Genomic DNA, 57,671 nt, shown 5'->3' with positions numbered 1-57,671 from the left:
CAGCACACAGTGTAGTAACGGATTCGACCTGGATACCATCACCCTCTCCCTTAATACAACCCTGCCACCCGGTGATTATATCATTGCTGCACAGGCAGGTACAGATGGTAACACACTGGCAAATACCTGCGGCAACCCGGTACCAGTGGGAGATACTTTGCATTTTCATATCGGCACACCACCCGTGATAACCACAGTTGCAGAGGTAACTACCGGCTGTGCGCCTGACCAGCTAAAAATAGGTCTATCCTCGCCGGTACGATGTGCATCCATTGCGGCTGATGGTAGTGACTTTACCATCAGCGGACCAACAGCTGTCAGCATCACTGCTGCCTATGGCCTTTGCGACAGTGATAACCTGACGGATACAATAGTAGTGCAGCTTTCCCGCCCCATTTATACAAAAGGTAATTACAACGTCACGCTCAGAACCGGTAGCGACGGCAATGTCCTGTTAGGTGAATGCGGCCAGGCAGTACAATATGCACAAACCACTGTTTTTCATACGGCCGATACCGTAAATGCTACTTTCTCTTACAGCAGAAATATTAATTGTAAAGTCAGTACCATTGATTTTACACATGACGGTGCCCACGATGTAAACAGCTGGCTATGGACCTTTGAAGATAGTTCCACCGCAACCACACAGGAGGTAGTGAAAGTTTATAATTCTTTTGGCCTTAAAACAGCACAACTGATTGTCTCCAACGGCGTATGTACCGACACCGCATCTGTCAGCATCAACTTTGTACAGACCCTTGGTGCTTACTTCACAGTAGATCCCGGCCCATATTGTCCATTGGATGTAGTGACTGCGAAAGACAGCAGCTTTGGCAACATCATCCGCTACTACTGGGATTATGGTAATGGGGTAACCAGTGTCAGTCCAACGGCAGAACCACAACAATACTTCCCTACCAGCAAGGAGCAACAATACCTGATCCGCCTGATCGTGGAAGACGACCTCCATTGCAGGGACACCGCCGATCATTACATCACAGCCGTGACCAGTTGCTATATAGATGTTCCAAATGCATTTTCTCCAAATAATGACGGGGTGAATGATTATCTTTATCCCCTGAACGCATACAAAGCGATAGACCTATATTTTGCTGTTTATAACCGTGTAGGACAACTGGTATTTGAGACCACCGACTGGACCAAACGCTGGGACGGAAATGTAAAGGGACAACCCGCCGATATTGGTACATATGTATGGATGCTCAGGTACACCGTGAAAGATACCGGCAAGAAGATTTTTAGAAAAGGGACAGCCACCCTGATAAGATAACCTAAATTAAAGTTTACAATGAAAAGCCCTTGTTTGCTGCTGGCAGCACTATGCCTGACTGTGTCAACAGCTGCCCAGACAATATGTATTGCCCATGTGAACATGATAGATGTGAAAAAGAATGTGACCCTGCCAGACCAAACCATTATTATTACCAGGGATCGCATTGTCGCCACCGGCCCCGCAAATAAAGTAAAAGCCCCCGCCGATGCCACCGTCATTGACGGTACCGGAAAGTACATTATGCCGGGGATGACAGATGCACATATTCACTTCTTCCAGAGTGGCGGATTGTATACACGGCCCGATGCCATTAACCTGACCAGTTATTACCCTTATCAAAAAGACCAGGATTATGTAAAAGCTCACCTGGGTGACCTTATGGCGAGATACCTGGCTTGCGGGGTTACGTCTGTGATAGATGTAGGCGGCCCGATGGCCAATTTTGCAATCAGGGAGCGGGCCAATAGTGATTCTGTAGCACCAACAACGTGGGTGACAGGGCCCTTGGTTTCTACATATCTGCCCCAGCGGCTGGATGAAAAAGATCCTCCGATAGTGAAGGTCACTTCTCCGGAGGAGGCGAAGGAACAAGTACAGAAAGAACTACCCTATAAACCTGATTTTATCAAGATATGGTATATCGTATACCCCGGACATAAGGCAGATAGTACTTTGCCCATTGTAAAAGCGGCAATCGCAGAAAGTCATGCCAATGGTCTGAAAGTAGCGGTACATGCCACACAGTACGGAACGGCTAAACTCGCTGTCGAGGCAGGTGCCGATATCCTCGTACATAGTGTGGATGATGAGGTAATGGATGCTGCGATGCTAAAAATGCTGAAGGATAAACATATTCTGTATATCCCGACGCTGAAGGTGATGGATGGATATTACCGGGCTATGACACAGCAACAGCCGTTTACAACGCATGAACTGGCTTACAGTGATCCTTTCATGCTGGGTACACTGACTGATCTGCTACATATGCCTGGTGCATATAATTATAAAGCAGCACGCGAAGCTATTCATGTACCGAATAAAAAAGATACCATCATGGCCACCAATCTGAAACTGGCGCAGGAGGCAGGAGTTTTAGTGGCCGCGGGTACGGATGCGGGGAATATAGGCACGATGCATGCGGCTTCTTTTTTGGAAGACCTGCTGGCGATGCAACAGGCTGGTTTAAGCAATAGTGAGATTATCCGGGATGCAACATTGAATGCTGCTATCGGTTTTGGGAAGGAGAAAGATTATGGTAGTATTGAAAAAGGAAAGATTGCTGATCTGATCCTGTTAGAGAAAGATCCGATGCAGGACCTGCATGCATTGGGGAATGTGTCAATGACTATTCATAGAGGGAAAATCTTTACAAAAGAAAAGTTATTGCCGGTAACACCGGAGACACTGGCACAGCAACAATTGAATGCATATAATGCGGGGAACCTGGAAGCGTTTCTGGCGCCTTATAGTGATAGTGTGAAAATTTATGATCAGACGAGCGGGAAGTTATTACTGGAGGGGAAAGAGGCAATGAGAAACAGCTATGGACCGCTTTTCAAAGCAACACCGGCATTACATTGCCAGGTGGTAAAGAGGATAGTATCGGGGAATACGGTAGTGGATGAGGAAAAGGTGACCGGAATGAAAGATAAGGTTCTGACTGCGGTGGTGATTTATACAATAGATCATGATAAAATTGTAAAAGTTGCAATGGCGATGTAGGATTATTGCAGTGGGATAGTCTAATTTGATTGCTTTATTACCATTAAAAAATACAGTATGAAAAAGCAACAATCAAAAAAGCTGAACCTGCAGAAAATTAGAATTGCAAATCTGAATGTAAGTGCTACTGAGAAGAAGGTAGCGCCGACGACTACTGTTTGGTTAAGTGTGAGAAATCTTTGCTGAGTGATTTACTGAAAGAAAAATTTGGTGAGGTTGGCTGAACGGCCAGCCTCATTTTTTTTATGAATGTAGAGAAAGCTAAAATGGATTAATATTCAGAATTAGAAAAATGTACCAACAGTGGTCATTTATATTCTAAAACAAACGATATTTGAAGATTAAACGGAAATGCCCGTCATCCTTGGACAGATCGAACGGGCAGTCTCCTATTTGTAATCGCCGGGCTGTAACCCGGCACAAAATTTAATATTATGAGAAACGCTTCAAAAAGCCGTAAATGGCTTTGGCAAGCACTATTCACTTTCTTGAAGGTGTTACCAGTCATTTTTGATTTATTACATCATCATCGCTGGTAACGAATTGTTTGGATTAAGTTTTTTTTAAAATGGCCTGGGAAATCATTCCCGGGCTTTTTTGTGATACAAATATAAGTATCAAAACGATAATTACGATACAGCAAGTGCAATAATGATAATTATATTATCACAAGGGCAATTAACGAATTAATTGGACACGCCCGTTTCACAAATATCAATTGCAATTTGATATTTTCCATCTCATTTTAATTATCTTCATTCCAATTGAGCCAATAGACTTGTATTCGCGGCTAATAAAGTACAAATATATACACAAAAAGTACATAAAGTACAAATTTGAAAAAAATTTCAAACAAGACCCATTCCATTAGATGAGCAAGGTATTTAACTTAAAAAAAGCATTGAGAATTTTAAAAAAACGTGGAATTACCCAGGGTCAGGTGGCCCAAACGCTCGGTTATGAGCAAACTTATCTATCCAAAATGGCCAATGAAATAGGGCCTACAGATGAGTTTTTGAAGAACCTTAAAGAGGAATATGGCTCTTACTTTGAAGACAGTGATTTATACTATGATGACCCTAACGAAGACATTTCATCTGCTTTAGCACGTTTAGAACTGAAAGTTGATGTTCAGTCATTCCTGATCGCAAAGATTTACAATGAATTAACCAGCACCCAAAAAGAAGGACTGAAGAAAGTATTAGACGATATTTCAAAGGATAGCGAAGTCTTTGAATTGATAAACGAGGCTATTAAAAAACTGAAAAGCAATAATCAACCCCAGTCTTAACTTTTGCCCCCCTCAAGCAGCATGTGAAAACACCTTACTAACACCCTGATTAATAATCAATTAAATTTTTGTCTGCACTTTGTTTGCAATTTGCCCCTACTTTTTAGCCAGTTTTATTTGCTCCAACCCATACCACGTTAATACTTTTGACCAGTTCGATTGAGCCTGGTAAGTAACCACATTAATTAATAATTCCTGTTATGAAAAAACTAAAGACCCACGGTCTTAAGCATCTCTTGTATTCCATTGGAATTACATTTCTGCAAATTTTGGTGTTCAGTTCATGCTCGCGCCTTGATGATCCGCCAGATTATCCTTATCCTAAATCCCACCATGGTGATACCGGTACCTTTCACGGGTATTATATTGACAATAACGGATCTGACTCCGCCAATGGATTAACACCAGCCACTGCCTGGAAAACCTTAAGTAAAGTAAATTCAACAACCTTTCAACCCGGCGATTTTATTTTATTCAGAAGAGGCGGTTCCTGGACGGGCACCCTGGTGATTAAAAGTAAGGGTACAGCAGCAGCAGGAATTACATTCGGAGCTTATGGTGTAGGCAATAAACCTAAAATAATCGGGGACAACAGCACCCTGTCGGCTGTATTGATCCAGGATGCCAGGTATCTTACGTTTGAGAACTTTGACGTCAGTAATCCCCGTTCCGTACGACCGCCAGATAAATCATTGTGCGGAATTTATGTAGCCCTGGCTACCAACGGCATTTATCCGGATATAACCATAAAAAACAATGATGTGCACGATGTAGAGGGAATGCCTATTACCAACCGGCATCTCCAGGCAGGCATTTTTGTACGCTCCAATGCCGCACAAGCGTATTTCGACAGCCTGACTATTGAAGGGAATAAACTCGAACGTTGTTCCTCCCGGGGAATCATGATGGGAGATGGCAGCAATAAGGATACCTCCTACTACAATAATAATGTGGTCATCCGCAACAATACGGTCAACAATACCGCCCTGGAAGGCATTATTGTTTATACGTCAAAGAATGTGCTGATCGAATACAACAGGGTATTGAATGCAGGCGCCTATACACTTGGAGTAAATATGAATATTGTACTCGCTGGTTTATGGGGCCGGGGTAAGAACATGACCATTCAACACAATGAAGTAGCCTATACACGGCTCACCAACCCGGTGCCCTATGCATCCATGGATTCCGAAGCTTTTGACATCGATCTCAGTAGTCCGGGGTATACCATCATCCAATATAATTATTCACACGATAATCAAGGTGGGTTCTTTCTGCATATGGGTGATCCGGGTCCTGATTTTACTTATGGCATTGTTCGTTACAATATCAGCCAGAATGATGGAAATGAATTCGGCTACAGAACCTTTGAATTGCATAACCACACAAATGGGAAACTGGTACCCATCTCCATTTATAACAACACATTCTATAACGATTCAACGATCGGGGTGCTGGACAGGGACGGTGGAACAGGTGTTCACCCTGGCATTAAGTTCTATAATAATATTTTTTATGCGCTCAACTTCCAGTTCGATGACCAGCAGCATATTATTTACGACCACAATTTGTACTATGAGGGACAAAAAGCAACAAGCGATAATTACGCCCTGGTCTCAGATCCATTGCTCATAGGGCCGGGTACAGGGGGCACCGGTCTCAATACACTCATTGGATACACCTTGCCAGCCGCTTCTCCGGCTATAGGAGCGGGACTTTTAATAAATGATAATGGGGGAAAAGATTTCTTCAATAATCCGGTTTCCGGTTCGCAACCGCCAACGATTGGCGCCTATGAAAAGGGACAATAACCTATACAGTTACATCTATTCTTATAACCAAAATTTAATTGCAAGTCATATGAAAATGCAGAAGTTTCTTAGTGCTGTACTGCTGCTATTGACATTTTTCGCAAGCGCGCAGGAACTGCGGGCACAAAGTACAACGGTGAAAGGAGTTGTGCGCTCAGATACAAACGAACCATTGATAGGGGCCATTATAACTGAGGCTGGAACCCAGAATGGCGTAATCACCAATGACCGTGGACAGTTTTCTATTAACTTAATTAAGTTTCCGTCACAGCTGCTTGTCAGGAGTATTGGATATGAAGAGCGAACAGTTGTTGTGGATAACCAGCTCACACCACTCAACATTGTATTAACAGCCAAATCAAAACAGCTGGGCGATGTAGTGGTGATTGGTTACAGTGCACAAAAAAAAGCCAATCTGTTAGGCGCCGTTTCATCAATAAATACAAAGGACCTATCTAAGACAGCGGTTACAGGGATCGCCAATATGATACAGGGACGTGCTGCCGGCGTGCAGGTGACCAATACAAGCGGAGATCCGCGGTCAACAGGCACTGTGGTGATCAGAGGCGTTGGGAATATCCGCGGTATGTCGCCTTTATATGTAATCGATGGGGTACCCGCAATTGGTAATACAGGCTTTAATTTAAATCCCCGGGATATTGAAAACATCCAGGTGCTTCGCGATGCCTCTTCTGCTGCTATTTACGGCGCCAGGGCTGCTGGCGGAGTGATTGTTATCACAACAAAAAAAGGTGCCCGTAAAGAAAAAATGAACGTAGATATTTCGGTGAGCCAGGGATTCAGCAACGGTACTTTTTTACCTAAATTATTGGGAACACCGGATTATAAAAAGGCCTGGGCTGCCATCATTCCTTCTGCTACCAATTGGGATGAATCTGTAAACACAGACTGGGTTGATTATTTATACCGCACCGGCAAGGAGCAGAACTACAACGCTTCTATTAGCGGAGGAAGCGATAAGCAAAATTATTACATTTCTGCTGGCTACCGGCGCGTAGATGGTATTGTTATCAACTCCTGGTCAGAACGATATAGCCTGCGGGTAAATAGTGATTATGACGTTAGCAAAAAAGTAAAGGTCGGCGAACGATTGAACCTGTATTCCTATGCTGATAATCCTCCTGTCATAACCGGCACCAGTGCAAATGCCTATGCTTTGCCATTCAGGTCCTCTCCTATGATGAAGCCCAAAAATGATGATGGGTCCTGGGGTGGACTACCCTCTTCCGGCAACTATAATGGAGGAAACTGGGCGGCCTACGTGAATACTACTAATAGAAGATACAATTCACTGGAAGCTGAAGGAAACCTGTACATAGATGTTGAACCAATTACCGGCCTGCATGTACGTGCTACTGGCGGCGGTGATTTCACCACCAGCATGGCCCGTCAATATGAAGCCAAATGGTATGTATCCGGCCAATCCAACCAGCCGCAGGACAACCTCAGAAAACAAAGTAACTTATCTATGGCCTATGTTGGAAATGTTGTTGCATCTTATGGCAGAAAGATTAGAAACCATGATTTTAAATTGTTAGTTGGTACAGAGGGCAGAAAGTCTTCTTCCGATGATCTTTCCGGGTCAATTTATGCGGTTAACTCTGCCTATTCTGTACCGGTTATTTCCGATGCCTTTCCTGTCAGCTTTTCTGAATCTTCCGCACTAAGCAATGTGCCTGCCAACACCAGTGGCCGTTCTACTGATATGAATTACGGTGTTTCGCGCATGCTCAGTTATTTTGGAAAGGTAAATTATTCCTATAAAGATAAATACCTCTTCGAAGCGAACCTACGCCAGGATATCAGCGACCGCTTTGCACCCAGGTACAGGAAAGGGAATTTCCCCTCTGCTGCCATAGGTTGGAGGGTGACAGAAGAAAAGTTTATGAAAGATAAGTTCACCCCACTATCCGATCTCAAACTCAGGGTTACCTACGGCAACCTGGGTAACGACGGTGTAGGCAGCTACGTATATATCCCATCTTATTCTAACTATGATAAGACCCAGTTCAATGAATCGTCCGGCACCGGTGCTGTAAGCGGTTGGGGAGTAGGGCGCGTGGCCAATCAGAACATTCATTGGGAAACGGTTACGACCTCCAATGTGGGAATAGATGCAGGTCTGTTTGATAACAAACTGAACCTGACCCTCGACTATTATATCCGGGATACGAAAGATATGTTATACCAGCGCAACCTGCCAATAAGCTCAGGCATGACGGCAGGGCACTCTGCCTCAGACTCCTATGCATTGGACATGAATCTTGGTAAAATGAGAAATACCGGCATGGAGCTGACCGTTAGCTACAGCACTAATTTTGGAAAACTGGGCGTGAATGTTGGCTTTAATGCCGCCTTCAATCATAATAAAATATTGTCTTTCGGAGGCGAAAAACTACCCCTGGATGCCGGTTCCGCCGGAGAATACTGGTCAGGTATAGTAACCCGCACCCAACTGAATTCGCCTATTTCCCAATTCTATGGATTTAAAACAAACGGCCTGATACCTGATCAACAAACTATTGACGCCCTGAATGCAAAAGCACAGGCATCTGGCAATGCGTACTGGTATGCAGCCGGATCAGGCCCCGGCGATATCAGGTATGTAGACCTGAATGGAGATAATGTTATCAATGATAAGGATAGAACCATCATCGGGAATCCGCTGCCCAAAATGACTTATGGCTTTAACATTGGATTGTCTTACAGAAATTTTGATCTTTCCTGCTACTTCAACGGTGTGTATGGCAATGATATTTATAATGGCATGAGCGGATACTATAATAGTATATACAACGATTTCAATACTACCTCCCAGGTATTCAACAGCTCCTTTATGTACGGCAATGGGCTGACCGGCCAACCCAGATGGGGATATATCAACGGGAACGCGTTCCAGTACGATCCAAATGGGAACTACAAAAGGATCTCCGATTTTCATATACAAAAGGGATCATTCCTCCGCATGCAGAATTTGCAGCTCGGTTACAACCTGCCTCAAATGGTATTAAACCGTCTCAAGGTAAGGCAGCTCAGAATTTATTACAGCGGGCAGAATTTATTTGTACTAACAAAAGTGAAGCATGTAGATCCCGAAGTAGGTTTTGCAGGTGCCAACTCAAGCGCGCTGGCCCAGGGCATTATTTCCGCAGAAGTGTATCCAAAAACGAGGCTTCATTCTTTCGGAATTGAATTTGGATTTTAATCATTCTGTCAAAAAAATTACGATTAATGAAACGTTACATCATAAAACTGTCCTTCATCCTGGGTGTAAGTACCTTACTTTTCGGGTGTAAAAAGAGCTTTGTAGATGAATCTCAGCCATACAATGTATTGAATCCCGATATTTTCCCGGAATCCATGGCCCAGGTTGATTACTTTCTCAACTCTCCATATGCCAATATTCACAGCGTTGAGTTGTTTGGATTTTCAGATCTGGGGAGGTTCTTTTATAACATTGACCATACAGGTGATGTGGCATGGCTGGGTACAAGCGACTGGAACGAACTACAGGTACTCCATGTAAATGCTGCCAACAGTTACTCCGGCGCTCCATGGCGGGGCTTGTACAGGGGCGTGCAGCAAGCCAGAACATTTATAGACGAAATCGTTCCCAACTTCAAAGCAAAGAAGGGTAGCAGTTTGTCTGCTTCCGATACTACAGCATTGAGATATAAGCTAGGTGAAGCTTACTACCTGCGGGCATGGCATTATTTCTTCCTGATGAATTTATATGCGCAGGATGTGGTGGTGAAGGGCAATGGAGATAACACGGAGCCAGGTGTTATCCTGTTCACATCTGATATTAAGATCGGCGACCGCGCAGATGAAATGCGTCCACGTAGTACCGTAAAGCAGTGCTGGGATTATATCATCGCTGATCTGAAAGATGCAATGACGCATTTAACCAATCCTGCTAATGGTACCCCAAAAACATGGGCGGGTGTTGACAAAGGCCGCATCGATTATTATGCTGCCGAAGCTTTGCTGGGCCGGGTACTGATGTACGAAGAACGCTGGTCCGAAGCCCGCGATGCATTCCTCGATATCGTTCAGCATTCAGGAAAAACGTTGATGAGTTTTTCAGATTATTACAACATGTGGAATGGTAATCCTCAATATGCCTACACCGAAAATAATAATACAGAAGCATTACACCAGGTCACGATTGTAAGATCCGGCGACAATGCTATGGCTGGTTCATCAACTGCGTCTGCCGTAAGCCTGCTCTATACACCATTCTATGACAATGGCGTTCCAGGTGGTGCAACACCCGGTTATGGTAATATGTTTATGCACGACAGGAATCTGGGCCGCTTCGGATTTCCACAGCACTATTACCCTGTTATGAAAAACCTTGGCACACCGGGCCGTACGGTGGAAACTGCTTATGTAGACTCCTGCTACCATATGAAAACGATGAAGCGCTATGGAGTAGATCCTGATCCCCGTTTATGGGTATGTGCGTACCAGCCCTGGGTAGATACGGTATTGAATAATACGAATAAAGTGGCCATATTACCTTATGGCGCAGGCACCGAAACAGAATACCAGCTGAATACAACGCAGAGCAGTGATGTGATCAAGCATGGCTGGTCTCTCCGAAAATTCAATTTGTACGATGTGCAGGCAAGCCAGAACCCACGTATGCATGGAGCTGATTTCTATTTCACCCGCTTATCCGAAGTATACCTGAACCTCGCAGAGTGCTATTGGAAACTGAGCGGTAACGATGCTGATCCTAATGCACTGGAATATATCAACCGGGTACACCGCAGGGCCTGGGACCTTCCCAATAATACAAGCCTGGGAGGAGTTGATTATACCGCACTGGCATCAGGCACACAGATCACCAAGGCACAACTCCATCCTAATACTACAGATCTTTCGTTCCAGGACCAGCTGGCACTAAATGCTTTGTATTATGAAACCTGGGCTGAAACATTCGGCGAGGCAAAATGGTGGTTCAATGTCAGAAGATGGGGCCTTGGACCCAACGAAGCAAAAGTATACGAAAAAAGCAGGGCTGGTGCTATAACATAGAATTCGGATAACCAGTATGCACTTCCGATTATTCAAACTGAACTGGACAGGAATATCAATTGTGTGCAGAATAAAGGGTATTAACAGAATGGATAAGTCAATCAGCAGGATATCCATAGTACTCGCAGTCATACTACTCTGTTGGGCATTCAGACCTTCCCCACAGGTGCTATGGCTCGACGAACTGGATCTGTCTAACGTAGATCAGTCTGCAGGCAAAGCAATGGCAAACCTGTCTATGTGGAAAACACCCCTGATCATTTCGGGAGAGAAATTCAACAGGGGTGTTGGCACACATGCTGAAAGTATATTCAGGATCCAACTCGACGGCAACACCATTGCTTTTAATGCCCGGGTAGGCATTGACGATTCAGCGCCGGAACATGAATTGAAACAGGCCAGCGCCGAGTTCATCATCATAGGAAACGATAAAGTCATCTGGCGGAGTGGTATTATGCATGCTAAGGAAAAAGCAAAGCAGGTAGCTGTTTCAACGAAAGGCATTCACTCGCTCATCTTATATGTCGATCATACTGGCGATGGAATAGCAGGCGATCGTGCTGATTGGGTCAATGCATACTTTGAAGTGGAGGGTACTGCCCCTGTTTCCATAAAGCGACCACGGGAGAAAGAATATATAACAACACCTGTACCATTAAAAAAGCCGGTTATTAACGCACCATATGTGTACGGTGCCCGCGCAGGCAACCCGTTTTTATTTACCGTGCCGATATCGGGAGAACGGCCCATTACTGTAAAAGCGATTGGTTTACCAGAAGGGTTAATAATTGATAACAAAACCGGTATTATAACAGGAAAAGCAATAAAGAACGGAACATATCATGTGGCCATTACGGCCCAAAACAGGTATGGGACCCATACCAAAGAACTGACAATAGAAATCGGTGAAAAAATAGCACTCACGCCGCCAATGGGCTGGAATAGCTGGAATGTATTTGGCGCCGGCATCGATGATAAAAAAATAAGGGCTATGGCTGATGCTATGGTAGATCTTGGTTTGATCAACTATGGATACGCTTACATAAATATCGATGACGGATGGCAGGGGCAGCGGGGTGGGAAGTTCAACGCCATTATGCCTAATGAGAAATTTCCCGACATGAAAGCGCTGGTAGATTATGTACACAGCAAGGGACTCAAAATCGGAATTTATTCTTCACCCTGGGTGCAAACATATGCCGGCTATATTGGTGGCAGTGCCGATACAAGGGATGGGAAGGTGATGAACCCCGGCCGTAGGTATGGTGCTTTTTCTTTTGCAAAAAACGATGTACAACAATGGGCGGAATGGGGTTTTGATTATGTAAAATATGATTGGGTGACCAATGATATTGCAAATACAGCCGCGCTCACTTATCTCCTGCGCCAATCCGGAAGAGATATGGTATACAGCATCTCGAATGCAGCACCATTTGAACTGGCAGAAGACTGGAGCCGGCTGACCAATGCATGGCGTACAACCGGAGACATTCATGACTCCTGGTGCAGCATGACTACGATTGGATTTATGCAAAATAAATGGCAACCATACGCCAAACCAGGCAGCTGGAATGATCCGGATATGCTGGTAGTTGGTAAAGTGGGCTGGGGACAGGATATCCATTCCTCCCACCTTTCGCCCGATGAACAGTACACACATGTCACACTTTGGAGCCTGCTGGCTGCACCCTTGCTGATCGGCTGTAGCCCTACACAGGTAGACTCCTTCACGTTACGCCTGCTCACCAACAATGAATTGATTGCGGTAGATCAGGACCCGGCAGGCATACAAGGAAAAAGGATCATCGCTGATAAAGACAGGAAGACGGAAATATGGGCCAAACCATTGCATGATGGCACTATAGCTGTTGGATTATTTAATCTGTCAGACAATAAGCAGGAGATGACTGTTACCTGGGATCAATTGGCTATTAAAGGCCCGCAAACTATCCGTAACATATGGACCCAACATGATGAAGGCGTGTATAAGGATAACTATACATTCCAGGTACCAGCGCATGGCGTATTGTTTTTGAAAATAACTAAAGAATGATAAGAACGATCGTACTGTTATTGCTGTCAACTATTTCAGTAAAACTGACTATAGCACAACAATACATAGAATTGCCCTTATGGCCCGAAAAAGCAGGAGTTGAAGATTATGCCGACGCCCTGGTAAAAGTATTTATTCCTGAACATGGGAATGGGATGGCAGTGATCGCCTGCCCCGGAGGTGGCTATGCCGGCCTGGCATTGGAAAAAGAAGGGACGAAATTTGCCCCTTTTTTCAATGAACAGGGCATTGCATTGATTGTACTGAAGTATCGCTTGCCCAAAGGCCGTTCGGATGTGCCGCTAAGTGATGCTAAGAAGGCCATACAAATAGTTACTGCCCATGCGCAGGAATGGCATATCGATTTAAACAAACTGGGTATTATGGGTGCTTCGGCAGGTGGACATCTTGCCACCACTGTCTGTACACATGCGGGAACCAGCAGTCCTCTTGCTTTCCAGGTACTCCTCTACCCTGTTATTTCCATGAAAGAAGAACTATCGCATGCCGGTTCCCGCAAGTCACTGCTGGGTGAAAAACCTGGCCCTCGCTTAGTTAAAGAATACTCAAATGAATTACATGTATCAACTCAAACGCCCCCTGCTTTTATCGTAGTGAGTGACGACGATAAGGTGGTATCGCCGCTAAACAGTATTTACTATTATGAAGCCTTGCATGCCAATAATATACCGGCGGAATTGCATGTATACCCGAAAGGCGGTCATGGGTGGGCACTGAACGACAATTTTATCTACAAACAAGACTGGACAACCGCATTGAAAAAATGGCTGCAGGTCCTACCAGGAAATTAATTACTACGACAGGCCGAAAAAGACATAAAAATGGAAAAATGTATAAGTGTATTGTTATTGTTTTTTTTATTGGCAACCGGGGCGAAAGCACAGACAGAACTGCACCCGGTTGAAAAAGTAAAAAAGATTGGAGATAAACTGATACGGGAAACACCTTTTGCCTATAAGCTGGTATTCCCCGCGCGTAATCAGGTTTTCAACGGTCTCAACTTTGTCGATTTTGGAAGAACGTTCGGCAGGGAAAAGGCAGCAATAGCCTATGGCTATACACAACTGACAGTTTTGAAGGATACCCTGTTTACAATTGAAATAGAACACAATGATAGTTGTAAGATCTGGTGCAATGGAGACCTTGTGTATGAGAAAAAAAGCAACAAGGATATTGGAATAAAGAGAGATGAAAGAAACATGGCCCTGTCATCTTCTTTCCAGGTACACCTGAAAAAAGGAAGCAATAGCCTTTTAATAAAATCCGCCACCGCCGGGAAGGAATGGTGTGTATTCCTACAACCCCCAGGCGATAAAGATGCAGTACCCGATGAGCAGAGAACCTATCCTGAAATAGGATTAATGCACGTTCAGTATGTAGATAGTAGCGTTGCCACATTGAGCAACTGGCTGGTGATTGGTCCCTTTGCGCCGGGTATGGATACGGAACATGCGCCAGAAAAAGAACTCCGGTTTGGCACCATGTATCCTGGCGCCTTCGCCCCGGTTACGTGGTCGGTTCCCAAAGCAGAAGTACTGGGAGATGTGATTGGCGCAAAGGCATGGGGTACCACTTATCAATGGAATTATCATAATGGTGGAGTAGCATGGGCTATGGAACAATTGAGTGAATTGACAGGCGAAAAAAAATATGGGCAATGGGCAGCTAATTTCTGCGATTTTCAAATGGAAGGAATGCCTTTTGTAAACTACCAGGTCAATACACTCAGGGCTTATAATTCAGCAAATGCCATGGTCATCAGTTCCAGGCTGCTTGATTTTACCTTAGCCCCTTCCCTCCCACTTATATATCGTCTCCGCAAAGAGAAGAATTTTAAAAATGAATCCATCTACAAAGCCTACATCCATAAAATGATGGATTATGCACGTACTGGCCAGATAAGAAGTATAGGACTTACCAATTATACACGTACCACACCGGAAGAATATACCGTATGGGTAGATGATATGTTTATGGGTATTCCTTTTTTAATGCAGGCAGGGCTCTATACCAATGACCCGGAGCAAAGAAAATTGTATTTTGATGATGCGGCCAGCCAGCTACTTGACTTTACAAAACATGTATGGGACAAAGATGCCCGGCTGTTTATGCATGCAAATTATTCCCGGCGGCCACAGGTAAAATTACCTTATTGGTCGCGGGCCAATGGCTGGGCCATCTGGGCGATGACAGAAGTGCTGATTGCATTGCCCAGGAACCACCCTAAATACAATGCCATTCTGAACCTATACTGCGATTTTGCCAATTCATTAATCCGTTACCAAACCCCCGAAGGCTTTTGGCATAACGTAATCAACCGCAACGATTCCCCGGTAGAAGTGTCCGGCACGGCTATATTCACAATGGCAATGGCAAGAGGAGTAAGATTGGGTTGGCTGGATGCAAAAAAATTTACCCCGGTTGTTGAAAAAGGATGGAAAGCCACTGCTTCCGAAATTGAAGACAACGGCACTGTGCATAAGATATGTGTCGGCACCATGTGTTCGGAAGATGTGAACTACTATATGACACGACCGTTTTATGACGACGATACACATGGCTCTTTTGCCGTCATTTTTGCAGGTATGGAAGTGCAAAAAATGTTAGATCAACAAAAAAAATAACAAAGTGAAAAGACAAACGCCGCTCATTATTGCAATTGCATGCTGTTTTTTTGAGGCGGGATGCGCTGTCAGCAACATCCGGGAAAAACCATCCCGTTTAAACCCAAACGAGATCACTTTACTGAAACAAGAGCTAAGTGGCAAAGAAGATTATTATGATACCAGCAAAAAAATGATATGGTCGATCACAAAAGAAAAACACTACCACAGCGACCTTGACAGTGGTGTAAAAGTGCACGATACGCGAAGCTCCATTCAATATGCCGCAGCCTTACTGCATACCGCTGATGCTGCTGGTATACAACGTGGTATTGATATTGTAAAAGCAATATTGCCTTTGCAGGAAAAAGATCCCCGTCAAGCATTTTGTGGCATCTGGCCTTATTATCCTGAAGATCCACTGAGAGGTCGTAAGGCCCCTGTTGATTATAACTGGGCCGATTTTATGTCGGTATATTTAATTGATATTGTCCTCAATGCGCAGGATCACCTTGACAGGGAGCTGAAAGAAAAAATAAAAGAAGCGCTTATCCTGGCTGCCCGTTCCATTATGAAAAGAAATGTGAAGGCAGATTATACTAATATCTGCATCATGGGCACTTATGTTTGTTACGTGGTCGGTAATTTATATAACCAACCAGGTATCAGCAGGTATGGAAAGAACAAGTTGATCTACTTTTATAATTATACCAGGAACAGCAAGGGATTCACCGAATACAACAGCCCTACCTATACCGTAGTGGCCATGAATGAACTGCTGCGCATGAAACAGGCGATTATAAATCCCGCAGATAAGAAAATGGTAGATGAATTGTATTCCATGTGCTGGAGTATGATTGCCCGGCATTTCCACCAGCCTTCGGGCCAATGGTGCGGACCCAACCTGAGAGCGTATAATGACCTGGTCACACCGGAACTGAAACAGTTATTTTATTATTCTTCCAAAGGAAAAATTGATCTCCCCGGTGAGTATCAGCGAGTGCCACGGGTAATGGAACCGCATGAAATACCCCTGGCCATGATTCCTGAATTTCTGCAGCCGGTGCTACCCCGCATAGAGGTTGATACATTTGTTGTTGGAAAATACCAGCTCCCGGATCATGTCGGAGAATTGTGGGCAAAAGACATTATCGGCAAACTATACAAGCATCCTCAATATGCACTTGCTTCTGTAAACCAGGGATATCTCTGGAACCAGTGCCGTCCGCTCATAGCACATTGGGGCAGTCCTGAAAAGCCATCTTACCTGCGGCTGCGTTTTTTACATGACCTGTACGATTTTTCGGCAGTACACATCAAGAGCGTGCAGGATTCTTCCCATATATTATCCATTTTGAATCTGGCTTATAATGGCGGAGATAAACATCCGAATATCGACCGCATAAAAGATTCTACCATTACAGCCACTGATCTGCGTTTGCGCATAGAAGCAGGAGGAGATATTGCCGCTTCTGTTTTTTCAATCATTGACAAACAAAAAAATGAATTGTCGCTTGAATCTGGCGCTATTCGGATGATCATACAAATTCCTTATAGTAATTGGGATGGCCTGGAAGGACACTGGGAACTCAGTACTTCAGGCGACAGGAAATATGCAGATTTTGTCATTTATTCCGGCAACAGGAAGACTTTCAATCTTGCAGCTATGAAGGAGGCTGTATCGGGACTTGCATTCTCCATGGTCACCGAAAAAATGCCGGGAGAAATAATAGTTAATACAGATAGCACGTATCTCCGCTTATCTGGAAATGGGCTGGCTATTCGTGCATTGAAAAAGCCAAACGATGAATTCAGGATAAAAAACGATTTCGAAATCTATTCAAAATAATCATGCAGGTGAAAACTTTTATTTTGGGAGTTGTATCCCTTTTTATCATGCTGTGGACCAAAGGCCAGATGAAAGCCCCTCAGGACTGGGTAGGATATGAGAAATTGCTGGGGGTGAAAAATGGTCTGAGAAGTTATAATTATGATGTAAACCTGATAGAATCGTCTGCCCCGGCAAATATATTCTGGCCGGGCGATCATATCAGGTTGAAATTCCAGTTGACCAATAATACCAACGAGGCTATCTCTGTAGACGGTACAATGTACATAGTCCGTTATGGAACCAAAGGAATACCAAACGATATCTGGTTACCTGAAATGGTAAAACTGGGTTATGAAAAAGCGGTGCCGGTAAAATTGAACATTGCCCCCAATGGCTATGTCAATACTGACCTCACCATTGACGATATCCACGAATATGGGGGATATGCCGTAGTATTTGATCTTGGCAAATACGGGCGCAGACTGGGTACCAGCTTTGTGCGGAGCATGAAACCTTCTACGGTGAAAATGCAGTATCCTAAACAATCGCTGGACTACCTGGGAATTGATTTCCTGCAACGTGTAGGTGTAAAAGCTATTCGATATGGCGTTCCCTATATCGCCACCACCAACCCCAATTACCAGGTATATATGCAGGAGCTGAAAGGCCTGATGAAAAACTTCATGGACAACAATATCACGGTTATGCTGATGTTTGGCGAGGGGCAAACCGCTCAATCCATGCCACTTGGAATAAGCAGGCCCCACCTGGATAGCAGCGGGAAAATGCTTCGTACCAAACAGGATCTTGCCTGGATGCCTGATATGGATGAAGATTTCAAAAAGTATGTAAAAGAACTATGCCTCAATTTTGGTTGGCCCAACGGCCCCATTACGGCAGTCTGCCTTTGGAATGAACCCTGGGAAGGAACCTCTATATCGGGTTGGCAGGCCGACATGATCCGTTACCGTGAAATATATACCAAAATGGCAGAAGCTGTACTGGACGCCCGGAAAGAAAACAGGGACGTGTTAGTCGGAGGAGGTGACTCTAATTCTAACGCATTGGATAAGTTCTTTTCCGATGGTACTATGAAAATGCTGCCCATATTCGACTTTCTCTCGATCCACTACCAGGGTCTGGAATCGCCGGTATTATACCCTGAATGGAATAATAGAAAAGATTATAAAGGAAAGGTTAAAATATGGGATACGGAAAGTTGGGTAGGTAACACAGACGATCGTATAGGGCTGGTAATAGCAGCAGGGCGTTCGGCAGGTTATGACAGAACGATGGGTGTTTATGGTGGGTATATGTATTCCGGAGATCCTAACCGATCTGTTCAAACGATGAGTATCCGTACAAAGAACGGAACCGAAACGGTACCTAAATTGCATAATACCTGGTCCACAGCGGCCGCTATGGGCGCCGTGCAGAGCCTGATCGGCGAACGGGATTTTAACCAGTTGCTTTTTCAAAATGGTCTTCCCTGGGTAATGGTTTTTGATGGCTACAATAACAATAAGGAAGACGGTACCCTGCTCATTGCCGGTGATCTGGGAGATGCATTTGGTGCCACCCATGTACTTTTCCGGAATGTGCGAAGCCTGAGCGAGGCAAAGAAAAGACAGGCTGTGTACGACAGTTTAAAAACAACAACAGACGAGGGAACGCGTAAAAAACTGGAAGACAGGCTCGGTGAGTATTATCCAATTACGGATGGTAAAATGATCGTGAAGGCCGATCCCGCATTTTTGCTGTATGACTTTTATGGTAACAACATTCCTTCGCAAAACGGCGTCTTTACCATACCCCTGAATTACCAGGGCTATTTTATGCGGGTAAATGGCAGCAGTGGTGCATTCAGCAAATTAGTGAGTGCTGTCAGCCATGCGCGGATTGAAGGATACGAACCGCTGGAGATCGTTCCAAAGGATTTTACAGCACCTGTTGAAACCAAACCGGGCATGCAGCTGCAACTGACGAATATTCTGAACCGCCCCCTAAAAGGTAAATTGACAATCACTGTTGGAAACCTGGAAGTAAGCTACCCGCAAACAATTTCTTTCAAACCGAATGAAACAAAAACGATTACGGTTGCTATCAGGAATGGCGTAGCAAATAAAGAGAACCGCTACCCGCTGCAAGTGCATTTTGATGCCGGAAGTGATGGCTTCGCCCGGCACTATGAAGAAATGCATGTAAACTATATAGCAAAAAAGACCATTCATGTAGATGGCGATCTGGGCGACTGGCTGGGCGTCATTCCCCAAACCATTAAAGGTGCTGCTAAAGCCAGTATTTCTGTAACGGAGGCAGCCTGGCACCCCTATGAAAGTTTTGATACCCTCTCCGAAGGGCTGGCAAATACCTACCTGGCTTATGATGATCAGTACCTTTATTTTGCGGCAAAGGTTGCTGACAAAACACCGAATAAAGGCGCCCCGAGATTTGAAACACGTGATGACGATCAATACTTCTATCCTGATACCGCATACATGCAAAGCATCTATGCCATGGAGTCCTTATTGACCAGGCAACCCGTTGCAACTACCGATAAAGCAGCCCTACAGTTGCCTTCAGGCGGCCGCGTACTGAATTACTTTGAAAATTCATTAACGACACGATCTATCGGAGTGGATATCGATTTACCAATGGACAGGTGTACACGCACCGGTTTGTACTTTCCCGGCATTAATCAGCGGAATGTTTTAATAACTGTATATGACAGGGAAAGTGGTAAAGAATTGTTGCATACCAATATAGAGAACTGTTGGAACGGAGCCTGGCTGCAACTGGACCTCGCTGGAAAACTGCGCATCCGTTGTTCCGCTATTAGCTGGGATAGCTGGAGAAATACAACAAAGCTGGCAGGTATTTGCTTCGATCCGTCAGACAAACACATTGGTAAGGGCACGGAAGCAACGCTTGTATCCAAAGATTTCGATACCCAGGGTAACTGGATAGGCGTATATGGGAAAACGGGATATTATCTTCCTGGATCAGCCATCGCATTGCCTGCAGATATCCAATGTACGCCCGTTACTCAAAACGACCTGGTGCCCATGATATGGCCCAAAGGGGTACGACGGTTTTCATATCGTAAAACGGGTACCCTGCCAGACGGATTGGTGGGCGAAAAATTCGACAATATACTCATTGCATTTAACGTGCTCCCTATCGGCAAAGATGGAATGGAAGCCGCTGCAAAAGGAACCATGCCCCGTTATACCGGTTATAAATGTACGGATTACGAATATGCGCTAAATACAGTTGCCCCGGAATATGGCGGTGGTTTTGAGATCTGGAGAATGCTTGTTCCCGGTATGCCACGTAAACACTTTTTTCCGCGTCAGCCCCATTCACCCTATGATGGTGCTGTAAAGGACGGTAAATTGGTAACAGTGCGTAAAGGCAATACCTTATTTACAGAATGTGCCATTCCGTGGAGTGAAATTCCGGATGTAAAGCGAATCATTGATCAGGGCGGGAAAATAAAATTCTCTGCAAGGATCAATGACGATGGTGCCGGTGGAGCCTGTATGGAACTGGCCCGGGACCGCAGTGTATCCAAAGTAAATGCCCGGGCTTTCCATCCCGATTGGAAGGAGCACTGGGCAAATGAAGTTGAATTTGGTGTAGAAAAATAATAAATGTATGACCAGGTATATAATTTCACTATTGCTCATCTCTTTCCTGATGGGATGCAGTGCAATAGTAAATAGTCAGGAAAATTATGAAGATGTATTGGGTTTTGTAAATCCCTTTATAGGTACAGGCAGCCATGGACACACCTTTCCCGGTGCTGCTTATCCATCTGGAATGGTCCAGTTAAGTCCTGATACAGGGCTTGAGGGATGGGACTGGTGTTCAGGTTATCATTATTCTGACAGTTCAATAATTGGGTTCTCGCATACCCATCTTTCCGGTACCGGGCGTTCAGATCTGATGGATGTAATGCTGATGCCCACCGTAGACAAGGCAAAATCAACATCAAAACGGGGCGAAGGTTATCGTTCCAGGTTCTCTCACGATGAAGAAGTAGCATCGCCCGGTTACTATAAAGTAAAGCTAAAAGATTACGATATTACTGCCGAACTGACTGCCTCTCCCCATTGCGGTTTTCATCGTTATACATTTCCTGCCAGCAAAGAATCGCATATTGTATTGGACCTGTTTCATCACTATGCTACAGATTCTGTACAGGTTACTTCGTTAAATGTGGTGGATAGCAGTACAATAACCGGTGAAAGAAAAACCAAAGGCTGGGGAGAACCGGGTGAAAAATACTGGGTGGACCAAAAATTGTTTTTTGCAATAAAAGTTTCAAAGCCTTTTAATGCTACCATTGCTGTAGATGATCGTTTTATAGGGGATAAAAAAGCAACCGGCAGGAATGTGAAAGCCATACTAAACTTTGAAACATCGAAAAATGAAATGGTGCTGGTGAAAGTAGGTATATCACCTGTAAGTGTTGAAAATGCATTGGAGAACCTGTCTTCAGAAATACCACATTGGGATTTTAACGAGATACTTACGCAGACACAACTTAAATGGCAACAGGAATTATCTAAAATAAGCATTAATGCACCTGACAAAACCAAAACTATTTTCTATACTGCGCTGTACCACTGTTTGATTGCCCCATACCTCTTTAATGACGTAAATAAGGAGTATACTGGTTTTGATGGTAAAACCCATCAGGCAGATAGTTTTAAAAATTATACGGCACTATCATTATGGGACACTTTCCGGGCCCTGAACCCGCTGCTGACCATTCTTGATCCTGGTAAAGCAAATGATATTATACAATCAATGCTAACGCAGTACGATCAGTATGGTTTACTACCAGTATGGCCGCTATGGTCAAGCGAAACAAACTGTATGATCGGTTATCATTCCGTACCGATAATTGTAGATGCTTATTTCAAAGGAATCAGAAACTTTGATGTAGCAAAAGCATACCAGGCTATGAAGCACTCGGCCATGCAGGATGCATTTGGTATAAAAGAGCTGAAACAGTTTGGGTATATACCTTATGACCAGTATAACAAATCGGTCTCTACTGCACTCGAATACTGTTATGATGACTGGTGTATTGCGCAAATGGCAAAAGACCTGGGGCAAAAGGAAGATTATGAATATTTTATGAAAAGGGCAATGTCGTATAGCACTTATTTTGACAAGGAATTTAAATTAATGAATGGGGTTTCCAGTGCCGGAACATTCCGCCGTCCTTTTGATCCCTTCTTCTCATCGTATGGACAGAGCGACTGGGTGGAAGGAAATTCATGGCAATATTCTTTTTTTGCGCCGCACGATATACAAGGATTGATCAACCTGTATGGTAACGGGAAGCAATTTGAAAATGCACTGGACAGCCTGTTTTCAGTGTCATCCAGCCTGTCGGGAAAAAATGTGCCGATAGATATCAGCGGTTTGATTGGGCAATATGCACATGGCAACGAGCCCAGCCATCACGTCGCTTATTTGTATAACTACATTGGCAAACCATATAAAGCGCAGAAGAAGTTGCATCAGATTATGACGACTTTATACAGCGATCAACCGGATGGCTTGTCTGGGAATGATGACTGTGGACAGATGTCGGCCTGGTATGTATTCAGTGCAATGGGATTCTATCCTGTTAATCCTGCTGAGGGGATATATGTATTGGGAACACCAATGGTAGCATCTGCAGGCATCCATGTCAATAATAAGGTATTTACAATGAAAGCGACTGGTTTAAGCGATAAAAACATTTATATTCGGTCGATAAAGCTGAATGGAAAGGCATATAACAAACTATATATTACCCACAGGGATATAATGGAAGGCGGAAGTCTTGAATTAATAATGAGTCCCGAACCGGGAAATTTTACGGGAGCAGATCTGCCCCCGTCTGCATCCCAGGTAAAAACTGAATAATGAAGACAAAACGAATCACCTTGCTGTTGACAATATTAATGACCGGTATCATCACTGCCAGGGCTCAATATAGTATTGTTTTTATTGGAAATAGTATAACCCATGGAGCCACATTGTCATCACCAGCGCTGGAATGTCCGCCCGTGCAAACAGTAAAGCTTTTGCAGGCAAAGGGACATACTGTGAAATTTGCCAATTGCGGTTACAGCGGAAGTACTACAGTTGATTTTTTACCTGCTTCCCGGAACCTGTTTCCAAAAGTACTACAGGCTGCCGATACACTATATGATCCAAATGTATGGTTGATCTTCTCAATCAGTTTGGGTACAAATGACAGTGCTATAGAAGGCCCCACAGGAGCACCTGTATCACCAGGCGACTATAGCAGAAATTTGCAGGTCATCATCGACAGTTTACATAATAGATACCCACATAGCATTTTTGTATTACATCGTCCTATTTGGTACAGCCCCAATACATATAACAGATCGAAATACCTGGCAGCAGGATTAAGCCGCCTGCAAACCTATACGCCGCAATTGGATAAACTGGTAAAAGAAAACCCTGATTATATCTTTAAAGGCGATAGAAATGCCTATGACTTTTTCAGAAAAGATCCCGACAAATATTTTACTGCTGAAAAAGGCAATGCCGGGATCTTTTTTCTGCACCCAAATGCTTTGGGTGCAGAAAAACTGGGTGGATTCTGGGCGAATAATTTAGCAAATACTATTGAAGCATTGTATCGAAATTCTGTTCATAAACAGGTTGGCCATCGAGCTTACTAACCTTTACATAGTCTACTGCACCACAACCTTTGAATCGTAAAATCAATTCATTGGCGCTGCCTATTGATTTGGTATAATCAATCTGGTAAATCTTTTGTCCATCCAGCAAGAAGGCAGATTTTTTATTTTCTACCCTGATAGTCATCACATGCCATTCCGATGCATTAAAATTGAACTTGTTCAGATTATATTCATCGCCCTTGATACTCTTTTCGCTGCTTATAAATTTTATATAGGAATAGCCGGCCTCATTTAAGGCAAAACCATGCCTCCCGGTATTTGACAAAATGTACATCATCACATCAGAACGGGGAATGGCGAAGTCTTTTGCAGCGTTACGAACCCTCGCTTCAAATACAAAATTATCGCCATCCACCAGCTTTTCTTTATAATATACATAGCTCACAAATAAATGGCCGGGACGGGCTTCAGGTACTACACTATCCAGTGGCAGGCTCACATATCCTTCCTTGTTATAAGCCTGGCTGATGGGCAGTGTTCTGAAAATGCCCTTTCGCTCGTTACGGGTAAAAATTGACCAGCCTGGTTTACGGCTTTCTATAGTGACAGTTTTTATGGTGTGCCCTTTATATTGCAGGTAACAATATCCGTCTCCTTCATAGATATATGTGGCATTCACCTTCCCTATATCTCTCGTCAATTGCTTTTCCGATGTATCGCCATTCGCCTCTTCATATATCAGTTTAATGTCCGATAGCAGGGAAGATGGAATACTATATGAAAATGTAACCGTTAGTGGATTCGCGCCTTTGGGATTTGCTGCCGAAAATTCTATTTTGGACAACAGGTAACCGGTATACATATCTTTGATCTTCAAAGTATACAAAAGATAGGCGCAGGCAATCAGTAAAAGCCCTGAAAGTAAGTAGATGTATATACGATTTGATCTTTGACCATGTATTGGCACAAACTCCTTTTGTATATTTTCCGCCGGGGCATCATGAATCTCTATGGCATTATTGGCAGCCTCCTCGATCCGGGTCTTTTTGATAACAAAATCGGTATACCCTGTGTAACCCAAAAAACGGCATAATGCATCCCTGGTTGCCAGTTGTGGATTGCCGGTACGCTGTTGAAAAAAACGCTTAAGGGTGTTAGCATTCACTGTGACGTCAGTAGACTCAAGGATCATATTTTCCAACGTCTTAAACTGGTCCAGATCCCAAGAGTCGGGTGGCCCCCAGGATACAAAGCGGGTAGAATATTCCCTGATTATTTCCTTTATATATCTTTTATCCTTTATTTCATCCATATATCGTGGAAAGTTAAATATGCTGTCAGGTAGACTTAAATTTTAAAACGCCATGTCGGCTTCTTCAATTACACTGCTTTAAGATAGCTGAATATTATGATATTATTTTTTGATTCTGGATTTGAATTCTTAATTACCATAGGTTCAACTCCCATAGATTGTGCATTAAGAAAATTAAACAAATTACAAATTGAATTGTTACTCTTTGAACAAAAGTCTTAAATTCAAAATAACATGAAAAAATTATTTGCAGAGTTTTTCGGAACATTTTGGTTAGTATTCGGAGGTTGTGGCAGTGCCGTATTTGCCGCTGGCGTTCCCAATATTGGGATTGGACTTTTGGGCGTGTCATTAGCCTTTGGTCTTACAGTACTTACTATGGCCTATGCTGTGGGCCATATTTCCGGTGGACATTTTAATCCGGCAGTATCTGTTGGGTTAGTGGTTGGAGGACGCTTTCCGGCAAAAGACCTGGTACCGTATATCATTGCCCAGGTGTTAGGTGCAACAGCGGCCGCCTTTATACTTTATCTTATTTTGAACGGGGCAGGGGCTTTTACCAGGGAAGGTACAGGAGCATTCGCTACAAACTTTTATGACAGCCCCGGATATAATAACAGGAGTTATAGCGTAGTGGCTGCCTTCCTTGCAGAAATGACGCTGACAGCATTCTTCCTTATTGTAATTATGGGGGCTACAGACAAGTTTGCCAATGGAAAATTTGCAGGAATCGCAATTGGTCTGGCACTTACACTTATACATCTGATTAGTATTCCAATTACAAATACTTCCGTTAATCCTGCCAGGTCTACTTCTCAGGCGTTATTTGTTGGTGGCATGGCATTGCAGCAGTTGTGGTTATTTTGGGTAGCTCCTATTACAGGCAGTATAATAGGAGGAGGTATATACAGGTTCCTGCTGCAGAAACAGGATAATGAATAATCAGTCATAAACGAATAAGTTTAGCAAGCCTTCAGACTATTCGTCTGAAGGCTTTTTTTGTTAAATTTATTGTCGTTTAAATACCTGCAATGGACCTGCTTATCGAAAATATCAGCACCTATATACCCCTGTCAGCAGCGGATGAAAAAATCATCAGGAGTTTATTTCACAAAAAAGTGATCAATAAGGATGAACATTTATTAAAAGAAGGGCAGGTATGCCGACATGTGATTTTCATTGAGGAAGGATTAGTCAGATACTATCTATCCAACAACGGCGAGGAGCAAACCAACTATTTTAATAAGGAAGGTGAATGGGTTTGCGACTATACGAGTTTTTTGCCGAAAGCACCCACAACGGTCAATATATAAGCTTTAGAAAATACAACAGTCTGGATGATCAGCTATGACGACCTGCAAAAATTTTACCAGGAGGTCCGGTACGGGGAAAGGTTCGGGCGCTTAGCCATAGAGCAGGTCTTCACTACCGTTTTACAACAAATAGCATCCATGTACACCGATAAACCCGTGGTACGCTATCAAAAGTTTATGCAGGCTTACTTTGACATCTCCCAGCGTATACCCCAATATTATATTGCCTCTTACGTTGGCGTCAAGCCCCAGTCTTTAAGCCGGATCAGGAAACGACTTGTTCTCTAGCGTTATTAACCCAGGTGCATGAAAAGCTGTGGTGAATACAGCAATTTTGTGTTATCAAATAAATAACACAATGAAAACGAAAGAAATCAAAACAAACTGGGGAATTCAATCTGCATCTTTTTGGATGACGCTTTTAATTGCAGCAGGAATAATTTTTATCGGAGCAAGGTTCATAGTAAATCCCCTGGTGGGAGCCGATGGTTTCGGAATTCCCATATCCAGTATGGACGATTTACCATTTGGAAAAATTAAGGGAATAAGAGACATTTTTTCAGGACTGGTGTTACTCCCATTTCTGTTTTTGAAAATGCGTAAGGCTGCTGCATTTGCGTTAACAACTGCCATCATTGTACCGGCTACGGACTTTTGTATTGTGTTGGTGACGAATGGTCCCAAAGATCTCCAACACCTGCTTATTCATGGTTTGACAGTCGTTTATATGATCGTAACCAGTATTTTACTATTCCGGGAAAACGCTACATCAACACCAACTCCTCTGCAGTGAGATAATAAAACACATTCTGCAACTGGTGTACATGTACCAACGGCCTGCCATACGGCACCAGCCCTGCCGGTGACTCCGTCAGCAACTGAAAAGCATATCCTTCATCACGAATATAAATACTATCCTTATGGGTATACCGATAAGAATATACGTTGATGTCTTCTCCATACTCCTTCTCTCCTCTCACAAAACCCAGGGCATTTAAATGATCCACATCCAGTTTCAACGGGTTCACTTTTGATAATGGCAGTTTGCTTTTGGGCAGACAGGAATTATAGACATACCCTTCCAATATACCTTCTATTTTAAAGGTAGTTTCGTTCATGTACAAATCGTAGTACCAAACCAGGTTTCCCACACGGATGTCAGCGTCTGCTATCATTTGCAAGTCTTTGTTATGCAAGTATAGGGATTTTGAGTATTTTACCGGTCTACTAATATTAATTATTGATGGCTACGATTAGAACGATGGAAGAGCGGGACAATAGCGCACTCGCTAAAATAATCAGAGACATCTTCATTGAATTCGATGCACCTTTGATTGGAACTGTTTATGACGATCCGGATACAGATAGATTGTATGAAGTATTTCAGCACCCCGGATGTGTTTATTACCTGGCAGAAGAAAATGGCGAAGTGCTTGGAGGATGCGGGTTGTATCCTACAAAAGGATTGCCGGAAGGATGCGCGGAGCTGGTGAAGTTTTATCTTTCACCTGCGGCACGCGGGAAAGGATTAGGAAGAATATTGATGGAGAAGGCAATTGCAGCAGCGCCGGGATTAGGATATAAGCAGATTTACCTGGAAACATTTGATCAGTTGGCCACTGCGGTGGGAATGTATGAGAAAGCAGGGTTCAGGAAGCTGGATAAGCCGATGGGAAATTCAGGACATTATAATACCACTTTGTGGATGATAATGGAGGTGAAATAAATTAAAAACGCTTTTGCCCCAAAGCAAAAGCGTTTTTAAAACGAAGGTGGCCTGCGGCAGCAAGGAAGAATCACTTTTTTCAGGCTGACGCCCGAGGATGACATTTCTCTACCCTTTTGGCTTTCTCTTTGTATCCGGCACTCTATACTTCTTCTCAGGAGTCAGCGACCAATCCGCCTCAAACCTACACCTCACATTCTCCACCTCTCCCTCACTCACATCCAGCAGCGCCGTATGCGGCAACAAGCTGCCATCAATGATATTCACACCACAAATATGTAAGGTCTCCTTCACCTGCTTCGGATCCGGCACCCCTGTACCCCTGTATTGTAATATATAGTTTGCCATAGCAATGAATTATTTTTCAGCTGTCAACATTCCTTTTCCTTCATAATTCGCACCAAACCCCATAGACTGAATCTTAGTTGAAAGATACTTCAGCATCTCATCTGCCCTTGCAGATGCCCTTGGCAAAGTCAGGATCTCTGGCGCAGCCGCCAACAACCGCGCTGCCATCCCCACCGCCGCCGGACAAGCCATGCTCGTACCATCCATAATCGCATACAAATCGTCCGGAAAGGTAGAAATAATCCCCACACCCGGAGCAGTCAGATCCGTTTCTGCTCCTATATTGGAAAAGTCTGCTATAAAGTTAGCTTTATCTGTGCCATAAGGAGACTTTACAATCCCCGTTTGTACCGTATTTTTTGGAAAAGTATTTTTACGCCCCATCGCAGACACCGCTACCGACAGACTGTAATTGGCAGGAAAATTCACCGGCCCCCTGTCATCATTGCCATTGGCACAAAAACACAAGATCCCTGCATTGTAAGCCTGCTTAATATAACTACTTATTCCTTCATCAGTTTCTGATTCACCCAGGCTCATATTGATAATGTCACATTCATCCTGGATCGCCTGCGCCAACCCTTTCATAATATAAAAGTTAGACGCATTAGCACCTTTAGGAAAGACCCTGTAGCTATAGATCTCTACACCGGCAGCCAGTCCATACACCCCACCATAGGCACTTACAATGCCCGCCACATGGGTGCCATGTCCTTCCCCATTATCTTTGAAATCTGTCGGATCTTCATTTGCCACACAATTCAAACCGCCACTTACCACCAGGTCCTTGTGCGGCCCCACCCCCGTATCGATGATACCTATGCGCAGCTTCTGCGTAATTTTAGGCCACTGTGGCGTATCGTAAAAATGACGCAGGGAATCAGTATAACCCGTATCTATTTTCTGCAATTTGATGGTGAGACTGGTAGCAGAAAAATTAGTCTTGTAATATCCCCAGTAAGTATGCTCCGGGTATACATAAATCCGTTCTATATGCTTGCTGGACAAAGTCAGCGAGAGCTTCCCCTTTGCATTGGTATTCCCTGAATCCCCCGTTCTGTTTTCAAAATCAGTAAAGGCAACAATGTAAATACCAGCTATGGGCGTACCGTCGGTATCAGTGACAGTCAGGTCCAGTTTTTTAGTTGTCTTGGTTTTCTTTGCCTTTTGCTGGATAGATTCACGAAATACCTGCGCTTTCTTGTAGAATTTTTCTTTAATAATCCGCAGGCCGGGATAAGAGAAACGGAAATCTGCCAGTTCTTCCTGACTAAGTTGTACCAGCTTGGCACCGTTGTCCTGAATAGAGTCAATAACTTTCACGGGAATTTTCTTTGCAGTTTTTTCAGGTCCACGGGTTTTCAGGCTAACAGCCTCCTTGCTTACTGCAGGCTCTAATACGGCTGTGAGAAAGTTTTCAACTTTAGGATTAGTGTCGGCAGTGGTTTGAGTTTCTGTGACAGGCAGCAGGATGTAGTTACCAGTCTTTGATTTGCTCTTTGCCATAACAGGTAGTTTTTTGAGTAAATTGATTCCCTTAATGGTAATAATAAGTTAACAGTATGAATTTACTAAACTAAATGCGAATCGCAGCTGCTAAAGAAATCAGCAGCTGCGATACAACCTGAAAAGAAAAGGCGGAAGGAAGACTGGTATTACATTTCGAACACTCAATAAAATATCGTTAATCTTTTAATGGTTGATATACGCAATGTTGCATAACTTTTAACTGGTGCTTTTGGGCATACTTCATGAGTTCGTGCAGCAGCTTTTTCCACTGCCCATGGCAGTTAAAAACAATCAGTGTTTTGCCATTTATACCAATGAGCATTTCCGCGATCCGTTTACCCCCTTCATCGATATAAAGTGCGCCCTTGCCGTCTTTATCCAGATCTACCTCCACTGTTGCATGGCCTCCTTTTTATAGTTCGAAAAGCTAAGACCCGAAAAGTTTTTGAAGAACTTGCTAAAATGAGCAATATCATCAAAGCCAAGCTGATGCGCGATCTCCTTCATACTGGCCCCTGAATAGGTGGCCTGCCGTTTGGCTTCGAGTACCACCCGCTGCCGGATGTGGTGACTGGCCGGAAAGCCGGATACCTTCTTCACCATTTCATTCAGGTGATTGGGCGTTACAGCCAGCTCACCTGCATAGTCCGCCACCAGTTTCAGAATCATGTATTTCTGGTCTACAATAGCCAGGAACCGGGTTACCAGATCTGATCTTTTGCAGGGCATGTTTCGAATACCTGCGGGCACAAACTGGCGGGTAAGGTAAATGAGGAAAATGTTGAGCAACCCTCTCAGAATTTCAGACCGGAGTAATAAATAATTGTCATACTCTTTCAGCATTTTCAGAACCATATCTTCCATTTCCAGCTGCATGCTTTCCTCTACCTTCAGCAGCCATGAATGAGGAGAACTACCCGCATGAAAGATCACAGGTTTATTGTATGCAGGCATGAGCAGAAAGTCCGGACTAAAAGAAATGACATAACCCTGGGTACCTGCTTCGGGCAAAAACTGATGGATCTGCCCGGGACGCAGGCAATACACATGGCCACCGGCAATGTCACGGGTTTCGAGGTCTACGCAAAAGGAGCCACCTCCCTGCCGGACCCAAACAATTTCAAATCCCTGATGACGATGTGGCTTTTTGTCGTGTAAGCGGCCATTTTGCTGTAACCATTCCATAGTGCGGATTTCAAAGAGAGGGGAATCGTGAATCGGTCTTGACATAAGGATGTAGTTAAGTGGGTTTCTTAAAATAGTACGAATTGCGATGCGACCAAAGAAAACAAATCATATACCACCCCGGCAAACCACTGTAATACAGCTACTTGATTTTTTTCTTTCAAGTGAAATTTTACGTTATTTAGTGAATTCACATTTTCGATTCACTCCATTTAGTGACTCCCCTGTCCCTGAAATTTCATTACTTTCACCTTACCGGATGACACCATGAAAAGCAAGACCAACAAAGCTGCTTTAGAAGACATTGACGCCATAAATCGACACATTACGAATATTAGCAATACAGTTACACCAGTTAGCAGCAGGAGGCAATTAATGAATAGTATAAAAAAGGAGTTGCGCGGCATCATCGATTTTGACTCCTCCTATATTGCTGTTTATGCTCAGGATTATCATTCCTGTTCCTGCTTTACGGAGAACCTGCTGCCACAGGTGGCTGCCGGTATTTCTACCCCACAACCCTTTTCGTGTATGGGACCACTCAAGCATTCCAAACCATTTACTTTCAGATACGATGAAGCTGGCGAAGCACTGTATGGTCAGTTGCCACTGGCAGGGCTGCACCGGGACAACGGTTTTAAAACAGCCTGCATTATTCCCCTCCGGATGCAGGGTGTACTCATGGGGTACCTGGCAATTGCTTCCTTTCATGACGATCACTTCCACCCCGCTCATTTAGGTATTTTTGAAAAGATTGCCGAACCAATTGCCACCGGTGTTTCTAATGTGCTGCTCTATGAGAAGCTGTTAATGGCACAGCATGAAAAAAGTCAGTTGCTGGCTATCAGCCAGGCGATGGCTACCATCAGAGACAAAGATGACCTGTTCAAACTGCTCGTAAACCGGATTCAGCCTATGCTGGGATTTGACAGAGGTGCCCAGATTTATACGATAGATCTGGCTGCGGGCACCGCATCTGTGTTCTTCCCGGATTATACAGAAATGGTGGGGTATGAGTTTCCGATTAAAGGCACCCCCCTGGAAACAGTGTTGGAGAAAGGTGAGATTTTCCCTGTATTTCGTGAATCTCCGTATCCTGATTTTTTACTCATTCAAATGATGAACAGGTTGCAGATCAATGGGGCCATCATGGCTCCGTTGCGGATAGGTGGCACCACGATCGGAACTTTCCAGGTCTTCAGTTCGCAGAAAGAGGTATTGCCAAAGGAACAGTATCCCCTGTTCCAGGGCATTGCCGACCAGGTAGCCCTGGCAGTAGCAAATATCCAACAGTATAGCGAACCGCCTGTACAACACCAGCATTTCGAAGAAATCATCAGCAGGAGCAAGAAGCTGCTGGAGATTTTCAGGAATATCCAGTTGGTAAGCCGTACGGATACTACTGTGCTATTATTGGGAGAGACGGGCACGGGCAAGGAACTCTTTGCGAAGGCGATTCATAACCTGTCTGACAGAAAAAACAAGCCATTGATCAAACTCAATTGTGCCGCCTTACCTGCTCAACTCATAGAAAGTGAATTGTTCGGGCATGAGCGGGGAGCTTTTACTGGCGCGATCGACAGGCGAATCGGGAAGTTCGAAATTGCGGATGGAAGTACCCTGTTCCTCGATGAAATAGGTGAATTGCCACTGGAACTACAGGCAAAACTGCTCAGGGCATTGCAGGAAAAAGAAATTGAAAGACTGGGAAGTAATAAGGTGATTAAAACAAATGTACGCATTATCGCCGCTACCAACAGGGATTTACAAAAAGAAGTAGCTGCGGGGCGATTCAGGTCAGACCTGTTTTTCAGGCTGAATGTATTTCCCATTCAATTGCCCCCATTGCGGGAGCGAAAAGAAGATATTCCCCTGCTGGCAGCTCATTTTCTTCAAAAGATGGCCGAAAAACTAGGACGGGAATTCAGGGGGATGAGTACAAAAGTATTGCAGGAACTGAATAATTATCACTGGCCGGGAAATATCCGGGAATTGGAACACGTGATTGAACGAAGTGCTATTGTGAGTAAAGGAAAGGTGCTGACCGTACTGCATTTGCCCCCTTTTTCGGCGGAGTCACCCCCTCCCGAAGTGCAGCAATGGTCGCTGAAGACCTGGAAAGAACATGAAAAAGAATATATCCTGCAAGCGCTTTCTTTATGCAATGGCAGGGTGAGCGGGGAAAAAGGCGCCGCCAAAATCCTGGACATGCCACCTACAACACTGGAGTCAAAAATGAGAAAATTAGGGATCCGAAAACAGCATTTCCCGATGGAGTAAATAACGATATTTCGCACCATTTTTAACAATATGACGATATATCGTCAATTCTGAAACGGACATTTATTCATAAATAACTGGTTTACAACATTATTAAGTTAGGCACAGGATATGACACTTTCAGGCAAAACACAGCTGTCATGAAGTATCCTGAATATTTTCCTTTACAGGAATTTAAGCACAAGGAAGCAGATCTTCCTTTTGAGATCCATCCTTTCCGGTGGAATGATGAATCTGTCAGAGCGCATAATGCCCTTCCTCACCGCCAGAACTTTATCGAAATTATCTGGGTAACGAAAGGACATAGCACATTGATCGTAGATATGCAGAAACATGAAATGCCTGCTAATAGTGTATACTGTGTTACTTCCGGACAAATCCACCAGCTGATTGGGAATGAACATACAGAAGGATATATTTATCAGTTCACTGAAGACTTCCTGTATATGGGGGAGCATGAGTTTGACCTGATGTACCATTCGGGGTTGTTTCAGGCTTTGTCACGATCGGCAGGCATTGAAGTTGATAGTGAGACAGCGGTGGAAATGAAAGAAATTACTGTAAAGATGATGCGGGAGGCGGATAATTTGTATTTGCTGCGGACAGAATTGATGCGAAGATATTTGAAGATCTTATTGATTTACCTGACCAGGCAATTGAGAGGGACTTTGCAAACGACGATTCAGACGAGGAATATTGAATTGGTGGAGAAGTTTAAGAATATGGTGGAGGCAATGTTTAAGAATAAGAAAAAAGTGGCAGATTTTGCGAGGGAACTATCTGTAACACCGAATTATTTGAATGAGATTGTGAAGAAGATTACGGGATATCCGGCGAGTCATCACATCAGGCAAAGAGTTGTGTTGGAGGCTAAGCGGCAGGCGGCGTATTCAGATGTGTGTATGAAAGAGGTAGCGTGGAATCTGGGGTTTTCTGATATTGCGCATTTTAGTAAGTTTTTTAAGAATTCGACGGGAACGAATTTCTCTGATTTTAAGAAAGAGTGTTTAGTATTCTCATCTGCAGCCAATAATATTTTTTAAATTATTAAACATGAATACTTCATATAGATTAGCGCGGCTGCTGGATGCTGAAGAACTTACCATAATGTCGATGGAGCTATATACCGAAATAAGTAGCCGCAAAGATTTTACGGAGAATAAGATTGTGGCTACGCTACGGTTTTATCAGCAATATCGTAATATGGGAGAAGTATTGATGATTGAATACAATGGCTGGCTGGCAGGGTACTCGGTTATTTTCAGGTTTTGGAGTCATGAATATGGAGGATTGATGGTGGGTGTGGATGAGTTATATATCAAAAAAAAATACCGCAGACTAGGGGCGGCAAAGCAGTTCATCAATCTGCTGATTGCTGCAGAGCGTATGCATCCGCATTTTGCGGGGATTGAGCTGGAAGCACATTATAGCAATACACTCGCACTTAAATTATTTTCTTCTCTTGGTATTCCGAAGAATGATAACTCCTTTTATATAAAGCTACTGAAGGAATAAGTTCCATAATCTGTACAAGTTATTCCGTTTAAACGCCATTGCAGGTATGTGATTGGATGATCATCTTTGTGCTACAATTTTACCAAGTTGGCATTGGTTATCATCCGGCTGTTTCTATCGAGGAACAGCCTTTTTATATAGTGGGATATTATTCCATTCTTTACATAGTGGGATGCTGTTCCACCAATGTCCACGATTGTGACCGGGCGTCCTTTTTCTTTGTGGCCAGTAGAATGTTCTCCTCCCCTTGTGTAATGTACAACTCCGTACCTTTCACCCTAATCAGGTAACTATTCTTTTCCCCAGGCAGAAACTCATACTGCTGATCGGCAATAGGTTGTTCTTCCAGCAATCCCCCTTCAGCAGCTGCTGCTTTAGGTTGTAACGTCTTACCAGAAAAAAGATTCTTCAACTGGTAAGTCTGCCCCTCCACATTTTTAAAATCCCAGGTCACACATTTCCAGTTTACCGGTGAGTAAGCTACAATGGGTGTACCATTGGCAGTGTTCGCATCCTTAATACGGAGTACCATACCGGAGGCTACATTCTTAATAGCATAAGTACCATGGATGGTCTGCGCATACGTGGTGACAGTAGCAATAACAACCGCCAGTGTACAGAATAAGTTTTTCATGCTGGATGGATTTTCTCTCTCAAATATATAAAAAAAGGCAGCGCCATACGGGGAATATGGCGCTGCGGGTTAACAACAACTTATCTACCTATTACAACTGTCATTTTTTAATTCCACCCGCCTCCCAGGCTTCTGTACAATTCCACCCCGGCACTCAGTTGCTGACGGGTAATGTCTGCCTGCGTCAGCTCAGCCTGCAGGGAATTTCCCTGTGCTGTGATCACTTCCAGGTAATTGGCCATACCGCTGCGGAATAATAATTGCGCTTGCTGGGTAGCCAATTGTGTCGTCTTTACCTGTTGGGAAGCGATTTCCTGCTGTGACTTCAGTTTGTCCAGTTTCACCAGGGAATTGCTCACCTCTCCTACTGCACTCAGTGCCAGCTGACGGAAACGAATAACTGCTTCTTCTCTTTGGATTTTAGCTACTTCCAACTGTGTTTTCAGTTGTCTGTGCTGAAACAATGGCTGAGTCAGACCGGCGCCAGCTACACCAAACAGGGAAGCCGGCACTGTGAACCAATCACTCGCTTTAAAGGCATTTAATCCACCTGTAGCGGTGAGGGTCAATGTAGGGTACATACTACCCTGCGCAACGCCTACCTTTGCATTGGCAGCTACCAGCGCCATCTCTCCTGCTCTTACATCCGGGCGTTTGCTGATCATTTTGGCAGGAATACCTACCGGCAGTGAATCGCGCATCAGGCTGGTGCTCAGTCGCTGATTGCGTGCAATGGTGCCCGGCAATTCGCCGGTCAGTATCCGCAAAGCATTTTCCTGTATAGCCAATGCCTGTTCCAGCTGCGGTATCAGCAATGCTGCTGTCTGCTGTTGGGCAATGGCCTGTTGCACGCCCAGTTCTGTCACATCGCCCGCTGCCTTTTGCAGGCGGATCATCTGCACAATGGTATCGCTCAGTGAAAGGCTGTTCTTTGCTATCTGCAACTGTGCGTCCAGCATCAGCAGGTTATAGTATGCATTGGCGATATCTGATACGAGGGTGGTTTGCACCGCATGTGCACCTTCGTAGCTTTCCAGGTAACTGGCCAGTGCTGCTTCTTTTTGTCTTTTGATCTTACCCCACACATCAATCTCCCAGGATACTGCTGCATTCAATGAATAGTCTTCGATATGATTTGCACCCAGGAATGATTCCAAACTGGTACCATTCAAACTGTTATCTGAAGGGTTGGTGGTACTGGCCGCCACATTCAGCGTGGCAGTTGGCAGCCAGGCTACCTTTGCCTGTTTAACGTAAGCTGAAGCTTCTTCGATCCGTTTTACTGCCAGCTGCAGGTCGTAGTTACCACTCAGGCCAGCGCTGATGAGTCTTTGTAAGGTCGTATCTGAAAAGAACTCCTTCCATGGCATTCCAGCTACGCTGGTATCCGAAGGGGCTTTGTCGCCAAACTGCTCCGGCAGTACCAGGGCAGGCTGTTTGTAGTCACGGCCTACCCGGCAGGCTGCCAGAATTGTAACTATAGCAATGAAGACGGTTAGGACACTGATATATTTTTTAGTCATCACTTTTTTCTTTATTTTTTTTAATACTCTGCTGCTGTCTCCATATCTTCCTGTCTTACAGGCTTGCCGCTAATGCGTTCCTGTATATACTGGAATACGATGAACAGCACCGGTATCACAAAGATGCCCAGCAATACGCCTGTCAACATCCCTCCTGCTGCACCGAAACTGATAGAACGGTTACCCTGTGCAGATGAACCTGTGGCTCTCATGAGTGGTGTCAGACCAACGATGAATGCAAAGGATGTCATGAGGATCGGACGCAAACGTAACCTGGCCGCTTCCAATGCTGAAGCCAGCAGCCCCATTCCTCCCCTGCGCCGCTGTACGGCATACTCTACGATCAGGATGGCGTTCTTAGCCAGCAGACCAATCAGCATGATCAGACCTACCTGTACATATATATTGTTGTCTATCCCTGCCAGATTGATGAAGGCAAATACGCCAAAGATACCCAGCGGTATAGAGAGGATTACTGAGAATGGCAGAATGTAACTTTCATACTGTGCAGACAGCAGGAAGTATACGAAGATCAGACACAACAGGAAGATGATACCTGCCTGACCACCGGCTGCAATTTCTTCTTTTGTCATACCCACCCACTCATAAGCGTAACCTCTTGGCAGGTATTGCGCTGCTACTTCTTCCACAGCCTTGATTGCATCACCAGTACTATAACCCGGTTTAGGCTGACCATTGATGGATACTGCATTGAAGAGGTTATTGCGGGTTACAGTTTCAGGGCCATACACTCTTTCCAGCTTTACCACTGTATTCATGGGCACCATTTCACCTGTTTCGTTCTTCACAAACACTTCATCCAGTGAAGAAGGTTCTGCACGTGCAGGTACGTCTGCCTGTACAATCACCCTGTAATATTTACCAAAGCGGTTGAAGTCAGATGCGTAAGTGCTACCATAGAATACCTGCAATGTTTGCAGGATGTCGGATACTTTCACACCCAGCTGTTTCGCTTTGCTTTCATCGATCTGTACGCTGTACTGTGGGTTACCGGCGTTGAAAGTGGTGAAGGCAAAAGCAATTTCTTTGCGCTTCATCAGTTCACCGATAAAACCATAGGATGTATTCGCCAGTTTGTCCAGCGGGCCACCGGTGCGGTCCTGCAGAATTACTTCGAAACCATCTACGTTACTGAAACCGGGTACGGTAGGCATGTTGAACATGAAGATATTGGCTTCAGGAATTCCTGCCAGTGCGCCCTGCATCATACCCATTACAGCTTTCAGGTCTTTCACCTGTCCCCGCTGTTCGAATGGTTTCAGTTTTACGAAACCTACGCCATATGCAGAACTGTTGGAATTGGTGATGATGTTAAACCCGGATACGCTCAGGTATGCATTTACTGACTGGAAGTCGTGCATGATTTTTTCCACCTTGCCTACTACTTCCCTGGTACGTTGCAATGAAGCGCCGGGAGGCATGGTGATGGAGTATACCACGAAACCATTATCTTCTGTAGGAATGAATCCGGTAGGTGTACGCTTTACTAAGTATACGGTTGTAGCGGTGATCAGTATCAGACCACCTATTGCAATCCATTTACGTCTTACGAGGAAACGGAGACTATTGATATATTTTGAAGTAACTGCATTGAAACCAGTATTGAAAGCATTGAAGAAACGACTGCCGAAGCCCATGGATGTGTGCTTTGATTTGTGGTCGTCTCCGTGGTGTATATTCTTCAATAACAGGGCACAGAGTGCAGGACTCAGGGTCAATGCATTCAATGCAGAGATCAGGATCGCGATGGCCAGTGTAAAGGCGAACTGACGGTAGAACACCCCGGCAGGGCCCTGCATGAAACCAACAGGTACGAATACCGCTGCCATGACAAGGGTGATGGAAATGATCGCACCTGATATTTCCTGCATACTGGTGATGGTAGCGTTCCGGGGCGACATATTGATCTTTTCCATTTTGGCGTGGACCGCCTCCACGACGACGATGGCGTCATCCACCACGATACCGATAGCCAGTACCAGTGCAAAGAGGGTGAGCAGGTTGATGGTAAAACCAAACAGCTGCATAAAGAAGAAAGTACCTATGATGGCTACCGGTACTGCGATAGCTGGAATCAGGGTAGAACGGAAATCCTGTAAGAAGATGAATACAACGATAAATACCAGTATAAATGCTTCCAGCAGGGTATGTTTCACCTGGTCGATAGATTCATCCAGGTATTCCTTGGTGCTATAGATATTGAAATATTCTATGCCTTTGGGGAATTGCAGGGCTGCTTTTTTCATCAGTGCATTGGCAGCTACCTGTATATCATTGGCGTTTGAACCTGCTGTCTGATAGATAGCGATACCAATACCGTATTTCCCATTCACCTTGGTGTCACTGCTATATGTAAAGGAACCGAACTCCACTCTCGCCACGTCTTTCAGGCGCAATAAAGAACCATCAGCATTTGCCTTCAGCACCATATTCTCATAGTCTTCATGCTGGTTCAGTTTTCCTTTATATTTTAATACATATTCGAATGCCCTGTCGCTGCTTTCACCGAAACGGCCGGGGGCTGCTTCTATGTTCTGCTCATGGATGGAGTTCAATACATCCTGTGGAGAAAGGTGGTTGGCAGCCAGACGGTCAGGGTGCAGCCAGATACGCATAGAGTAATCTTTGGCACCGAATACCATGGCCTGACCTACACCGGTGATACGTTGTATTTCAGGAATGATGTTGATCTTTGCATAGTTCTGCAGAAATTTCTCATCATATTCCTGTGTATTACTCATCAGGTTCACCACCATGATCATACTGTTCTGCTTCTTCTCTGTGGTGATACCTGCGCTGACCACTTCAGATGGCAACAGGCTGGTAGCTTTTGCTACGCGGTTCTGTACGTTTACTGCTGCCATGTCAGGATCGGTACCCAGTCTAAAGTACACGCTCAGGGTCATGGAGCCGTCGTTGTTGGAGGTAGAGGTCATGTAGGTCATGTTCTCTACACCGTTTACCGCTTCTTCTATGGGGGTGGCTACGGAACGGGCTACCACTTCGGCGTTTGCGCCGGGATAGGATGCTGTAACGGCCACGCAGGGAGGGGCGATGTCCGGGAATTGTGTAACCGGCAGTGTGAATAGGGATAAGATCCCCAACAGCACCAACAGGATGGAAACCACCGTTGCCAGTACCGGCCTTTCTATAAATCTTCTTAACATAAATCTTTAGTTGAATTTTTTACAATGGCGATGCCTTCTATTAATAATTCCTATAACAATAGGATTACTCAGGCTCCCCATTTTACAATGGCTTTACCTTCAGCAGGCTATCCATAGACATCGGCTGTGGTGTAATCACAGCTCCATCCTGTAATCTTCCTAGTCCTGAATACACAATGCTCTCACCAGCCTGCAGTCCCTTCTCTACGAAGTAGTAAGCACCATTCTTACCAGAGATAGTAATTGGCTTGCTCGCCACCTTATTGCTATCTCCTACTGTGAACACAAATACTTTGTCCTGCAGCTCATAGGTCGCTTCCTGTGGTACCAGCAGCGCAGCAGAGAGTTGTTCCGGAATGCGTACTTTACCTGTATTACCAGAGCGAAGCAGCCCCGCACCATTCGGGAACACAGCACGGAAACTCACAGCACCCATTGTTTTGTCAAACTGACCTTCCATTGTTTCTACATGACCTTTTTCGGCGTAGATACTATTGTCAGGCAGCACCAGGTCTACAGCAGGTAATTGTTTCACCTTGTCGGCAATGGTATTACCAGCTATTTTATTTTTAAATTTGAGGAAGTCAATTTCACTCATAGAGAAATAAGCATACACTTCATTTACATCTGATAACAAAGTAAGTGGCTGTGTTTCTCCACGACCTACCAGGCTACCGGTTTTGAAAGGAATACGACCGATGTAACCACTCACCGGGGCAGTGATCAGGGTGTATCCTACATTGATACGTGCATTGCCCACATTTGCCTGTGCCTGTGCTACGCTGGCTTTCGCAGCCTGGTATGCCGCATTGGCGGTTTTCAGTTGTACGTCAGATACCACATTGTTCTGTACAAGTGGTGTAAGACGGTTTACTTCCACCAGGGCCTTTTCTTCATTGGCCTGTGCAGCGAGCAGGAGTGCTGATGCATTACTCAGTTGTTCCTGGTAAGTACGGTCGTTGATGCGGAATAAAGGTTGTCCTGCTTTTACATAAGCACCTTCATCCACAAAGATTTTGTCGAGGTATCCATCCACCTGTGGGCGGATTTCAACATTTACCTTTCCTTCTACCGTTGCATTGTACTCGCGGTACGTAGTAGCAGGAATGGAAGTTACTTTCAGCACTGGCAGTACTGCTGCCGGCGGACCTCCTGCATTTTCTGTTTTTGCAGAAGAAGAGGCACATGATGAAAGAAACGCGACAATAATGATACTATAAAGAAGACCTGCTGGTCCGTGTTTTTTGTGCGCTTGTTGTAATAAGAATAAGTGATTCATACAATTGTTCATTTTAAGAAAAGTATGGCAATAGATAGCCATGCCGCCAGTGGCGAAGGATTAAGGCAAACGTCTCCTTTTCATGAAGACATAAAACCTCCTTAACAAAGGAATAAAACCTCTTTAATAAAGACGCCTGGTCCCTTTCACGAAGGCATACCCCTCCCTTTCACGGTGGTTACCGGTTATTAAATAACGACAGTTATTAGAGATAGAAAGGCCACCCCACCCGCCTGAACCGGGCAATCAGATGACAAAGTTTTTTGATTGGTTACTGCTAAGAAAAATTTATGAACAGGTTAGCAGGAGAAATTTTGATACTTCATGTGCTAGTGGTTTTTAAGGACGACATTATTTCAACATCATCATGTTATGATTATTATAACTACACAAAAGTACAATGATCAACAAGGAAGTTCATTTAACTAATTACGGTATTAATTGTACTTTTCCCGGATACTCTTCTGGAAGGTCGCTGGTGTATACCCAGTATGCTTTTTGAAGAAACGATTGAAGTATCCATCGTCCTCAAACTTAAGCTCCCAGGCAATTTCCTTGATTGTATGTTCGCCGTAAAACAAGAGTCTCTTGGCTTCCATTACCCGTTTTTCGTCAATGATCTGCTTGGCGGTTTTTCCCAACACAGCCTTGATAGTATCGTTGAGATGACCGGGCGTCACATACATCATGTCTGCATAATGTGCTACCTGCGTTTTGTCTTTGTAATGAACATCAGATAATTCATCGAACTGGCGTACAATGCGGTTAGGCAGCGTATCTGTCTGCATACCGGCAATGTCGCGCTGTGGCAACCGGGAGATGGCAGCAATGAGTGAATGCAGCATGTTGCGGATAATCAGCTCCCGCAATGGCTGACTGTTTTCCATCTCTCTCAGCATGAGACGTGCAAACCCCATCAGATCTTTCAGTTGTGCGTCTGTAAGCTCAATCACGGGTGTACCACACACGCAGCCCCAGCAGATAGGGCTACCCAATCCGGTTTCATTCACCAGGAACTCCTGTGAAAAAATGATATTAACGACCTCGCATAAACTATCTCCTGTATGCTGATGTACCTGGTCCGGATATAACATCACTACAGCAGGTCCCCTGACAGTATATTTTTCGAAGTCGATATATTGTGTTGTTTCGCCTGATAGCACAAGTGTGATACTGAAATGCTTACGGCGATGCGGTTCTTTCAGATCTTCTGGTTGTACCAGGTAGGTAGTCCGGTTGATAAAGAACCCTTTTAATGGATTCTGCACATCAACACAGTCGTCAACATTATAAACTGGTATGACTACATTAGTCTTCATATCACATACAGTTTAGTCGTTAAAAAGAAGAGGGCTCAGTTGTAAAAGTTCAGAGGCAGTGCCATTCTAGCTACAGAATCGGCATGGATTAGTTAGTCGGCAGGATTGTAATCAGTAGATGATTAGCAGATTATAGATATTACATAGTGCGACAAAAGTATAGTATACATTTCATATTTCATCGAACTATTTTTACATGATAATTATATCTATTATCTGCAATTATTATTAGCCGGCTAATTAAATAAGCAAAAAATGTTATTTCTTTAAATTTCCCAATACCTGCATGAGCAGACGTTTTAAGATTATCCTTTCTTCTGTACTTAGTCCTTCCACCATTTGTTGTTCCAATTGGTTCCAGGTTTGTTCTGTGATATGCATGGCGGCCTCCTTACCCTTTTCAGTAAGGGAAACCCTGACAGCGCGCTGATCGCTACAGCATTTTTCTTTTACCAGGAAGCCGTTTTTTTCGAGACGGTCAGCCATACGGGTGACGGTCACGGGTGTGACTTCCATGTTGGTAGTAAGGTCACTGAGCATGATGCCGTTGTGACATAGTACCTGCTGAAGAAAGATCTCCTGGCCGGCATGCAGATTGTATGCAGCCAGCATTTGATTTCCTTTGTTTCTGTGCGCTTTGCCAATTTGTACCAGTAGGTGACCCAGGGTACTGCACATAAGCGGTTTGTTCATAGGACAAATATAATAATTAGCCGGCTAATTAAAAGTATTTTCGAAAAAAAACGCTTTTACCTGCGGTAAAAGCGTTTTTTTTCGAGGGGACTGGACTTTTTACTGCTGCCGCAGCAAAAAGTCAGGAAAGCAGGAAATTGACTGCAAAGAGTTATTTCCCCGCAGCCGCCTCCTTCTCCTTAGGGCGTTCCTTTACTAATATAAGATCTGCCAGCAGTACGTTCATCGGAATATTTCCCAATTTCACTATACCACGCTTATCACGTATTTCGATCAGCTTACCCACCTGGCCGTTTGTTTTAATTTTTACGAGATCCCCTATTTCGAGACTGCCACCCAGCACTTCCTGGAATTTATCCTGTACCTTTTTCTCCAGTTTGTCATTAATAGCCTTCTCCCGTTTTCTAAACAGGAGCGCTTCCGCCTGCTTCATCACCTTCTGTTTGTCGTCGGTGCGCTTCCATTCGACCACTATCTGCTTCATTTTGCGCTCCATATCTTTCAGGTAGGCCAGTTCGTCTTCCTTGATTTTGTTCTGGAGTTTCAGTATCCCAAACTGCTGGTTCTTCCTTTCCTTGTCAGAAAGCACCTCGTACTCACGTTTCAACCTTTCGTTTTCACGCAGTAACTGTTGTAATTCCTTCTCCTTTGCCTCTACCTTTTGCAGGTCCTGTTCTGCTTTGTTCAGGAGCTTATCCAGCTGGAAATGCCCTTCATCCACCAGGTTTTTGGCCCTGTTGATCAACGCGGGATGCAATCCTATTCGCTGTGCAATGGAGAATGTATAGGAGCTACCGGGTTTACCTACAATCAGTTTGTACATCGGCGACAGGTTCTCCTCGTCAAAACCCATAGCCCCGTTGATGATACCTTTCACCTTGTTCGCCATTACCTTCAGGTTCAGGTAGTGGGTGGTTACAATACCAAACGCGTGCTTCTTAGCCAGCTCCTCCATGATCACCTCCGCAAAAGCGCCACCAAGGTTCGGATCAGAACCACTTCCCAGCTCATCGATAAAAAAGAGGGTCTTACCATTCGCATTTTCCATGAAATGCTTCATATTTTTCAGGTGCGAACTATAGGTACTCAATTCAAATTCGAGTGACTGGGTATCCCCAATGTGGATCATCAGTTGTCTGAAAATACCGAGCTGAGAGCTGGGATGTACCGGCACCAGCAGCCCTGCCTGCAGCATGAGCTGAATCAGGCCAACGGTTTTCATGGTCACCGTTTTACCACCTGCATTCGGCCCGCTGATCACAAGAATATGATTATTGTTGTCCAGCGTGAGGTTAACAGGAATGGTTGGTTTGGCATTCCGACGGTTGTACAACAGCAACAACGGGTGATAAGCATCTACCAGGTGCAGTTGTGCATTCGGCGTGAGCATTGGGTAATTACCATCCATATCCAGTGCCAACTTAGATTTGGCACGAATAAAGTCGTAAGTACCGAGAATAATGTGGTAGTTGTTCAGCAGCAGTGAATGTTTGCTCAGGTCCGCAGTCAGGGTACGCAATATTTTGTATACCTCACGGCTTTCATCCCTTTCCAGGGAAGCTACGTCATTATTCAGCTCAATAGTTTCTTCAGGTTCTATGAATGCTGTACGACGGGTATCGGATTCTCCATGGAGAATCCCTTTCACCATCCGTTTGTTTTCAGCATAAATAGCCACTACCCTCCTGCCATTCAGAAAAGCTTCGCCGGTGTCGGCAAGGTATCCCAGTTTGCTGAGTTTTGACAAACTACGGTCAAATACACGGCGTAGTTCATTCCGCTTGCGGAACAGTGACATACGGATCCTGGACAGCTCCGGAGTAGCGTTGTCCCTTACCAACCCTGCTTCATCCAGTATTTCATCAATGATCAGGATGATCTTCTTTTCGTAGTGGGTATGAGTGATCACCTCGAACAGGCCCGCGTAAGTAACGCGCCTGTCGTGATCAAAAAAGCGCACAATGCTGCCCATGCTTTCGGCCAGCTTGCGCAACTGCATTACCTGCTCACCGCTTAATACCGCTCCCTGGATACCCAGTAAGCGCAGTTCATTTTTCAGGTTCAGTACATAATCGTTGGGAAAATGTTCCTGCAGCAGGGTGAGCTGCTTATATTCGTGCGCCTGCTGTAATGCCGTTTTAACGTAATCAATGTGGGTATGTAAACGCAGTTCCTGCGCCATTTCTTTACCCAGCTCCGTTTTACAATGTTCCTCCAACAAAGCCTGCACTTTGTCGAATTCCAGCTGTACTAACGCTGAATCGGGAAAATACTTCATCTTAAATTTAATTCCATACAAAGCCTGCGGTTACAATAGCACAGGCGGTTAAAATTGGTTTTTGGCCATTCAAAAGAATGTTAAAGTTAATTAACTTGGCGATCTGTTACATCAATCTTATCGTAATTTAACTTGTCTGGGGTCGAAGTGCTTACGCCTGTAAAACTACTCCAAACGATAAAAATCATGCGAAGATACTCATTATTAAGCTGTTTGCTCGCCATCACCTTTGTGGCCTGCGCCCAGGGCAAACCATCGAAAGATAAAGTACCGGGTGATATGGCTATTCCCAAAGACGTAAAAGTGGAGACCGCAACCTTTGGCGGAGGATGTTTCTGGTGCACAGAAGCACAGTTCCAATACCTGGATGGGGTGCTGAAGGTAGAATCAGGTTTCTCTGGTGGCACGGTGAAAAATCCCTCTTATGAGGAGGTGTGCACCGGCACAACGGGACACGCAGAGGTGATCCAGGTGACTTATGACCCTGCCAAAATCTCTTACGAGGAGTTGCTGAAGGCTTTCTGGACCGCCCACGACCCCACCCAGCTGAACAGGCAGGGGAATGATGTGGGTACCCAGTACAGGTCTGTAATTTTCTATCATAATGAAGAGCAGCACAAACTGGCAGCGCTGTACAAGGACAAACTGGATAAATCCGGGGCGTACGATAAACCGGTGGTGACAGAGATTGCTCCTTTTACGGCGTTTTATAAGGCAGAGGATTATCACCAGGATTATTATAAGCAAAATGGGTCACAGCCCTATTGTCACTTTGTGATAGCACCCAAACTGGAGAAATTTAAGAAGGTGTTTAAAGATAAACTCAAAACTGACACGAATTAATTGGGGGAAACCTACCTAAAAATCGCTAAAAAAAGGGGGATGTATCAAAACTTTGGTATATCCCCTTCTTTTTTGCCGCCAACTAAAAAAATATATATTATATATTAAAAAATTTACTATATTGCTATTGTACAATCCCAACCTATGCTATGAATCACGTTACTACTCAATCCCTATTTACGCTAATCCGCCGGGATACCGTTTTAATTTCATTTCTTGAAACCGGTGCTATTCCTAAAGGAGGCCGATTCCTCAATGATCCCAGGTACAATGAACCAGCCTTATTGCAAATCATCGCCCCTCATTTTGAACCTGTCTTTACCGCAGCTGTCATTAGTTGCCTGCAAATGAAAGATACCCAAATGATGCGTGACCTCATGGCGAATCCGCACCTGCTCGATGATTGTCATGAGGAAAAGAGCTATACAGCCATTCTGCAATTTCTGAATGATAAGGAACGACTATTATTGTCAATCAGGCACCAGCTGCAACTGGCGCAGGCCATCGATGCCGTAGCACTGGAAGAAACAGTAGATATCACTTACATCTGTTTACTCAATTTACTGCCGGATGAATTTTATTCCTTCCGCTCAGAATATTGTAAGGAAGTGATAAAAACCGCCCGTATACTGGCGAAAAAACATCACAGGATGGCCATCCTGATGCTCTCCAATATCCTGGAACTGCAATGCGATACCCCCTCTCACCTGCAGGCAGAAAAACTCTACAACGAGTTGCAGGCCGAAATGCCTGACCTGAGCAGGCAAACTCCAGCTGCACGTACATCCATATGGGTAGCCATCGGTAGTTTATATTCTAAGTTATTTTAGTATTTTTCGCAGAGATTTATTTCTCTGTTATGATACAACGTATTTTATTCCCGCTGCTCATCTTATGCAGCCTTCAAACCTTTGCCCAGGAGGCTATTGACTACAGGGCCAACCATCCTTATATCCAATACACCGGTCGTATTTTAAAGAGCAGTTTTGTAACGTATCGCTTCTGGCAACCAGGGGTGTATATCCGCGCAAAATTCAGCGGTACTTACTGCAATATTGTTATCGACGATGAAGTGCTGAATAACCAGCACAACTACCTCGCTATCCAGGTTGATAACCAACCAGCCCAAAGAGTCCAGACAACGGCACAGCATAATGTGATCAAAGCCGCCTCCAATCTGCGCGACGGGGAGCATATCATCACTATCTGTAAAAATACGGAAGCAGGTATCGGATACCTGGAGTTTATCGGGTTGCAGTGCAAAAAACTGCTGCCAATTACTTCTACACCATCGCGCAGACTTGAATTTATCGGGAATTCCATTACCTGCGGTACGGGCAGTGATCAATCTACTTTTCCCTGTGGACAGGGGCAGTGGTATGACCAGCACAATGCCTTTATGAGTTATGGACCACTGACAGCACGTGCGCTGGATGCACACTGGATGCTGTCTTCCGTATCAGGAATTGGATTGATACATAGTTGCTGTGAGATGAAAATTACTATGCCGCAGGTATTTGATAAAATCAACATGCGGGATAATAGTATGCCCTGGGATTTTAAGAAATACCAACCGCATGTAGTAACAGTATGTTTGGGCCAGAACGATGGTAAGCAGGATTCTACTACTTATTGTAATGCCTACCTGCGATTCATTCGTACATTAAGAGGATATTATCCCAATGCCAGTATTGTGCTGCTGAGCAGTCCGATGGCAGATGCAGACCTGAGTGCTGTATTGAAGTCCTATATTAAGCGGGTGGTGGCCGCCAGCGGAGATAAGAATGTGTCATATTATTTCTTTTCCAAAAGGTACCATGGTGGATGTGGAGATCATCCTACACTGGAAGAACATCAACAGATTGCTAAAGAACTTACGGCTTATATCAGGAAATTAAAAGGATGGAATTAAAATAAAAGAGGCCGGCTAATCATGCCGGCCTTTATGTTCATATACGTGTTAAACAATCCTGTGAATGAGTTCCAGGCACGCCCTGCTGTTGTGATAGGGGCATTTCCAGAACCCCGCTTTATCCTGCCCGGGCATGATCGCCAACGACGCTGTTACGCCCCAGTACCACTCTCCTTTTTCATGGTCAATGATATATTTTTTTACAAATGACCAGTTGTTTAATGAAAGTTGTAAATATTTTTCCTCCCCACTTAGTTGCCAGGCGTTGAAAAATCCCACCATTGCTTCGGCTTGTACCCACCAGTGTATTTCTGTGTTGTCATCTTCGTATTGCAGGCTGCCGTTTTTTGCTACACCAGCAATAGTTGCCAGCGCCATTTTAACGGCGTTCTCTTTTACCCGGTGTAAGAGCGCCTCGTCTGCTAAAACATCTGCTGCGTCCAGCAATAACCAGGATGTTTCTATATCATGACCATAAGAAACGACACTGGATTGCGGCTCCCAGGCTGTATTGAAAAATAAGAGCTGCTGATGGGTAGAAGGATGAATGATTTTATTTAAAAATAGCAGGATCAGCTGCTGGATCTTATTTCGTAAATCCTCATCCGGCCATATGCGATACAGGTTAGTATAAGCTTCCAATACATGCAGATGGGTATTCATGGTCTTGGCGGCATTGTCGTCTTTTGCACTCAGGCGCAGGTCTTCAATGGATCCCCATTCCCGGGAAAATGCTTCATAGTAACCACCGTTTACCGGGTCATAACTATGTGCTTCCAGCAATCGATATACATCTATAGCCCAATCCAATATTTCCCTGGAAGGCTGAATGGCGTAATACTCACTTAAGGCATAGATCAGAAAGGCCTGTCCATACACCTGTTTCCGTGTTTCCAGCGGTTCACCTTTTGCTGTCACCGACCAATATACACCCCCGAATGCAGTATCCCGGAAGTGTGTACGTAAGTACTGGTACGCTCTGTTTGCCAATGCTAAAAATTGTGGCTGAGGATCGAATTTACAGGCTGCAGAAAAAGTCCATAATATACGGCTATTCAGCACTGCGCCTTTGGGACTACCCTGCTGTACGATGTTGTCGTTATTTATTGCCCCGTAAAATCCACCATCCTGCAGATCAACTGAAAATTGTTGCCAGTAGTGCAGGATATCGTATAATGCCGTGGTAACCTCCTCCCTGTAATCCGCTAGTCGCTTGTCCATAGTCTTTCGAAAAAACGTGGTGCTGTTTCTTCAAAGCTAGGGTTATTCCTCATGCAGGAATAATACTTTTTTATCTAAATATTGACTTTAAAAGGGCACTTCATTTTCCCATGAAAATTGAAGTGCCCTTTTGAAATCATTTTAATGTAAAAACCTGACTACGGCTCCATATGCTCATGGATGATGTTATTCATTTTTTTACGGGTTTTGCGCAAATGATTTTTTGCTATGCGGCGACCCTCGTCAGCAGTTTCGTCCAGGTCTTGCTCTATACGGTTTCTGTTGGCCAGGTAATAGATTACGCCTGCTGCTGCCGCGCCTACGATAGAGGCTGCTATTAATGCCTTTTTCATATCTCAGCGTTTTGGTTCGATAGAGATATCACAAGAGTTATACCAATTGATGCCAGATTTTTTATTTTTGCTCCCTCAATCAGAATCAAAAATGCCTGACACCACCATTACGCAGGAGAAAAGTCCTGTTTACAGCATCCCCCTTAAATACCGGAAAATGGAGAACCTACATATTGTTTTCTGGTTGCTCAAAGACATCAGCTGGTGCATGGTATGGCCCCCACTGGGCATTCTTATGATTTTCCCAACGCTGATTATTTCTATTGTCATTGCATGGCGCACACGGCAGTTTATGTCTGAGCTCTGCCATAACCTGGCAATAACGGTGTGGATTACGGCAAACTCTTACTGGATGATCAGTGAGTTTATGCATTTTGACACGGAGATCCTGTTTGGCACTGTCACTTACAAGTACCTGGCACTGATTCCTTTTTTGACGGGGGTGCTGATCCTGGCTTATTACTACTTTTGGCACAAACCAAAGCACCCTGAGGAAGAGGAAACAATGTAAAATGCATCATTATTTCGAAGGCAGGAAAAAATCAAACGGCGCATCCCTGTCGCAGGTAAGCGTACCATTTTCAAATTTCAGTTCGGCCACCTCTATGCTGGAACGGCGGATGGAGTAAGGTTGTATGCCATCTTCATTTACCGGACTTTGGCTATGTACTTTTCTGCCAGGGTGGGTGAAGTAAATTACGTATGCCTGATCGCCGGTGACGACGACATCGCCATGTGCACCGGTAGGTGTATCGTCTTTGCGCTTACCTGGGACGTCGAGAATTAATCCCTGCCGGGTCCAGGTATTCAGGTCTTCAGAACGATATACGCGCATGCCGTGCCACTCGTCAGTGACCATCCAGTAATGGTCTTTGAAGCGGAATACTTTGGGCCCTTCATGGCCGTTGCCGCCGATGGTAGGTTCGGTGCTGGTATAGGTCCATTTGTTCAGGTCTTTGCTGCTTGCCATCATGGTGTGAGAGCCATGGTCTTCGTCTTTGTACCAGATGCGCCAGGTCTTGTCAGGGAGCTGGTACAGGGTGGGATCGATTACTTTTTCGGAGGTGAGTTGGGGGAAGCCTTCGAACTTCCAGTCCCACATATCTTTGCTGGTGTAGTGTGCAATTCGGGCGTGACCGCCCCAGTTACTGCGCACGCCCTGGATGTAGGCGACGAACATGTGGTAGGTGCCGTTATTGTATACGACATCGGGCGCCCAGAAGGTGTTTTCGCCTTTTTCGAATTCAAGGTTTAGCGCTCCGCGGTATACCCAGGTATGGCCGTTGTCTTTTGATTCGGCAATGCCGATTTTACTGCCGTAACAGTAGGCGACGTTTTCAGCGTCAACGCTGGCGCGGCGCTGGGTGTAGAGCATCCACCAGGATTTTTCTTTGTCGTTCCAGATGAGGGTAGGGTCCGCGGCGCCGTCGAAGATAGGGTCGCGGTAGAGAGGGGCAGGTGCCGGGTGTGTAGGTTTTGTCTGAGCGAAGCTGGAAAGAGATGGCAGACCGATGGCCAGTATTATTGCCAGGTAAAGTTTATACATAGTGGAATGCATGATGATAAGTGTGCGAATTACAAATAATTTGGGAAATATTATAATCATTTATTCCACCACACCGCCACCATCCAATCATTGCTCCCCCCCAGCCTGTCTAATGCCTCCTGGTAATGTACCGGATTGGATAACGCTTCTGTAGCCGGATAGAACAATCTCTTTGGCTGATGACCACCTGTTTCAGATTCGCCATCTATATCGACAATAGCATTCAACACAGGATATCCTGTTCTCCGTTGATTGGCATACGCCTCATATCCATTCGGAAACAAAGCCACCCATTTCTGCATACTGATCGCCTCAATGGCATTAGCTGGCAATGTATGCGAAGCAACAAAACTATTAATCGCATCAGCAGATAAAGCCTTCATTCCGGGATACATTTCCAATTGATGCATGGCAGCTCTCAATCCTGACTGATAATGGACATTGGCATCTTCACCAATCCAGCCACGAACTGCCGCTTCTGCTATTAATAGCTCAACTTCTGCATAACCCAGATGTAACCATGACCCACCTTGCTGATAAAAAGGCGCATTGATATGACAATACTTATCAGCCTGTCCTACTACTTCCCCGTTTTCACCTACAAAGTCATGCCAGTCTTCCCACCAGTAAAGACCCGGCTGGATAGGAAGATAATTGGTAATACTATCCGTATTGACAAAAAACAACCCTAACCGGGGATCATTCTCTGCTTTGAGATAATTGACGAAGGTAGTCGTACCAATAGTATATTTATAAGCTGACTCCTCCTGTAATGCCTGCGCATAGCCATTGCCACGTAGATCAGGATAGCTATAGTCTTCGTGAATCATCACAAAGTTATCGTCGTTACTTTGCATAACCCCACCCGCATACGCCGCCGCCACCTGCGATTTTGCAAGCGTGGGATCGGCGGCAGAAAGGCGCATACCAAGCCGCAGTTGCAGCGAGCGGGCCATGCGTTTCCATTTGGTAAGATTCCCATTGTAAACGATATCATTGGTGATGGCCGGCTCACGGTCATCAAATTGTTGAATAGCAGCTTCCAGTTCTTTAAAGAAATCTTTGTAAATCTCCTCCTGCTTATCATAGACAGGCGTGTAGATCTTATCATAATAAGCAAGCCCGGCCTGGGAATAAGGAATATCACCATAGGCATCTGTAAGTAAGGAAAAGATGTATACTTTCAATATCCGTGCAGCAGCTACATAGTTCACCTGTGTACTATCGTCCTGGTGTTGCTCCAGCAGGTCTGCCAGTTGTTTAATGCACTTACCATAATAATTCGACCACATCAATCCATTGTAAAATTCATCTCTTACATACTTACTTCCTGCACGCATGCCATAAGTACCATTGACATATTGCACCATCGGCTGAAAAATATATAAGTTGGGATACCCCATCTCCCTTCCCCCATCCAGCAGGTAAGCCGCCGCTGTAAGTTGTTCCCCCGCAGCAATGGTACTATCATTGACAGGATCTGTATTAATGACCCCAAAGTTTGTTGTACAGCTGCTACTCAAAATTATTATCAGGTAATAATGGTACAATTTCATCTTTTAAAATTTAGCATGCAGGGTGATACCATAGGCACGACGGGTAGGCAGTGATCCATATTCAAAGCCCTGCCCATCCCCACTATTATAACTGGATTCAGGATCTATATTAGGTACATGTTTACTTATCGTCAGCAGGTTGCGGGCAATCACTGACACAGACACCTCTTTCAAAATCCTGTATCCCAGCGTGAGTTCGCGTATCTTTATCATACCCGCATCGTATACAAAAGGTTCCGGAATATTCTCTGTAACTCTTGCCCAGTATGTTTCAGGATTCACATACCTGTCTACCTCCTCATATTGCGGTCTGTTCGGGTCAGCTATCTTTATGCCTTTCACACGAAGGCCCCCGGTAGGTGTCCAATCTGCTGATGATACCCCGGCGGCCACTCTTTCTTTTTCCGATCTGGCCCAGCCCGCCCTGCCTTCCAGTGTGCCTTTCTGCTGACCATTCTGATAAGCGAGTAAGTTCGTCATAGAGAAAATCCTACCTCCCTGTTTGATATCTAATAAAACAGCGCAGGACCAGCGACGGTAAGTAAATGTATTCGTGATACCACCGATCCAATTGTATTGCGCACTACCGAGATTATAATCAGTAGTAGTATATTGAGGTAAATAATTTGCATCCAGTATCATCTGTCCATTTTGATTACGGAGAAATTTCCTGCCGGTAATCATGCCATAGGCAGCACCGGCTTTTGCAATAATACTGGCATTGCCCCAGCGGGCAGATGCAAGGGTGTAATAGTCGGAGACCAGGGAACTTAAAGAAATTATTTTATTACTGTTGCGTGCAAAGTTTACATCCACCTGCCATTTAAAATCCTTACTGCATATAGGTTTTCCCGCTAGTGATATTTCTAATCCTTCGTTGGATACATTGCCTGAATTGATGACAGCACTGGTATAACCACTGGTGGGTGAAATAGGTGCATTCAGTACCTGGTTGCGGGTATTAGAATGATACCAGGTCAGGTCTAAATGAATGCGGTTATTAAAAAACACCATATTCAACCCTGTTTCATAAGAGCGGCTGATACTCGGTTTCAGGTCCGCATAAGGAACTCTGTCTGTGGCTACCCCACCAATCACATAACCACCTACACTGGGAATATTAGGATTCGTTGCATAAGTAAGCGCCGTCTGGTAAGGTGCAATCGCATCTGTACCCGTTTGCGCAATGCTGGCTCTTAGTTTCCCAAAGGATAAAATTGAAGAAGCCGGTAATAAGGAAGAGAACACAAAGCTTGCAGACGCAGAAGGATAAAAGTAGGCATTATGCCCTGCGGACAATGTAGACGACCAGTCATTACGACCTGTCAGGTCCAGGTAGAGCAGGTCGTTATAACCAAGAGTGACAGCACCGTATACAGAATTGACTCGCTTTCTGTACAATTGATGACTGCTCAGTTGCGTCCGAAAATTATCCAGGTCTTTTACTCCCCGTATTTTCATATCTCTGCCTGTTATATTCCGCACATCTTCTGTATAGTCCATCCGGTTGGTACCCGTATTTACCTCCAATGAAATCCTGTTCCATTTTTTTTGATAATTCACCAGGAGATCTGAGTTGGTTTCCTGTAAATTCCGGTGCAGGCTCACTATACCACCGGTGGTATAGTAAGGAGTGGAATATTGCATAAACTCCGTGAAGGCAAAACGGGAATAATCTGTACCTGTACGCCCCTGAATATATAGCCCCGGCAACAGTTGGTATTTCAATAATAAGAACCCGTTAAAGCGCCGCTGCGTACTGTTGTTAGGTTGTTCATTGATAGCCCAGTAAGGATTTACCTGGTAGGCATTGTTATTCCAGTTAATATAATTGCCAGCAGAATCTTTGTAATTTTTGAGCCAGTTGATATCGATATTAGGAGCAATACCACTTAGCACATAACCAATATTATTAGGATTGTCAGAGAGTGCAGGGCGGTTAAATACATCTTCAGAGAGATAAGTTCCTTTTGCATCCAGCGTCAGTTTCGAAGATAGCTTCACAGTGCCTCTCAGGGAAATATGATGGCGATCGAGTTTGCTGCGGGGAATAATATCATTGTTTCTCACATTGGTATAGGCAGCACGTAATTGTGCCTTGTCAGTACCTGTAGACAAAGAAACTGAATTGGTGAAGGTCAGGCCCTTGCGGAAAAACCTGCTGATGGCATTACTTGCATTTACATAAGGCACCTTTCTGCCATCCCAGATGACGGCCACGCTATCTTTGTTCATTTTAGGCCCCCAGCTTTCCTGTGCATCTACCCGGGCAGTAGAGACGTCTTTGGGTAGCAAGCCATCCTGCCCACTGCCATAGTCATGCTGAAAGTCGTAGCTATCATTCAGTTTTTCGACCAGGATGTTGGAATTATATGCTACTGCAAGACCGTTGGAAGATCCTTTTTTTGTCGTAATAATAATGACGCCGTTCGCAGCGCGGCTACCATACAATGCAGACGCAGAACCACCTTTCAAAATGGAAATGCTGGCTATTTCATCAGGGTTGATAATACTCGTACCATCTCCCAGGTCATATCCTCCATATTTATCTGCCTGACCGGGAGAAGAATTATTAACAGGAATACCATCAATGACAAACAAAGGAGTATTATCCCCACCGATAATTTTCATTCCTCTCAGGGTAACTTTGACAGACCCTCCCACTCCGCTATTGACAGGGGAGATATTCAATCCGCTTACTTTGCCGGACAATGCGCTGACTGGATTGGTAGTAAAGGTTTGCGCCCCTATGTCGGCGTATGCATAGCCTAAAGACCGCTGTTGCCTGCTGATACCCAGTGCCGTGATCACCACCGGGTTGATGTCTATAATACGAGGGGGCGTAACAGGCACTGGCGCCTCTTTTTTCAGGATCACAACCTGTTTGCCTATGAATCGCAGCTGATATAGAGAAGATGGGAAAATCACGTCTAAAATGGTCTTTAAAGGCACGTTATCCCAATGTATAGTAATACGCTCATGATTATCGATCACTTCATTGCGATAAGCGAATAAAACACCGGTCTGTTTTTCTATAAGATGGAGTACGGAAATGATTGGTTCGTTCACCACATGAATGGTCAGTTTTTCCTGTGCTTTCGCACAGTGGCACATAACGAGGAACAGGGTGAGTAAACAGCAAATGGTTTTGGTTTTCATAATAGGCGATACAGTGGTCAGGTTAGCTGACGGCTATCGCTCCAATATCGCATTGAGTACCTGCTGTACTTCACTGGCGGACATGTTTTGGAAGTTGGCTGTTATCTTTTTCTTCCTGAATGTGCTGTCTGGCAATGTAATGTTCACCTGGTAATACTCAGACAATGCAGTAGCCACTGTACCGGCTTCTATGTTGGTAAAGGTCAGTTTGGGCTGAAATAGTCTTCCCTCTTTGGTGACCTGGCCAGCCTGGCCTTTGGGCAGAATCAGGGTGTCTTTCCCGGTGGTAAGGCGGACTTTTCCATCCAGCACGACGACTCTTTCAGTTGTGCCACTGGCTTTTACATTGAATATGGTACCGAGTACTGTGACCGTGGAGCGTGGCAGCTGTACAATAAATGTACGCTTTTCATCCGGTGAAATAGAAAAATATGCTGCTCCCCTGAGTAGGGAGATGCGACGTTCCGCAAATGAGGGATCATATTTTATAACAGTACCTGGTTGCAGCTGGATGGACGAACCATCTGGCAGGGAAAGCGTATTTTTTACAGTTGCCTGAATAGTAATAGGTTGTTTAGTCTTGTGCCAGATAAAATAGCCGGCTACCAGCAA

Annotated in this window: 45 protein-coding genes (2 of these 45 running past the window's edge); 26 read left to right on the top strand and 19 right to left on the bottom strand. The window is 44.5% G+C overall.

What is annotated here, in order from left to right; translation table 11 throughout:
- The 14 genes from ABDW16_RS04340 to ABDW16_RS04275 all read left to right on the top strand — a co-directional run.
- Positions 1 to 1,291 carry the 3' portion of a gliding motility-associated C-terminal domain-containing protein gene (locus ABDW16_RS04340; RefSeq protein ID WP_343667955.1) on the top strand. The gene continues 740 nt to the left of window position 1, outside the view, so 1,291 of the gene's 2,031 nt are visible here — the last part of the coding sequence; its start codon lies beyond the left edge, outside the window; the stop codon is at positions 1,289 to 1,291.
- A gap of 18 nt (positions 1,292 to 1,309) precedes the next feature.
- On the top strand, positions 1,310 to 3,016 hold the full coding sequence (locus ABDW16_RS04335; protein ID WP_343667953.1) for an amidohydrolase family protein: 1,707 nt from the start codon (positions 1,310 to 1,312) through the stop codon (positions 3,014 to 3,016).
- 57 nt (positions 3,017 to 3,073) lie between these two features.
- Positions 3,074 to 3,202 carry a hypothetical protein gene (locus ABDW16_RS04330; RefSeq protein ID WP_343667951.1) on the top strand — a complete coding sequence of 43 codons (129 nt, stop codon included), beginning with the start codon at positions 3,074 to 3,076 and terminating at the stop codon, positions 3,200 to 3,202.
- Between the two features lie 685 nt (positions 3,203 to 3,887).
- Complete coding sequence (locus ABDW16_RS04325) at positions 3,888 to 4,307, top strand: helix-turn-helix transcriptional regulator (RefSeq protein WP_343667950.1); 420 nt, start codon at positions 3,888 to 3,890, stop codon at positions 4,305 to 4,307.
- 200 nt (positions 4,308 to 4,507) lie between these two features.
- Entirely contained in the window at positions 4,508 to 6,118 is a 1,611-nt protein-coding gene (locus ABDW16_RS04320; protein ID WP_343667949.1) for a right-handed parallel beta-helix repeat-containing protein, read from the top strand.
- A gap of 55 nt (positions 6,119 to 6,173) precedes the next feature.
- A complete protein-coding gene (locus ABDW16_RS04315) occupies positions 6,174 to 9,344 on the top strand; it encodes a TonB-dependent receptor (RefSeq protein WP_343667948.1) in 3,171 nt (1,056 codons plus the stop codon).
- 26 nt (positions 9,345 to 9,370) lie between these two features.
- Positions 9,371 to 11,182, top strand: coding sequence for a RagB/SusD family nutrient uptake outer membrane protein (locus tag ABDW16_RS04310; RefSeq protein WP_343667947.1), 1,812 nt, complete (start codon positions 9,371 to 9,373; stop codon positions 11,180 to 11,182).
- Between the two features lie 88 nt (positions 11,183 to 11,270).
- The gene (locus ABDW16_RS04305; RefSeq protein ID WP_343667945.1) at positions 11,271 to 13,235 is read left to right on the top strand and encodes an NPCBM/NEW2 domain-containing protein; all 1,965 of its coding nucleotides are present in this window, start codon (positions 11,271 to 11,273) and stop codon (positions 13,233 to 13,235) included.
- Entirely contained in the window at positions 13,232 to 14,047 is an 816-nt protein-coding gene (locus ABDW16_RS04300) for an alpha/beta hydrolase (protein WP_343667944.1), read from the top strand. Before ABDW16_RS04305 ends, ABDW16_RS04300 begins: the two co-directional genes overlap by 4 nt.
- 30 nt (positions 14,048 to 14,077) lie before the next feature.
- On the top strand, positions 14,078 to 15,880 hold the full coding sequence (locus tag ABDW16_RS04295) for a glycoside hydrolase family 88 protein (RefSeq protein ID WP_343667943.1): 1,803 nt from the start codon (positions 14,078 to 14,080) through the stop codon (positions 15,878 to 15,880).
- Between the two features lie 4 nt (positions 15,881 to 15,884).
- A complete protein-coding gene (locus ABDW16_RS04290) occupies positions 15,885 to 17,708 on the top strand; it encodes a hypothetical protein (protein ID WP_343667942.1) in 1,824 nt (607 codons plus the stop codon).
- Between the two features lie 8 nt (positions 17,709 to 17,716).
- Complete coding sequence (locus tag ABDW16_RS04285) at positions 17,717 to 21,340, top strand: hypothetical protein (protein WP_343667941.1); 3,624 nt, start codon at positions 17,717 to 17,719, stop codon at positions 21,338 to 21,340.
- Between the two features lie 7 nt (positions 21,341 to 21,347).
- Positions 21,348 to 23,618 (top strand): GH92 family glycosyl hydrolase, encoded by a 2,271-nt coding sequence (locus ABDW16_RS04280; protein ID WP_343667940.1) that lies wholly within the window; start codon positions 21,348 to 21,350, stop codon positions 23,616 to 23,618.
- Positions 23,618 to 24,406 carry a GDSL-type esterase/lipase family protein gene (locus ABDW16_RS04275; RefSeq protein ID WP_343667938.1) on the top strand — a complete coding sequence of 263 codons (789 nt, stop codon included), beginning with the start codon at positions 23,618 to 23,620 and terminating at the stop codon, positions 24,404 to 24,406. Before ABDW16_RS04280 ends, ABDW16_RS04275 begins: the two co-directional genes overlap by 1 nt.
- Here the strand turns inward: ABDW16_RS04275 and ABDW16_RS04270 are convergent.
- A complete protein-coding gene (locus ABDW16_RS04270) occupies positions 24,348 to 25,679 on the bottom strand; it encodes a hypothetical protein (protein WP_343667936.1) in 1,332 nt (443 codons plus the stop codon). The genes ABDW16_RS04275 and ABDW16_RS04270 overlap by 59 nt on opposite strands.
- 234 nt (positions 25,680 to 25,913) lie before the next feature.
- Between ABDW16_RS04270 and aqpZ the strand changes: the two genes are divergently transcribed.
- The 4 genes from aqpZ to ABDW16_RS04250 all read left to right on the top strand — a co-directional run bounded on the left by aqpZ (position 25,914) and on the right by ABDW16_RS04250 (position 27,785).
- On the top strand, positions 25,914 to 26,621 hold the full coding sequence (gene aqpZ, locus ABDW16_RS04265; protein ID WP_343667935.1) for an aquaporin Z: 708 nt from the start codon (positions 25,914 to 25,916) through the stop codon (positions 26,619 to 26,621).
- Positions 26,622 to 26,710: 89 nt separating this feature from the next.
- Positions 26,711 to 26,992, top strand: coding sequence for a cyclic nucleotide-binding domain-containing protein (locus ABDW16_RS04260; RefSeq protein WP_343667934.1), 282 nt, complete (start codon positions 26,711 to 26,713; stop codon positions 26,990 to 26,992).
- A gap of 24 nt (positions 26,993 to 27,016) precedes the next feature.
- Positions 27,017 to 27,280: a hypothetical protein gene (locus ABDW16_RS04255; RefSeq protein WP_343667933.1), complete on the top strand. Its 264-nt coding sequence runs from the start codon at positions 27,017 to 27,019 to the stop codon at positions 27,278 to 27,280.
- A gap of 70 nt (positions 27,281 to 27,350) precedes the next feature.
- Positions 27,351 to 27,785 (top strand): DUF4267 domain-containing protein, encoded by a 435-nt coding sequence (locus ABDW16_RS04250; protein WP_343667932.1) that lies wholly within the window; start codon positions 27,351 to 27,353, stop codon positions 27,783 to 27,785.
- On the opposite strand, the gene ABDW16_RS04245 is transcribed toward ABDW16_RS04250, so the two are convergent.
- Entirely contained in the window at positions 27,757 to 28,167 is a 411-nt protein-coding gene (locus ABDW16_RS04245) for a hypothetical protein (RefSeq protein WP_343667931.1), read from the bottom strand. The genes ABDW16_RS04250 and ABDW16_RS04245 overlap by 29 nt on opposite strands.
- A 68-nt stretch (positions 28,168 to 28,235) precedes the next feature.
- Here ABDW16_RS04245 and ABDW16_RS04240 point away from each other — a divergent pair, with 68 nt between their 5' ends.
- Entirely contained in the window at positions 28,236 to 28,718 is a 483-nt protein-coding gene (locus ABDW16_RS04240) for a GNAT family N-acetyltransferase (protein WP_343667930.1), read from the top strand.
- A gap of 108 nt (positions 28,719 to 28,826) precedes the next feature.
- Here ABDW16_RS04240 and ABDW16_RS04235 read toward each other — a convergent pair whose 3' ends face one another.
- The 4 genes from ABDW16_RS04235 to ABDW16_RS04220 all read right to left on the bottom strand — a co-directional run bounded on the left by ABDW16_RS04235 (position 28,827) and on the right by ABDW16_RS04220 (position 31,805).
- Entirely contained in the window at positions 28,827 to 29,066 is a 240-nt protein-coding gene (locus ABDW16_RS04235) for a hypothetical protein (protein WP_343667929.1), read from the bottom strand.
- Positions 29,067 to 29,075: 9 nt separating this feature from the next.
- The gene (locus ABDW16_RS04230; RefSeq protein ID WP_343667927.1) at positions 29,076 to 30,572 is read right to left on the bottom strand and encodes a S8 family serine peptidase; all 1,497 of its coding nucleotides are present in this window, start codon (positions 30,570 to 30,572) and stop codon (positions 29,076 to 29,078) included.
- 178 nt (positions 30,573 to 30,750) lie between these two features.
- Positions 30,751 to 30,969, bottom strand: a complete 219-nt coding sequence (locus ABDW16_RS04225) for a hypothetical protein (protein WP_343667925.1) — start codon at positions 30,967 to 30,969, stop codon at positions 30,751 to 30,753.
- Positions 30,960 to 31,805: a helix-turn-helix transcriptional regulator gene (locus ABDW16_RS04220; RefSeq protein ID WP_343667924.1), complete on the bottom strand. Its 846-nt coding sequence runs from the start codon at positions 31,803 to 31,805 to the stop codon at positions 30,960 to 30,962. The genes ABDW16_RS04225 and ABDW16_RS04220 overlap by 10 nt, the downstream gene beginning before the upstream one ends.
- A gap of 222 nt (positions 31,806 to 32,027) precedes the next feature.
- On the opposite strand from ABDW16_RS04220, the gene ABDW16_RS04215 reads away from it, so the two are divergent.
- The 3 genes from ABDW16_RS04215 (at position 32,028) to ABDW16_RS04205 (ending at position 35,555) form a co-directional block, all read left to right on the top strand.
- The gene (locus ABDW16_RS04215) at positions 32,028 to 34,040 is read left to right on the top strand and encodes a sigma 54-interacting transcriptional regulator (protein ID WP_343667923.1); all 2,013 of its coding nucleotides are present in this window, start codon (positions 32,028 to 32,030) and stop codon (positions 34,038 to 34,040) included.
- A gap of 140 nt (positions 34,041 to 34,180) precedes the next feature.
- Positions 34,181 to 35,083 (top strand): helix-turn-helix domain-containing protein, encoded by a 903-nt coding sequence (locus tag ABDW16_RS04210; protein ID WP_343667922.1) that lies wholly within the window; start codon positions 34,181 to 34,183, stop codon positions 35,081 to 35,083.
- A 10-nt stretch (positions 35,084 to 35,093) separates the two neighbouring features.
- Complete coding sequence (locus tag ABDW16_RS04205; RefSeq protein ID WP_343667921.1) at positions 35,094 to 35,555, top strand: GNAT family N-acetyltransferase; 462 nt, start codon at positions 35,094 to 35,096, stop codon at positions 35,553 to 35,555.
- A 160-nt stretch (positions 35,556 to 35,715) separates the two neighbouring features.
- Here ABDW16_RS04205 and ABDW16_RS04200 read toward each other — a convergent pair whose 3' ends face one another.
- The 7 genes from ABDW16_RS04200 to ABDW16_RS04170 all read right to left on the bottom strand — a co-directional run bounded on the left by ABDW16_RS04200 (position 35,716) and on the right by ABDW16_RS04170 (position 46,469).
- Entirely contained in the window at positions 35,716 to 36,189 is a 474-nt protein-coding gene (locus ABDW16_RS04200) for an RICIN domain-containing protein (protein WP_343667920.1), read from the bottom strand.
- Between the two features lie 107 nt (positions 36,190 to 36,296).
- On the bottom strand, positions 36,297 to 37,712 hold the full coding sequence (locus ABDW16_RS04195; RefSeq protein WP_343667958.1) for an efflux transporter outer membrane subunit: 1,416 nt from the start codon (positions 37,710 to 37,712) through the stop codon (positions 36,297 to 36,299).
- A gap of 20 nt (positions 37,713 to 37,732) precedes the next feature.
- On the bottom strand, positions 37,733 to 40,900 hold the full coding sequence (locus ABDW16_RS04190; protein WP_343667919.1) for an efflux RND transporter permease subunit: 3,168 nt from the start codon (positions 40,898 to 40,900) through the stop codon (positions 37,733 to 37,735).
- Positions 40,901 to 40,982: 82 nt separating this feature from the next.
- Positions 40,983 to 42,179, bottom strand: coding sequence for an efflux RND transporter periplasmic adaptor subunit (locus tag ABDW16_RS04185; RefSeq protein ID WP_343667918.1), 1,197 nt, complete (start codon positions 42,177 to 42,179; stop codon positions 40,983 to 40,985).
- 437 nt (positions 42,180 to 42,616) lie between these two features.
- Complete coding sequence (locus tag ABDW16_RS04180; protein WP_343667916.1) at positions 42,617 to 43,498, bottom strand: AraC family transcriptional regulator; 882 nt, start codon at positions 43,496 to 43,498, stop codon at positions 42,617 to 42,619.
- Between the two features lie 258 nt (positions 43,499 to 43,756).
- Entirely contained in the window at positions 43,757 to 44,191 is a 435-nt protein-coding gene (locus ABDW16_RS04175; protein WP_343667915.1) for a MarR family transcriptional regulator, read from the bottom strand.
- Positions 44,192 to 44,342: 151 nt separating this feature from the next.
- Positions 44,343 to 46,469 (bottom strand): DNA mismatch repair protein MutS, encoded by a 2,127-nt coding sequence (locus ABDW16_RS04170; RefSeq protein WP_343667914.1) that lies wholly within the window; start codon positions 46,467 to 46,469, stop codon positions 44,343 to 44,345.
- A 303-nt stretch (positions 46,470 to 46,772) separates the two neighbouring features.
- On the opposite strand from ABDW16_RS04170, the gene msrA reads away from it, so the two are divergent.
- The 3 genes from msrA to ABDW16_RS04155 all read left to right on the top strand — a co-directional run bounded on the left by msrA (position 46,773) and on the right by ABDW16_RS04155 (position 49,224).
- Entirely contained in the window at positions 46,773 to 47,312 is a 540-nt protein-coding gene (msrA, locus tag ABDW16_RS04165; protein ID WP_343667957.1) for a peptide-methionine (S)-S-oxide reductase MsrA, read from the top strand.
- A 149-nt stretch (positions 47,313 to 47,461) separates the two neighbouring features.
- Positions 47,462 to 48,142 carry a hypothetical protein gene (locus tag ABDW16_RS04160; protein WP_343667912.1) on the top strand — a complete coding sequence of 227 codons (681 nt, stop codon included), beginning with the start codon at positions 47,462 to 47,464 and terminating at the stop codon, positions 48,140 to 48,142.
- A gap of 29 nt (positions 48,143 to 48,171) precedes the next feature.
- Positions 48,172 to 49,224 (top strand): SGNH/GDSL hydrolase family protein, encoded by a 1,053-nt coding sequence (locus ABDW16_RS04155; protein WP_343667911.1) that lies wholly within the window; start codon positions 48,172 to 48,174, stop codon positions 49,222 to 49,224.
- Positions 49,225 to 49,272: 48 nt separating this feature from the next.
- Here ABDW16_RS04155 and ABDW16_RS04150 read toward each other — a convergent pair whose 3' ends face one another.
- Positions 49,273 to 50,445 (bottom strand): AGE family epimerase/isomerase, encoded by a 1,173-nt coding sequence (locus ABDW16_RS04150; protein WP_343667909.1) that lies wholly within the window; start codon positions 50,443 to 50,445, stop codon positions 49,273 to 49,275.
- Positions 50,446 to 50,603: 158 nt separating this feature from the next.
- Positions 50,604 to 50,798, bottom strand: a complete 195-nt coding sequence (locus ABDW16_RS04145) for a hypothetical protein (protein WP_343667907.1) — start codon at positions 50,796 to 50,798, stop codon at positions 50,604 to 50,606.
- A 157-nt stretch (positions 50,799 to 50,955) separates the two neighbouring features.
- Here ABDW16_RS04145 and ABDW16_RS04140 point away from each other — a divergent pair, with 157 nt between their 5' ends.
- Complete coding sequence (locus ABDW16_RS04140) at positions 50,956 to 51,309, top strand: hypothetical protein (protein WP_343667905.1); 354 nt, start codon at positions 50,956 to 50,958, stop codon at positions 51,307 to 51,309.
- 9 nt (positions 51,310 to 51,318) lie between these two features.
- Here the strand turns inward: ABDW16_RS04140 and ABDW16_RS04135 are convergent, their stop codons facing one another.
- The 4 genes in view from ABDW16_RS04135 to ABDW16_RS04120 are tightly spaced (at most 56 nt apart) and all read right to left on the bottom strand, a layout consistent with a single transcriptional unit that may run on beyond the window.
- On the bottom strand, positions 51,319 to 52,344 hold the full coding sequence (locus ABDW16_RS04135) for an exo-alpha-sialidase (protein ID WP_343667904.1): 1,026 nt from the start codon (positions 52,342 to 52,344) through the stop codon (positions 51,319 to 51,321).
- 56 nt (positions 52,345 to 52,400) lie between these two features.
- On the bottom strand, positions 52,401 to 53,900 hold the full coding sequence (locus ABDW16_RS04130; RefSeq protein WP_343667902.1) for a SusD/RagB family nutrient-binding outer membrane lipoprotein: 1,500 nt from the start codon (positions 53,898 to 53,900) through the stop codon (positions 52,401 to 52,403).
- Positions 53,901 to 53,903: 3 nt separating this feature from the next.
- Positions 53,904 to 57,059: a SusC/RagA family TonB-linked outer membrane protein gene (locus ABDW16_RS04125; RefSeq protein WP_343667901.1), complete on the bottom strand. Its 3,156-nt coding sequence runs from the start codon at positions 57,057 to 57,059 to the stop codon at positions 53,904 to 53,906.
- 33 nt (positions 57,060 to 57,092) lie between these two features.
- Positions 57,093 to 57,671, bottom strand: the 3' portion of a protein-coding gene (locus ABDW16_RS04120; RefSeq protein WP_343667900.1) for a FecR domain-containing protein. Its footprint extends 342 nt past the window's final position; 579 of the gene's 921 nt are visible here — the last part of the coding sequence; its start codon lies beyond the right edge, outside the window; it ends in the stop codon at positions 57,093 to 57,095.

The organism is Chitinophaga sp. (assembly GCF_039596135.1).
In the GTDB taxonomy this organism is placed as follows: Bacteria; Bacteroidota; Bacteroidia; order Chitinophagales; family Chitinophagaceae; genus Chitinophaga.
The sequence above is the reverse complement of the archived record's forward strand: the minus strand, read 5'-3'. Positions and strand labels throughout refer to the sequence as shown.

What these genes read in the sequence shown, in the direction of transcription:
- ABDW16_RS04335 (WP_343667953.1), top strand. Translation starts at nt 1,310, where the DNA reads ATGAAAAGCCCTTGTTTGCTGCTGGCAGCACTATGCCTGACTGTGTCA.
- ABDW16_RS04330 (WP_343667951.1), top strand. Translation starts at nt 3,074, where the DNA reads ATGAAAAAGCAACAATCAAAAAAGCTGAACCTGCAGAAAATTAGAATT.
- ABDW16_RS04325 (WP_343667950.1), top strand. Translation starts at nt 3,888, where the DNA reads ATGAGCAAGGTATTTAACTTAAAAAAAGCATTGAGAATTTTAAAAAAA.
- ABDW16_RS04320 (WP_343667949.1), top strand. Translation starts at nt 4,508, where the DNA reads ATGAAAAAACTAAAGACCCACGGTCTTAAGCATCTCTTGTATTCCATT.
- ABDW16_RS04315 (WP_343667948.1), top strand. Translation starts at nt 6,174, where the DNA reads ATGCAGAAGTTTCTTAGTGCTGTACTGCTGCTATTGACATTTTTCGCA.
- ABDW16_RS04310 (WP_343667947.1), top strand. Translation starts at nt 9,371, where the DNA reads ATGAAACGTTACATCATAAAACTGTCCTTCATCCTGGGTGTAAGTACC.
- ABDW16_RS04305 (WP_343667945.1), top strand. Translation starts at nt 11,271, where the DNA reads ATGGATAAGTCAATCAGCAGGATATCCATAGTACTCGCAGTCATACTA.
- ABDW16_RS04300 (WP_343667944.1), top strand. Translation starts at nt 13,232, where the DNA reads ATGATAAGAACGATCGTACTGTTATTGCTGTCAACTATTTCAGTAAAA.
- ABDW16_RS04295 (WP_343667943.1), top strand. Translation starts at nt 14,078, where the DNA reads ATGGAAAAATGTATAAGTGTATTGTTATTGTTTTTTTTATTGGCAACC.
- ABDW16_RS04280 (WP_343667940.1), top strand. Translation starts at nt 21,348, where the DNA reads ATGACCAGGTATATAATTTCACTATTGCTCATCTCTTTCCTGATGGGA.
- ABDW16_RS04275 (WP_343667938.1), top strand. Translation starts at nt 23,618, where the DNA reads ATGAAGACAAAACGAATCACCTTGCTGTTGACAATATTAATGACCGGT.
- ABDW16_RS04270 (WP_343667936.1), bottom strand. Translation starts at nt 25,679, where the DNA reads ATGGATGAAATAAAGGATAAAAGATATATAAAGGAAATAATCAGGGAA.
- aqpZ (WP_343667935.1), top strand. Translation starts at nt 25,914, where the DNA reads ATGAAAAAATTATTTGCAGAGTTTTTCGGAACATTTTGGTTAGTATTC.
- ABDW16_RS04260 (WP_343667934.1), top strand. Translation starts at nt 26,711, where the DNA reads ATGGACCTGCTTATCGAAAATATCAGCACCTATATACCCCTGTCAGCA.
- ABDW16_RS04255 (WP_343667933.1), top strand. Translation starts at nt 27,017, where the DNA reads ATGATCAGCTATGACGACCTGCAAAAATTTTACCAGGAGGTCCGGTAC.
- ABDW16_RS04250 (WP_343667932.1), top strand. Translation starts at nt 27,351, where the DNA reads ATGAAAACGAAAGAAATCAAAACAAACTGGGGAATTCAATCTGCATCT.
- ABDW16_RS04245 (WP_343667931.1), bottom strand. Translation starts at nt 28,167, where the DNA reads ATGATAGCAGACGCTGACATCCGTGTGGGAAACCTGGTTTGGTACTAC.
- ABDW16_RS04240 (WP_343667930.1), top strand. Translation starts at nt 28,236, where the DNA reads ATGGCTACGATTAGAACGATGGAAGAGCGGGACAATAGCGCACTCGCT.
- ABDW16_RS04235 (WP_343667929.1), bottom strand. Translation starts at nt 29,066, where the DNA reads ATGGCAAACTATATATTACAATACAGGGGTACAGGGGTGCCGGATCCG.
- ABDW16_RS04230 (WP_343667927.1), bottom strand. Translation starts at nt 30,572, where the DNA reads ATGGCAAAGAGCAAATCAAAGACTGGTAACTACATCCTGCTGCCTGTC.
- ABDW16_RS04220 (WP_343667924.1), bottom strand. Translation starts at nt 31,805, where the DNA reads ATGTCAAGACCGATTCACGATTCCCCTCTCTTTGAAATCCGCACTATG.
- ABDW16_RS04215 (WP_343667923.1), top strand. Translation starts at nt 32,028, where the DNA reads ATGAAAAGCAAGACCAACAAAGCTGCTTTAGAAGACATTGACGCCATA.
- ABDW16_RS04210 (WP_343667922.1), top strand. Translation starts at nt 34,181, where the DNA reads ATGAAGTATCCTGAATATTTTCCTTTACAGGAATTTAAGCACAAGGAA.
- ABDW16_RS04205 (WP_343667921.1), top strand. Translation starts at nt 35,094, where the DNA reads ATGAATACTTCATATAGATTAGCGCGGCTGCTGGATGCTGAAGAACTT.
- ABDW16_RS04200 (WP_343667920.1), bottom strand. Translation starts at nt 36,189, where the DNA reads ATGAAAAACTTATTCTGTACACTGGCGGTTGTTATTGCTACTGTCACC.
- ABDW16_RS04195 (WP_343667958.1), bottom strand. Translation starts at nt 37,712, where the DNA reads ATGACTAAAAAATATATCAGTGTCCTAACCGTCTTCATTGCTATAGTT.
- ABDW16_RS04190 (WP_343667919.1), bottom strand. Translation starts at nt 40,900, where the DNA reads ATGTTAAGAAGATTTATAGAAAGGCCGGTACTGGCAACGGTGGTTTCC.
- ABDW16_RS04185 (WP_343667918.1), bottom strand. Translation starts at nt 42,179, where the DNA reads ATGAATCACTTATTCTTATTACAACAAGCGCACAAAAAACACGGACCA.
- ABDW16_RS04180 (WP_343667916.1), bottom strand. Translation starts at nt 43,498, where the DNA reads ATGAAGACTAATGTAGTCATACCAGTTTATAATGTTGACGACTGTGTT.
- ABDW16_RS04175 (WP_343667915.1), bottom strand. Translation starts at nt 44,191, where the DNA reads ATGAACAAACCGCTTATGTGCAGTACCCTGGGTCACCTACTGGTACAA.
- ABDW16_RS04170 (WP_343667914.1), bottom strand. Translation starts at nt 46,469, where the DNA reads ATGAAGTATTTTCCCGATTCAGCGTTAGTACAGCTGGAATTCGACAAA.
- ABDW16_RS04160 (WP_343667912.1), top strand. Translation starts at nt 47,462, where the DNA reads ATGAATCACGTTACTACTCAATCCCTATTTACGCTAATCCGCCGGGAT.
- ABDW16_RS04155 (WP_343667911.1), top strand. Translation starts at nt 48,172, where the DNA reads ATGATACAACGTATTTTATTCCCGCTGCTCATCTTATGCAGCCTTCAA.
- ABDW16_RS04150 (WP_343667909.1), bottom strand. Translation starts at nt 50,445, where the DNA reads ATGGACAAGCGACTAGCGGATTACAGGGAGGAGGTTACCACGGCATTA.
- ABDW16_RS04145 (WP_343667907.1), bottom strand. Translation starts at nt 50,798, where the DNA reads ATGAAAAAGGCATTAATAGCAGCCTCTATCGTAGGCGCGGCAGCAGCA.
- ABDW16_RS04140 (WP_343667905.1), top strand. Translation starts at nt 50,956, where the DNA reads ATGGAGAACCTACATATTGTTTTCTGGTTGCTCAAAGACATCAGCTGG.
- ABDW16_RS04135 (WP_343667904.1), bottom strand. Translation starts at nt 52,344, where the DNA reads ATGTATAAACTTTACCTGGCAATAATACTGGCCATCGGTCTGCCATCT.
- ABDW16_RS04130 (WP_343667902.1), bottom strand. Translation starts at nt 53,900, where the DNA reads ATGAAATTGTACCATTATTACCTGATAATAATTTTGAGTAGCAGCTGT.
- ABDW16_RS04125 (WP_343667901.1), bottom strand. Translation starts at nt 57,059, where the DNA reads ATGAAAACCAAAACCATTTGCTGTTTACTCACCCTGTTCCTCGTTATG.